The 56510-nt window shown below is 58.6% G+C and carries 57 protein-coding genes (2 of these 57 running past the window's edge); 12 read left to right on the forward strand and 45 right to left on the reverse strand.

Translation table 11 applies throughout. The features are described 5' to 3' along the window. The 24 genes from J2X15_RS06560 to J2X15_RS06675 all read right to left on the reverse strand — a co-directional run. Window positions 1–391, reverse strand: the 5' portion of a protein-coding gene (locus J2X15_RS06560; RefSeq protein ID WP_310340552.1) for a cytidylyltransferase domain-containing protein. It extends 356 nt beyond the left edge of the window; 391 of the gene's 747 nt are visible here — the first part of the coding sequence; the start codon lies at window positions 389–391; its stop codon lies off the left edge, out of view. Next, the gene (locus J2X15_RS06565) at window positions 384–1604 is read right to left on the reverse strand and encodes an N-acetyl sugar amidotransferase (protein ID WP_310340555.1); all 1221 of its coding nucleotides are present in this window, start codon (window positions 1602–1604) and stop codon (window positions 384–386) included. The genes J2X15_RS06560 and J2X15_RS06565 overlap by 8 nt, the downstream gene beginning before the upstream one ends. Continuing rightward, window positions 1604–2797 (reverse strand): N-acetyl sugar amidotransferase, encoded by a 1194-nt coding sequence (locus J2X15_RS06570; protein WP_310340558.1) that lies wholly within the window; start codon window positions 2795–2797, stop codon window positions 1604–1606. The genes J2X15_RS06565 and J2X15_RS06570 overlap by 1 nt, the downstream gene beginning before the upstream one ends. A 28-nt stretch (window positions 2798–2825) precedes the next feature. Continuing rightward, window positions 2826–3836: a phytanoyl-CoA dioxygenase family protein gene (locus J2X15_RS06575; protein WP_310340560.1), complete on the reverse strand. Its 1011-nt coding sequence runs from the start codon at window positions 3834–3836 to the stop codon at window positions 2826–2828. Window positions 3837–3888: 52 nt separating this feature from the next. Beyond that, window positions 3889–5295: a GSCFA domain-containing protein gene (locus J2X15_RS06580; protein ID WP_310340563.1), complete on the reverse strand. Its 1407-nt coding sequence runs from the start codon at window positions 5293–5295 to the stop codon at window positions 3889–3891. A gap of 26 nt (window positions 5296–5321) precedes the next feature. Next, the gene (locus tag J2X15_RS06585) at window positions 5322–6677 is read right to left on the reverse strand and encodes a hypothetical protein (protein ID WP_310340564.1); all 1356 of its coding nucleotides are present in this window, start codon (window positions 6675–6677) and stop codon (window positions 5322–5324) included. Between the two features lie 3 nt (window positions 6678–6680). Further along, window positions 6681–8624: a hypothetical protein gene (locus J2X15_RS06590; RefSeq protein WP_310340567.1), complete on the reverse strand. Its 1944-nt coding sequence runs from the start codon at window positions 8622–8624 to the stop codon at window positions 6681–6683. Further along, window positions 8621–9151, reverse strand: coding sequence for an adenylyl-sulfate kinase (locus tag J2X15_RS06595; protein ID WP_310340571.1), 531 nt, complete (start codon window positions 9149–9151; stop codon window positions 8621–8623). The genes J2X15_RS06590 and J2X15_RS06595 overlap by 4 nt, the downstream gene beginning before the upstream one ends. Window position 9152: 1 nt before the next feature. Beyond that, complete coding sequence (locus J2X15_RS06600; RefSeq protein WP_310340573.1) at window positions 9153–10028, reverse strand: methyltransferase domain-containing protein; 876 nt, start codon at window positions 10026–10028, stop codon at window positions 9153–9155. 3 nt (window positions 10029–10031) lie between these two features. Then, on the reverse strand, window positions 10032–10814 hold the full coding sequence (locus J2X15_RS06605) for a phosphocholine cytidylyltransferase family protein (protein WP_310340578.1): 783 nt from the start codon (window positions 10812–10814) through the stop codon (window positions 10032–10034). Next, window positions 10793–11395, reverse strand: coding sequence for a gamma-glutamyl-gamma-aminobutyrate hydrolase family protein (locus J2X15_RS06610; RefSeq protein ID WP_310340581.1), 603 nt, complete (start codon window positions 11393–11395; stop codon window positions 10793–10795). Before J2X15_RS06610 ends, J2X15_RS06605 begins: the two co-directional genes overlap by 22 nt. Further along, window positions 11389–14310 (reverse strand): PEP/pyruvate-binding domain-containing protein, encoded by a 2922-nt coding sequence (locus tag J2X15_RS06615; protein WP_310340584.1) that lies wholly within the window; start codon window positions 14308–14310, stop codon window positions 11389–11391. Before J2X15_RS06615 ends, J2X15_RS06610 begins: the two co-directional genes overlap by 7 nt. Further along, window positions 14307–15662, reverse strand: coding sequence for a hypothetical protein (locus J2X15_RS06620; RefSeq protein ID WP_310340586.1), 1356 nt, complete (start codon window positions 15660–15662; stop codon window positions 14307–14309). Before J2X15_RS06620 ends, J2X15_RS06615 begins: the two co-directional genes overlap by 4 nt. Beyond that, the gene (hisH, locus tag J2X15_RS06625) at window positions 15659–16279 is read right to left on the reverse strand and encodes an imidazole glycerol phosphate synthase subunit HisH (RefSeq protein ID WP_310340589.1); all 621 of its coding nucleotides are present in this window, start codon (window positions 16277–16279) and stop codon (window positions 15659–15661) included. The genes J2X15_RS06620 and hisH overlap by 4 nt, the downstream gene beginning before the upstream one ends. Before the next feature lie 3 nt (window positions 16280–16282). Further along, the gene (locus J2X15_RS06630; RefSeq protein WP_310340591.1) at window positions 16283–16951 is read right to left on the reverse strand and encodes a cytidylyltransferase domain-containing protein; all 669 of its coding nucleotides are present in this window, start codon (window positions 16949–16951) and stop codon (window positions 16283–16285) included. Further along, window positions 16948–18309: a glycosyltransferase gene (locus J2X15_RS06635; protein WP_310340594.1), complete on the reverse strand. Its 1362-nt coding sequence runs from the start codon at window positions 18307–18309 to the stop codon at window positions 16948–16950. The genes J2X15_RS06630 and J2X15_RS06635 overlap by 4 nt, the downstream gene beginning before the upstream one ends. Before the next feature lies 1 nt (window position 18310). Continuing rightward, window positions 18311–19015: an N-acetylneuraminate synthase family protein gene (locus tag J2X15_RS06640; protein WP_310341235.1), complete on the reverse strand. Its 705-nt coding sequence runs from the start codon at window positions 19013–19015 to the stop codon at window positions 18311–18313. Beyond that, entirely contained in the window at window positions 19005–20861 is a 1857-nt protein-coding gene (gene asnB, locus J2X15_RS06645; protein WP_310340596.1) for an asparagine synthase (glutamine-hydrolyzing), read from the reverse strand. Before asnB ends, J2X15_RS06640 begins: the two co-directional genes overlap by 11 nt. Before the next feature lie 189 nt (window positions 20862–21050). Then, the gene (locus J2X15_RS06650) at window positions 21051–22343 is read right to left on the reverse strand and encodes a nucleotide sugar dehydrogenase (protein WP_310340599.1); all 1293 of its coding nucleotides are present in this window, start codon (window positions 22341–22343) and stop codon (window positions 21051–21053) included. Further along, a complete protein-coding gene (locus J2X15_RS06655; protein ID WP_310340602.1) occupies window positions 22337–23344 on the reverse strand; it encodes an NAD-dependent epimerase in 1008 nt (335 codons plus the stop codon). Before J2X15_RS06655 ends, J2X15_RS06650 begins: the two co-directional genes overlap by 7 nt. Before the next feature lie 51 nt (window positions 23345–23395). Continuing rightward, a complete protein-coding gene (locus J2X15_RS06660) occupies window positions 23396–24511 on the reverse strand; it encodes a DegT/DnrJ/EryC1/StrS family aminotransferase (RefSeq protein ID WP_310340604.1) in 1116 nt (371 codons plus the stop codon). Further along, window positions 24504–24872, reverse strand: coding sequence for a sugar 3,4-ketoisomerase (locus tag J2X15_RS06665; RefSeq protein ID WP_310340606.1), 369 nt, complete (start codon window positions 24870–24872; stop codon window positions 24504–24506). Before J2X15_RS06665 ends, J2X15_RS06660 begins: the two co-directional genes overlap by 8 nt. Window positions 24873–24893: 21 nt before the next feature. Next, a complete protein-coding gene (locus J2X15_RS06670; RefSeq protein ID WP_310340610.1) occupies window positions 24894–25235 on the reverse strand; it encodes a MarR family EPS-associated transcriptional regulator in 342 nt (113 codons plus the stop codon). A gap of 64 nt (window positions 25236–25299) precedes the next feature. Next, window positions 25300–27300: an SDR family oxidoreductase gene (locus J2X15_RS06675; RefSeq protein ID WP_310340612.1), complete on the reverse strand. Its 2001-nt coding sequence runs from the start codon at window positions 27298–27300 to the stop codon at window positions 25300–25302. A gap of 224 nt (window positions 27301–27524) precedes the next feature. On the opposite strand from J2X15_RS06675, the gene J2X15_RS06680 reads away from it, so the two are divergent. From J2X15_RS06680 to J2X15_RS06695, 4 genes are all read left to right on the forward strand, one after another. Continuing rightward, entirely contained in the window at window positions 27525–28139 is a 615-nt protein-coding gene (locus J2X15_RS06680; RefSeq protein WP_310340615.1) for a phasin family protein, read from the forward strand. A 117-nt stretch (window positions 28140–28256) separates the two neighbouring features. Continuing rightward, window positions 28257–29504 carry a patatin-like phospholipase family protein gene (locus J2X15_RS06685; RefSeq protein ID WP_310340619.1) on the forward strand — a complete coding sequence of 416 codons (1248 nt, stop codon included), beginning with the start codon at window positions 28257–28259 and terminating at the stop codon, window positions 29502–29504. 9 nt (window positions 29505–29513) lie between these two features. Then, window positions 29514–30170 (forward strand): TetR/AcrR family transcriptional regulator, encoded by a 657-nt coding sequence (locus J2X15_RS06690; RefSeq protein WP_310340622.1) that lies wholly within the window; start codon window positions 29514–29516, stop codon window positions 30168–30170. Between the two features lie 10 nt (window positions 30171–30180). Further along, window positions 30181–30954 (forward strand): hypothetical protein, encoded by a 774-nt coding sequence (locus J2X15_RS06695; RefSeq protein WP_310340624.1) that lies wholly within the window; start codon window positions 30181–30183, stop codon window positions 30952–30954. Window positions 30955–30978: 24 nt separating this feature from the next. Here the strand turns inward: J2X15_RS06695 and J2X15_RS06700 are convergent, their stop codons facing one another. Further along, entirely contained in the window at window positions 30979–32532 is a 1554-nt protein-coding gene (locus tag J2X15_RS06700; RefSeq protein WP_310340627.1) for a wax ester/triacylglycerol synthase family O-acyltransferase, read from the reverse strand. 94 nt (window positions 32533–32626) lie between these two features. Here J2X15_RS06700 and J2X15_RS06705 point away from each other — a divergent pair, with 94 nt between their 5' ends. Next, window positions 32627–32881 carry an acyl-CoA-binding protein gene (locus tag J2X15_RS06705; RefSeq protein ID WP_310340629.1) on the forward strand — a complete coding sequence of 85 codons (255 nt, stop codon included), beginning with the start codon at window positions 32627–32629 and terminating at the stop codon, window positions 32879–32881. Between the two features lie 60 nt (window positions 32882–32941). Here the strand turns inward: J2X15_RS06705 and J2X15_RS06710 are convergent, their stop codons facing one another. Next, on the reverse strand, window positions 32942–33268 hold the full coding sequence (locus J2X15_RS06710; RefSeq protein ID WP_310340633.1) for a polyhydroxyalkanoic acid system family protein: 327 nt from the start codon (window positions 33266–33268) through the stop codon (window positions 32942–32944). A 74-nt stretch (window positions 33269–33342) separates the two neighbouring features. Here J2X15_RS06710 and J2X15_RS06715 point away from each other — a divergent pair, with 74 nt between their 5' ends. Beyond that, window positions 33343–33675, forward strand: coding sequence for a DUF1840 domain-containing protein (locus tag J2X15_RS06715; protein WP_310340635.1), 333 nt, complete (start codon window positions 33343–33345; stop codon window positions 33673–33675). 37 nt (window positions 33676–33712) lie between these two features. Here J2X15_RS06715 and J2X15_RS06720 read toward each other — a convergent pair whose 3' ends face one another. The 8 genes from J2X15_RS06720 to J2X15_RS06755 form a co-directional block, all read right to left on the reverse strand. After that, window positions 33713–34684: a tripartite tricarboxylate transporter substrate-binding protein gene (locus J2X15_RS06720; RefSeq protein WP_310340637.1), complete on the reverse strand. Its 972-nt coding sequence runs from the start codon at window positions 34682–34684 to the stop codon at window positions 33713–33715. An 82-nt stretch (window positions 34685–34766) separates the two neighbouring features. Continuing rightward, window positions 34767–36020 (reverse strand): phenylacetate--CoA ligase family protein, encoded by a 1254-nt coding sequence (locus J2X15_RS06725; RefSeq protein ID WP_310340640.1) that lies wholly within the window; start codon window positions 36018–36020, stop codon window positions 34767–34769. A gap of 11 nt (window positions 36021–36031) precedes the next feature. Continuing rightward, window positions 36032–36841 (reverse strand): ABC transporter ATP-binding protein, encoded by an 810-nt coding sequence (locus tag J2X15_RS06730; RefSeq protein WP_310340644.1) that lies wholly within the window; start codon window positions 36839–36841, stop codon window positions 36032–36034. A gap of 75 nt (window positions 36842–36916) precedes the next feature. Then, entirely contained in the window at window positions 36917–38245 is a 1329-nt protein-coding gene (locus tag J2X15_RS06735; RefSeq protein ID WP_310340648.1) for an ABC transporter substrate-binding protein, read from the reverse strand. A gap of 62 nt (window positions 38246–38307) precedes the next feature. Further along, on the reverse strand, window positions 38308–39384 hold the full coding sequence (locus tag J2X15_RS06740) for a branched-chain amino acid ABC transporter permease (protein WP_310340650.1): 1077 nt from the start codon (window positions 39382–39384) through the stop codon (window positions 38308–38310). A 26-nt stretch (window positions 39385–39410) separates the two neighbouring features. After that, window positions 39411–40340, reverse strand: coding sequence for a branched-chain amino acid ABC transporter permease (locus J2X15_RS06745; protein WP_310340652.1), 930 nt, complete (start codon window positions 40338–40340; stop codon window positions 39411–39413). Between the two features lie 12 nt (window positions 40341–40352). Beyond that, window positions 40353–41135 carry an ABC transporter ATP-binding protein gene (locus J2X15_RS06750; RefSeq protein ID WP_310340654.1) on the reverse strand — a complete coding sequence of 261 codons (783 nt, stop codon included), beginning with the start codon at window positions 41133–41135 and terminating at the stop codon, window positions 40353–40355. After that, entirely contained in the window at window positions 41132–43084 is a 1953-nt protein-coding gene (locus J2X15_RS06755; protein WP_310340655.1) for an AMP-dependent synthetase/ligase, read from the reverse strand. The genes J2X15_RS06750 and J2X15_RS06755 overlap by 4 nt, the downstream gene beginning before the upstream one ends. Window positions 43085–43247: 163 nt before the next feature. On the opposite strand from J2X15_RS06755, the gene J2X15_RS06760 reads away from it, so the two are divergent. The 3 genes from J2X15_RS06760 (at window position 43248) to J2X15_RS06770 (ending at window position 45981) form a co-directional block, all read left to right on the forward strand. Beyond that, window positions 43248–43973, forward strand: coding sequence for a Crp/Fnr family transcriptional regulator (locus J2X15_RS06760; RefSeq protein ID WP_310340657.1), 726 nt, complete (start codon window positions 43248–43250; stop codon window positions 43971–43973). 313 nt (window positions 43974–44286) lie between these two features. After that, on the forward strand, window positions 44287–45393 hold the full coding sequence (locus tag J2X15_RS06765; protein WP_310340659.1) for a hypothetical protein: 1107 nt from the start codon (window positions 44287–44289) through the stop codon (window positions 45391–45393). Between the two features lie 318 nt (window positions 45394–45711). Next, window positions 45712–45981 carry a hypothetical protein gene (locus J2X15_RS06770; RefSeq protein WP_310340662.1) on the forward strand — a complete coding sequence of 90 codons (270 nt, stop codon included), beginning with the start codon at window positions 45712–45714 and terminating at the stop codon, window positions 45979–45981. Window positions 45982–45988: 7 nt separating this feature from the next. On the opposite strand, the gene J2X15_RS06775 is transcribed toward J2X15_RS06770, so the two are convergent. The 11 genes from J2X15_RS06775 to J2X15_RS06825 form a co-directional block, all read right to left on the reverse strand. Further along, window positions 45989–47152 carry an ABC transporter permease gene (locus J2X15_RS06775; RefSeq protein WP_310340663.1) on the reverse strand — a complete coding sequence of 388 codons (1164 nt, stop codon included), beginning with the start codon at window positions 47150–47152 and terminating at the stop codon, window positions 45989–45991. A gap of 2 nt (window positions 47153–47154) precedes the next feature. Beyond that, entirely contained in the window at window positions 47155–48078 is a 924-nt protein-coding gene (locus J2X15_RS06780) for an ABC transporter ATP-binding protein (protein WP_310340666.1), read from the reverse strand. After that, a complete protein-coding gene (gene darH / locus J2X15_RS06785; protein WP_310340668.1) occupies window positions 48075–49067 on the reverse strand; it encodes a BtrH-related acyltransferase DarH in 993 nt (330 codons plus the stop codon). The genes J2X15_RS06780 and darH overlap by 4 nt, the downstream gene beginning before the upstream one ends. Next, window positions 49064–49459, reverse strand: coding sequence for a DarG family dialkylresorcinol biosynthesis protein (locus J2X15_RS06790; RefSeq protein WP_310340670.1), 396 nt, complete (start codon window positions 49457–49459; stop codon window positions 49064–49066). Before J2X15_RS06790 ends, darH begins: the two co-directional genes overlap by 4 nt. Beyond that, a complete protein-coding gene (locus J2X15_RS06795; protein ID WP_310340671.1) occupies window positions 49459–50592 on the reverse strand; it encodes a beta-ketoacyl-ACP synthase III in 1134 nt (377 codons plus the stop codon). The genes J2X15_RS06790 and J2X15_RS06795 overlap by 1 nt, the downstream gene beginning before the upstream one ends. Continuing rightward, on the reverse strand, window positions 50582–51592 hold the full coding sequence (locus tag J2X15_RS06800; RefSeq protein WP_310340675.1) for a dialkylrecorsinol condensing enzyme: 1011 nt from the start codon (window positions 51590–51592) through the stop codon (window positions 50582–50584). The genes J2X15_RS06795 and J2X15_RS06800 overlap by 11 nt, the downstream gene beginning before the upstream one ends. Continuing rightward, the gene (locus J2X15_RS06805) at window positions 51589–52203 is read right to left on the reverse strand and encodes a hypothetical protein (protein WP_310340677.1); all 615 of its coding nucleotides are present in this window, start codon (window positions 52201–52203) and stop codon (window positions 51589–51591) included. The genes J2X15_RS06800 and J2X15_RS06805 overlap by 4 nt, the downstream gene beginning before the upstream one ends. Beyond that, window positions 52200–53174, reverse strand: a complete 975-nt coding sequence (locus J2X15_RS06810; protein ID WP_310340679.1) for a beta-ketoacyl synthase N-terminal-like domain-containing protein — start codon at window positions 53172–53174, stop codon at window positions 52200–52202. The genes J2X15_RS06805 and J2X15_RS06810 overlap by 4 nt, the downstream gene beginning before the upstream one ends. Before the next feature lie 86 nt (window positions 53175–53260). Beyond that, entirely contained in the window at window positions 53261–53542 is a 282-nt protein-coding gene (locus tag J2X15_RS06815; protein ID WP_310340682.1) for an acyl carrier protein, read from the reverse strand. 458 nt (window positions 53543–54000) lie between these two features. After that, the gene (locus J2X15_RS06820; RefSeq protein WP_310340684.1) at window positions 54001–54588 is read right to left on the reverse strand and encodes a chorismate--pyruvate lyase family protein; all 588 of its coding nucleotides are present in this window, start codon (window positions 54586–54588) and stop codon (window positions 54001–54003) included. 5 nt (window positions 54589–54593) lie between these two features. After that, on the reverse strand, window positions 54594–55394 hold the full coding sequence (locus tag J2X15_RS06825; protein ID WP_310340685.1) for a phosphatase PAP2 family protein: 801 nt from the start codon (window positions 55392–55394) through the stop codon (window positions 54594–54596). A gap of 45 nt (window positions 55395–55439) precedes the next feature. Here J2X15_RS06825 and J2X15_RS06830 point away from each other — a divergent pair, with 45 nt between their 5' ends. The 3 genes in view from J2X15_RS06830 to J2X15_RS06840 are tightly spaced (at most 1 nt apart) and all read left to right on the forward strand, a layout consistent with a single transcriptional unit that may run on beyond the window. Further along, window positions 55440–55727, forward strand: a complete 288-nt coding sequence (locus tag J2X15_RS06830) for a phosphopantetheine-binding protein (protein WP_310340686.1) — start codon at window positions 55440–55442, stop codon at window positions 55725–55727. Further along, a complete protein-coding gene (locus J2X15_RS06835; protein WP_310340688.1) occupies window positions 55724–56368 on the forward strand; it encodes a COG4648 family protein in 645 nt (214 codons plus the stop codon). The genes J2X15_RS06830 and J2X15_RS06835 overlap by 4 nt, the downstream gene beginning before the upstream one ends. A gap of 1 nt (window position 56369) precedes the next feature. Continuing rightward, window positions 56370–56510, forward strand: the 5' portion of a protein-coding gene (locus J2X15_RS06840) for a LolA family protein (RefSeq protein ID WP_310340691.1). Its footprint extends 459 nt past the window's final position; only the first 141 of its 600 coding nucleotides appear in the window; it begins with the start codon at window positions 56370–56372; the stop codon falls past the right edge of the window.

The raw sequence follows: 56510 nt of genomic DNA on the forward strand, positions 1-56510 counted from the left end.
CATGCAGACTGTTGCTCACGTAGTCAGCCTTTTCCGCCACCAGCAAAGCGACCGCATGGTCGATGAGCGCCGGATCAACCAGCGGACAATCGCCGGTGATTTGCACAATGATGTCCGCGTCGCCGGCGGCACCCAGAATGCGTTCGCTGATATCTTCCACCGAACCTTGATGCACCTTGCAGCCGATGCGATGGCATAGATCCACTACGACTTGATCGGCAGCGTTGACCGTGGTCGCCACCAGCACCTCATGCACACGCTCGGCGCGCTTGGCGCGCCGCACGATCTGTTCGATCATCGGCCTGCCCGCCAGGGGATACAGAATTTTGCCGGGCAGTCGCGTGGAGGCGATACGCCCCTCGACGGAGATAACGACGCGGGGATCACTCACACAAATAACCTCGCGTCAGTAGCTGCTCGGCACTTTCGGGGCCGTTGAAATCATCCGGCACATGGCTAGCGAAGACACAGTTCTTGCCGGCATCGGCGATTGGCTTGACGTCACCAGCAAGCCGCTGCGCATACGAGGAGGTTTCCTTGCCCAAGCGCTGGTCGCGGAAACGGTCGGCGCATTTCAGGATGTCATCGGTACTCATCTCGATAAATTGCGACAGTTCCGTCGTATTTATGGGCACGGCTTGCTCGTGCGCCGCTACCAAGGCAATGCCCTCATCGCGGCTCAATCGGCCATAACGAATTTCGCGACAGGCATCATCGACGATCTTGCCGTAACCCACCTTGCGCACCTTGAGTATGTCATGCATGCCGGTGTAGTGCATATCGTCGATATCGTTGTAATGGTCGAATGTCCGTGCCAGCTTGCCTTGATACTGTCCATAGAGTTGGACCATGTTCTCGTGCTGGGTCTTACTGTCCCAGCGATGAAAGTTGCCGAGATATATCCCGCGCACGCCATGCTTGTAAATCTGCTGATCGCTGGGGTAGAAGAACGGCATCAGATCACGTTCCTTCATACCCTGCCTACCTACCAAGTCTTCCGCCTCGAGACCCATGAGGTCGTGCTCCTTGCGGTAACGCCGCGTCATTTCGACTTCGTCAAGATGCGAATACATGCCGACTTGCTCGAGACCCTGCTGCGCGCCCCAGATGACCAACGGGATATGCATGCGCACCGCCGTCTGCACCGGAAAAGCAGTGGCACCGGCAAGCGCATGCCAGTGGAAACTGCCGCGCTCGGCAAGGCTGGCGCGCATGACGCGCTTGATCAAGCGAGGATCCAACGTCATCGTCGCGATATCGCAACCCAACGCCGTGCGCAGACGCGCGACGTTATAGATGCCGGCCCTAGTGTTGTAATGGCGGTTATACATCACCAGTAGCGGATTTAGGCCGTAAACCTTCTTGACCAAATGCACGATGAAGAAGGAATCGCGTCCGCCACTTATAGGCACTACGCAATCGTGACGGCTGTAGTTCCGGCCACGATACTTAGTCAGAATGACGGCCAGCTTGGCCTCCCGCGCCTGCCAGTCGAGGCCGTCCTTTTCTTCATGGACCTGACAGCCCGAACAGATGCCCTGTGCATTGAACGTAATGCCAAGCGGGTGGTTTTCTGGATACAGGCAACGTTTGCAGTATTGCATCATCTCTTCTCCAGCTTCAGTCGCGGGTCTATCAATGCGATCAGCTCTTCGAGAGACGCCTTTTCTTCATAGGGGTATTGTTCCCAGATCGGGTTATCCAACACCCATTGTCCCTGGACATTCTTTTTCCACATGGGACCGCGGAATTGCTCTGCCACACGCCAAAAATCATCGGTACTGATTTCGATCCAGTCGCAGAAGTCCTTGACCAGACGCGGATGGCAGCGGCCATCCAGTTCCTTGACCAATCGAATCGCCTGCGGTCGCGTCAGACGACCAGCACGCACGTCATAGCTGGTGAACTCGCTGGTGTGGCCGAAGCCGAGTTTTGTGCACTTGAGCATGGCGTTCACAAAACCGGCGTGGAAGCTGTCGATCGAATTGTGCTGGTAGGGAATACCGATATCACGGTAGTCGAAGTCCACGCATTCGAAGTTGTTTTCTAGCGCAAATACCGCGTTTTCCCAGCCAGACCAGTCGAGGAAGTAACCCATGAAGATGCCACGACCACCCCAGCTGGCCATCTCTTCGTCGCTAGGGAAAGCGTACGGAAGCAGATCGCGCTCGACAATGCCGTCGCCCAACCAGATATCGATGCCCTGGCCGCCCAGCGTATTGTTGAATTTGATACCTGTCGCATCCCAGCCCGGGCGGTCGGTATTGCGATCACCGACCTCTAGCGCCGGGTTCTCGCCGAAAAACACCAGTGGAATATTGTAGTCAATACCCACGCGAAATGGCGCCGTGTACAAGGCATGTTCAGAATACTTGACAATATTACCATAGGTGAAGAAGGACTTTTTGCAGAGCTGGCGTGCGATGCGCGGGTTGGGCTGCACGCTCACCAGCGAGAAACCCATCTTTACTAGGTTCTCAAGATTGACGCGACCGACTTCGGTTCCGTCCGAGCCAGCAAACTGAACCAGCAGAGGGTTGAGACCCAGTTGATCGCGCACATAAACGGCCTGCCAAGTACTGTCTTTGCCACCGCTAACGCCGACAACGCAATCCCAGGGACCACGCGACGCGGCCTTGGCTTCGTCCGCAATCTTCTGAAGCTCGTGACGACGCCCACCCCAATCTATGACTGTCTTCTTCTTTTCGTACCAGCGGCACGCATTGCATACCCCTTCTTCGTCGAGGACGAGACCGGGGCGCGTGGGTGGCATTACGCAGCTTTTGCAGTATTTCACTTTGTGAACGCTTCCTGAAAGGTGTCAGTTACTTGGCCGGCATGTAGCGGGAGAATACCTTGGGCGCATCGTGAACGGCAGTGGCCAGATCCGGTTCGACACGGCTCATGATTGGATCAACCGGCCCGTGCGCGCCACTGAAGGCAGGATGGGAGAAGGTCAGTTGAGCCATGAGGCGATGTCCATCCGACAACACCTTGCCCTTATGGAAGCCACGAGTGTCGACCGCCATGATTGTGCCGCGCTTGCCCTGGATCTCGATCACATTGTCCGCGCCAAAGGCAGTGGCGATGTCGTCATCGGAGATGCGCACGTAGCCGCGTTGCAACAGTTCCTTTGACGCCTTGAGGCCGGCCTTGTGCGACCCCCTGACAAATACGTGCGGGCCATTATCGGGACCGACGTCGGTGAGATAGACAAAGAAGAGCAGCCACTTCGGCGGTGGATCGTAATCAAAGTGGAAAGCCTGGGCAGCGGCATCGCCAGGCTCGCGGCCGAAATTTGCCGACCACCACAGATTGAGCATGGACAGAAAGGGCGTGAAGCCCACATAGCGCTCGGCAACAGCGAGAATGGACCGGTCCGCCATCAGATGTTGAATCGCCGGATGCTCGGCGATTGCGTGCTCATCCAGGCGATAGGTCTTGGACTTGGGGTTACTCGGATCGAAAACTTCCAGATCTTCCGGCCTCGTGCCCTTGCCTTCCAGAGCGGCGGGGGTTTTCTTGGCGAACTGTTCGATTGCGTCGCACAACTCCGGCGGCAGGCGTTGCTCGAACACATAGAAACCGTCACGATCCAGCGCACCGGCAATCTCGTTCTGACGCTCAACGGACAGATCACCAAGAAGTCCGGACGCGGCGGTGGGCTTGCGTACGCTGGAGAATTTCTTCAGCAGCGAGGTGATTGTGTCGGATGTGCGCGCATTGGTGTCGCAATGCAGCCGCATCAAGGACAGACGCGCGCTGGTCGAGGCGTTCTTCCCCCACAGGTAATAGCGTGCGCAGGCAGTGCCTACATTGCATACATCGATGCCCATGCGGGCGGCTTTCTTAAAGGGACGTAACACCGCAGAAGCCCTCTCTCCAAAATTATTGAACGTACATTTCCACAAAGGCCGACATGACCTTGGCGACAGCGGCGCGCGACACATGGCGTTGGTCCGGCGCCCAGGGGTTCTCAGTCGATACCGTCACGATTTCATAACTCGGGAAATAATAGGTTTCCGGGCAGCGGCACACAAACTCCTCAGCAGCCACTCTGAGCACGGCCTTGGAGTGCGTATTGGCCGCTACGATATGGTGTTCGTCGGCACGGAAGGTGGCATGCAAGGGCACCGGAGAAACCGTGCAGATGATCTTGACCTTGGGGTTGAAGCGACGAAGGATCTCGGCCATATGAAGCAGGTCGTTGACGTTTTCTTCAACAGTAAGCACGTTGGTTCGAATCAAGGACGGCGCGGCCTTCCATGGCGAACGCGAAAACACGGATCCGTCGGCAGCAAAGCTCCATACCTCGTTCAAGCCCAGTGTAATGATGAAGACGTCCATCTCCTCCAAAGCTCGCCGCGCCGCAGCGACATGCTGAGGATAGTTGGCTTCGTAGTCCGCGATGCTGCGAAAGGCCACGTTCTCGCGGAACGGGTCGAAGAAAAGATTTTCGCCCTTATGCGGTTGCGACCAGAGGATGTGTGGGAGCTCGCGTTGTCCAAAGGCTTTTTCAACCAGTTGGCGGAAACTCGGTGTGTTGAAGATGATTCCCCAAGCAGCGGATGCGTTGGGACGACCTTCCATGCCCAGCATTTCATAGTTGTCGTCGCGACTGCCGTTGCCTTCGGTGACCAGATAGTTATATCCGTTGTCCATGAGGTAGTACGCGATTTCGGTGGCGAAGCAACTGCCGGCGGAAACAATCCTGCTGTTTTGGTCGATGATGGGCGTACGCTTGGCAACGGGCAACTCGGTATACAGAGAGCGGCCGTTGCCGGCTTCGGTCGGATCCGGCCAGAACACGGCATTCGGATTGAAGCGGCCAGAGGGAACGTAAGCGCGCTTGTTCTCAAGCACCGCCTGCTTGTGGCGCAGGTACTTTGCATACAAGCCCAGATGAAAGGCGCTCTCGTCCTTGGCAAGCGCGCGCTGCAGCGAGCTTGCAAGCTTGTCGGCCAGTTCCCAGGATGTCAGCTCCGGGCCAAGTGTCAACAGCGTGCTCAATATGTATTCGGTTTCGCTGGCGTCATACCCCATGCCGCGCAGACTGAACACCACGATCTCGGCATTCAGATCGGAACCGTCGCTGTTGAGTAAAACTGCCCGATGTATACCGACTTTGGCGCCGCTTGTCCGGCTTGCCGGCGATAGTGCCTGGCCGGTGCCAGCGGACACACTTGCACCGCCGCTACCCTGATACTCGGGATTCAGGATGCGCAGCAGCCTGTATGTGACGGCGCGGGTCCGCACAAACAGGAGGACTCTGAATCGCTTTATCAATTCGATCATGGTTGTTTGCCGCTAGACGCGCCCGATCAGGCGCCAAAGAACCTGCGTTTAAGAACGGATTCCCGCAACTTTAATCTCGACAGCACATAAAAGGGTAGGAAAGTCAGGGTGTAGAACAGCCGCCTCCAGCCCTCGCCCATACCGGCCGAGAATCCGGCGCGCAGCCAGCTCAGCTTTGGCCACTCGCCTTCAAAAGGTCCGCTCAAGGTACGGTCCAACACTTCCTTCGGCGAGCGCCTGGGGTCGTGGTGCAGGATCTCATAGCCATATCGCTTGAGATCGTCGAAAAACAGGAATTCAATCAGCTCGATTTCGCGCGGATTCAGCCGTGTGCGCCAGCGTCGAGTCACATACTCATTCGGACCGGTCACGTTTCTCGAAACTTCTTCAGGATCATTCGCCAGAAGTCCGGTGGTGGCACGCTGATAGCGGCTGTTGTATGCGCCGGCCCCGTGCCAAGGCACGCCGATCACCGTAGGCACGAAATCAGAGGTACGCCAGCTGTCCAGGTGCCGCACACCCAGCCATTCGCCGATCGCGATCATGGCCTCGGGGAAATGCAGATTGAGATCCTCGTTCTTGGCGATCATGAAATTGTCGGGGTATTGTGCTTCCTTGGCGCAGATGGCGCGTTCAGTCTGCCGCAGGTAGAACAGCCAGTAGAGGTACACACAGCCGTTGTCCGGCGTGAGCCGCATGGAGTTCAGGGTTGCCAAGCGCGACCAGTAGTTCCCCGGTCGGATCGCATACATATTGCCGAGAGAATTGACGAACTGGTGGCGCGGCGAGGCAAAGGTCGCGCGCGGGTCGCGCACCAGACGGAAGATTTTTGCTTGCGGAAAGTCGCGCAGGATTTCGTCGACGATAGCGCCGCTAAAACCATCCACCACCTCCTCGGCACGACGACTGACCGCGTCGCCGATCAGTAGATAACGCAATGAATTCATGTCGGTACCACGCACCAACGCATAGGCAAGCAGCGGGATAGCAATGATCTCGCGGCGCGACACCTTTTCGCGTGCAGCGAAATAGTCGTCGATCAGGTTACGCAAGCGTGCTCGATCTAGCTGCGCTTCAGGCGTCCCCCCCATGCGAGAGAACAGGACCTCGTTGGCGTCGTTGAGATCGTTGTATACAAGGCGAAAATAGCTCTTCTCGGCAACAAAGCGACGGGCGACTTCGGCATCGATGCTGTGCTGTCCGTCACCAAACTCTGCCAGAACGTAAGAGTAGGTGTACTGGACTATGGGACAGCAGGCAACCTCGGGATGGAGATCAAACAGTGTCAGAAAAAACAAATTTCCACCGCGACCGGAAGAATCCAGTGCCGCGATCAGATTGATCCGCTCGACGGTTGAACGCAGTGCTTCGATATCAGACATTGGTCAACTTTCTGCAATCAGGGGGGCAAGGCGGGAGATCGCCCGCGAACGCTTCTTAATGATGTGGCCGCGCTGCGAAATTTCGACCATTGCACCGCGGATATCGACAACGACCTCATCCGGAGACGCATCGCTGATACTGCCCACGCGCAGACGATAGTCTTCCGGCAACTGGGTACCGCTCGCCAGGAACCATAGGACACGACGCAGCGCCCGTTTCAGCGCCGACAGCTCGGCCCGTGCCGCTGCCGGGCCCTGCGTGCCGACCAGTTCGTCATAGCGCATTTCCTGCAAAGAGGCGCCATCGCGCACCACTCTCTCGATCAACGTAGCCGCCGCCGGACGTTGATAGGGCGGCAGGCCGTCGTAATCGTGGCAGGTGACCAGATCGCCGACGTCGACATAACAGGACAGGAAGGCGCTGTGTGACCAGCGATAGGCATACAGCACGTGATCCAGCGAGTCGGGCGACTTCAAGGTCTTTTCGAGGAGCTCGAAATAGCTTTCGGGTGTGGGCGCCCAGCCCACCATGTCGTCCACCGGGAAAGGATTGACGCGTTTGAATGCTATCAGCGTCGGCACGCCAAGGCGTGTGGTTTCGGACGTGATGTTGGTCCAGCTCGTCAGTGCTATGTCGGCGATCTCGGCCAGGTCATAGCTCGATATGGGTTCTTCAGGCCATACGATGCGCACGTGTTGGTATTGGCCGGAGAAGCGCTGCACCAACATTTCGCGATGTTCCGACGCCACGTTCTCGCGCGCGGTCTTGCCTTCGCGCGGATGAATGCGCACCACCAGCTGCAGGTGGCTGCTTTTCTCAACGTAACCGATCAGAGCCGCGATCCATTCGATCTGGTCGGCAAATGGTTGTTCTTTCTGGAACAAGTCTATGCCGATCGACGACATCAAATGGATGTTCGAGAAATACTCGTCCAGACTGCTGGTGTAGACCACCAGAACGGCGCGATCCTCGGCCAACTTCAGTTTCGAGAAAACATCCGAACTGCCGGCAGTGAATTTCGGCGAGTACACCGAGAAACCGCTTGCGCCCATACGTGACAGCTGATTGTCGGTAATGAGATCAACGGTCTTCGGCGGCAAGGACAGGCTGCGCCAATGCGGCCAGTTGTCGAGACAGCGATGGTAGTTGATGATGGCCAAGGGATCGGCCATCAGAATGATCTTGCTGCGATCGATGTTGCGGTGGATGGCGTGACTCATGCGCACCACTGGCACATCATGCTTTTGTGCAGCGGCAACGGCGCCCATCAGAATGCTGTACTCATTGAAGAACAGTACGCTCTTGACCTGGTAACGTTCGATCAGTTGCTGCGTCGCACGATAGGAAGTAATCGCGGCTTCGACGTACGCTTCGAGCAAGGCCCGATCAGCGCCGGTGACGGTGAGCTGATCGAGCTTCTTGGTATTCAACGCCAGATCCATGCCGCACAAAGTGCCGAAGCGTATGCCATCGACCTCGAACTCGCCTGCGTCCGCTGGCATGGCCCGGGTCTGCGCCTTGATCTCGGCGAGTTCGTCCGGCGACAGCAGATCGGTCAGGGTAATGGTCGGCAAATCGTAACTGTCGGTCATGCGCTTGCCGGATTCGGCGCAACTGATGCATGCGTTGGCGCGCATAGTGCGCGAACGATCCAGCGGGATGCCGCGTGATTCCAGTGTCAGGCAGTGATGATAGGAATCGAAGCAGCGCACCATCAGCACCTGATGGCCCAGGTCCTGCATGGTGCGTGCAATCATGCAATCCGCGACAAAGTGCGAGGGTACGCCGCCCTCTGGAGCGAAGAAAACATATACCGGTCGTTGCGGGTCAATACGGTCGAGGCCGGTCGAGGCCTCCAGTGTCTTGCGCTTAAAGGGCAAGGCAATCAGACGGCCGGTGCTGCGGGCGCTGCGGGCGACGTCCCTAAGACTGCTGTTCAAACTCATCTGTTCTTCCAGTTGGGGGACTTTTCTTCGAAGCCCGCGAGAATCTTTTTCACAAATGGCGAAAAGTCGCTGAGGGATTCCGAGTTCTTGAGGACGAGATCGGGAAACTCGGGGGGTGGAAATGGCATGTCCACGCCGACCACGTTCGTAATCTTGCCGGCCAGCGCGCCGCTATACAGGCCTTTCTGGTCGCGGCGAATCAACTCTTCCATCTCCACATCCACGAAGACTTCGTAATAGCTGTTCAGGTGCTCGCGATTCCAGGCTTGCTGTTCGTGGAACTGCGACAAAGTTGCGCAAACCACATTGATGCCCTGGTCGTCGAGGTACTTGCACATGCGGCAGATGCGCCAGCCATTCTTGCGGCGATCCTCCAGGGTGAAGCCCAGATCGCCGCCCATGATTTCGCGAATGGCGTCGCCGTCCAGCAGCACGGTGGACGGGTGTTTCGCCTTCAATTCCGCGTACACGGCCTTGGCGATGGTGGTCTTGCCAGCGCCAGCCAGACCTATGATCCAGAAAACCACGTCAGACCTTCTTCAGTGTGGCCAGAAACGCGCTGGCGATAAAATGGCCGATCCAGTGCCGTGCCAGAACGCCTTCCTTTTCGATCGCGACCTTCTCCAGAGCCGGATCGGTTTCGAACAGCAGCGGCGGCACAGCATGCAGACGAAAGAAACGATTGTCGTCGAGCGCGAAACCGTGGCCTTTCATCCGCTCAGCAACGGTCAGCGGATTCTCGGTACGTTTGCGTATGTGATCGCGACGCGTCGAGTATAGGCCGGTCACATCAGGCTTGTTCGGATAGGTGACCAGCTTGGCAATCCGCTGTTCAAGTTCTGCGGCCTTTTCCTTGGGGAAGAACAGACTCAACACTTCGTCAGCGGCAAACTTGACGGTGAACTTGTTGAAGGTGGTCAGATCAAACAACGAGTTGACGAAGTCAATGAGCACGATGCCATTCGGCTTGAGGATGCGATGAATGCCCGACCAGATCGCCTCATCGTCCTCTTCCATCAGATACTGCGAAACGCCCAGCAGCAACACCACATCGAAACTGTTTGATGCATAGTGCGATAGATCACTCATCAAACCCTGACGCACTCGCTCCGGGTCGTAGCCGTGGTCAGCAAGCTCCTTCTTGCCCAACTCGACCATGGCTTCGGCAAAATCAAAACCGTAACCGTCCCAGTCATCGCTCAGGCACTCGGCCAGAACGTGAGCGGCGCCGCAACCAGCGTCGAGAATCTTACCCTTGGGCATGGCGTTGAGCGTCTCGAAGACCAGATTGCGACGGACTTCGTACATCGGATAACGCACTTCAGGGTTCTTGCCGTACTGATAGGCAAAGCCCATGTGGCCTGCGGCGTCTTTTTCCCAAAATGCCTTGGTATTCGCTTCCATTCGTCAGCCCAGCCTTCCTTCAGTCAATAATTTTTCAGCAAGGGTCAGATCGGAAACACTATCCACCTCGACCCAGCCGCCATCAATGGGTAATGCGTGCAGCGGCACGCCGTTCTTGATCATGCCTTGCAGCAGATCTGTCATGTACAACATGTCCAGATTGCGCTTACCGCCAAAGGGGTTCTTGCCGACAGCATCTTCCGCCAGCACGTTTGCATAGGTGGCGTTCAACTGCTTTACCCCGGCTTCACGGAAGGCCACCAGCCCAATGTACTGCGCCTGAACGTCGGCATAACTCTGCGGTTTCTGCCCGACTTCGAACAGATTGCCCTGTACGTCGATCTTGAGCGTCTCGGCATCAGACAGCGGATCTTCAAGACGACGCTCCCAATAGCTGCGCCACTGCTTGTCGACGGTCACGGCGATCGCATGTTCATCAGCAAGCACGTGCTTCAACACCGCGGGCGAATAGACAATGTCGCCGTAGGACATGATGAAACCGCCCTCGAACAGGTTTTGTGCGCAAAACAAGGTGCGCACCATATTCGTGGTGGCGAACTTCGGATTCTCGATGATTTTTACATCATATTTTTTCAGGTGGTCGATCTTGTAACCACCGATGACGACAATGTCGTCGATCCCCGCTTCACGTGCGGTGGCTATCTGCCATTCCAGCAGCGGGCGACCACCCAGCTCGACCAGGCACTTGGGTCTGTCATCGGTCAGCGGCCGCAAACGCGTACCCTGCCCTGCCGCCAATACAATCAGGCGCATTCCTTCATCCATTTCTTGATCAAAAGTTCATCGTAGGCAGCGGAGGGGCTGCTTCTTTCCAGGTGCCACTGAATAGCCACGATCGGCAGGCTCTCGTGCCGTACCCCTTCGACAATGCCGTCCTCGGTCTCGGCGAAAACGCGCAGCGGCTTGGCCAAGCCTTGCAGCGTGACGGCCTGATCATGGAAGCTGTTCACGTCCATGCGACTGCCGTCCTCCAGCTTCACCACGTGCTTACCGACGTGTCCCGTCACATCGATGCTGTCGCCGCCGAAATAGCGATTAAGCATTTGCAGGCCGCGACACACACCGAGAATCGGTAAGCCCTTCTCGATTGCGCCCTGTATCAATTGTGCTTCCGCCTTGTCGCGCTCCGTCGGTGCGGCCTTGCTGCCAAGACTGTCGCCGCCGGTGAGCAGAAGTCCTTTGGCGCCGAGCTGCAGATACGGGGTTGTGTCCCACAGGCTGTTGGGAATCAATATCGGCGTCAGGCCAAATCGATCGAAGAGGTGGCCCCAGTCGTGGCTCAGGACGTCGCGTCGTTCGGGGTAGGTGTGGTTCTCGGCAATGCGGGTGCTTACGAGTATCAGCATGCGACGGCCCTTACTTTCTCGGCGGCGCAATCCAGTTCCACACTGACGGCGCCCCGCAGCAATTCAATGACGACCGAGCCGCAGCCGATAGCAGCGGGCAGGCCGAACTCGGCAGCGCGTATCGACATATGCGAAGCGACACCGCCAAACTCGGTCACCAAACCGGCGATCGGATGTGCAAATATCCAGTCATAGCCCGGATCGGCGGCGCGGATGATGACGATGGCGCCATCGATATCGCTTTGCGGCGTCTCATCTATCCAGACCGGACGGCCGACCACACGCTTTCCGGTGATGAAGTTGGCGCGCCACGGCTCGAGCGTGAAAGCCTCGACATCGGCCGGCGTCACCACGACATCGGGTAGATGCATGACGCGCGTCACCATCCAGCGCTTTTCGTTATAGGCGGCGCGACGGCGCAGTTGTATTTTGTCGGCGGGGACGATGCTGTCGGTGCCCAGGCGCATCAGATCGCCAATCGAGAGACACGAAATCTGGTCCCGCGTCAGGCCGAGCTCGTCACCTAGCGACGCAGCGATCTCGAGCACCGCATTCAGGTTCTTCATAAACTCGAACTTCGCCTGCTCGCGTCCGGCAATACTTCTGGCGACGAACTCAAGCAATGCGTCGACGCTGATATCCAGCTCCAACGAGGCGATTTCAGCCGCAATTTGCTTGCGGTTTTTCAGCAACACACTTTCGGCGCCGTGCTTGGCTTGTGGTTGTGCTGCGCCCTTTTGCGAACGCAAATACCAATCCGGTTCAGACGCGTAATTCCCCGATGTAATCTCGTAGGAATTGGGTCGCAGATGTCCGTAGCGTTGCACCAGGACTTCAAGCGGCAGATCCTGGTGCAGGTCTGCCGTGATCTGGCTCGCCACCGTCGGCAATGACTGCAGATATTCGTCGTACTGCGCTGTGCTGATTGCACCGGTTTGCTGAAAGCCCCTAAGGAAACTCATGCTGATGAAAGCGTAACGCGCCAGAATCGAGAAACTGACCAAGCCCAGCTGACGGCAGTCATCCAGCAGATAAGACAACTGTCGGCCCTTTTCGTGAAATCCTGGCTGTCTGGCAGCCAGGATTTTTTCACGACGCGCCGCCATGGTCTGCAGACGGTCGAACTGCACGGCGATCGGCTCACATTCTTCGCGCAGAATGCTTTGGGTCAGGTCACGCAAATGCTTGCGGAAGCTCTCGACGTTAACACCGGCAGCTTTCAGACGCTTGCTGGCCTGGGACCAATCCGGCGCAAGACAGGTAATGGCCAGTTCGAACTCGATTTTGTCGTGCAGGGTCTGGTCCTGCTTCAGTCTGTCGAGACAGAAGTTGACCCATTGCGTGCCGGCCTTTGCGTCGAGTGTGGCTGGCAGGAAGGAATTGAGGCTGGTGCGCACATCAACATAAGGACGGCCGCCCAACGAGATGATCAGGGACTCGGGCCAGACATTCTTGTAGCCCACGCGGCTGCGGGCCTCGGCCCATGCAGATTCGCCAATCAGCTTCTGATAGAGCGAAAGCGCCAGCGGGCGCGGCGACAGGCCGATCATTTCGGCTGGATTCCAGTCCGGCATCACGCCCAGTATGGTCGTGTCACCCAGCAGGCCGGACAGTGGGCGCATGCGCGATGCCGCAAATTCTTTGGCGCCGGCAATCATGGTCAACACATCGCTGTCCACCGCTTCGGAGCGCTTACGGGCCGCCGCTAGTGGGCGCACTTGCAGGATATAGATGCGATCTTGAAGGTCGATGATGTACTCGATATCGAGCGCGTCCAGGCAGGAGAGGCGCACAAGTTCGCGCGCCAGAGCAAGCAGGCGCTCGGTGTCCGGTTCCAGTCCCTCAGTCGCAGACCAAGCGATAAAACGCTGCACGATGGCATTGGTGTCGCCGGCGGTCACGCTGTCGGAGCGGCCACTGGTTCTGTCTTCGTTCAAGACGAAATAAGGTCCGCCGGAACGCGTATCACGTGTCAGCAGCACGCCACTGGCCTTCACCGCCTGCACTTGAGGTTGGACCAGGACCTCATCGTCGGCCTGTACCTGCTCGCCATAGCTGGCGATCACTTCCTCTACTGCCCGCTCCAGCGCCGGTTGTTCGCCGGACGGCACGCCCAGCACGCTGAGATACTTGCCGGCAAAGGATTTGTTAAGACCATCTTCGCCAACAACGCTGCTGCGCACCACGACAGTCTGCGGTGCAAAGGATTGCTGAATCCTGACAATGACGCCTGACTTGTCGTGCTGCCAGTCGGCGATGCGTACGCGTTCGCGCGGCAGGAATACGGCATCCTTGAGCAGCGGCGCCAGATTGTCCAGCGTCTGCGCCTTGCCGCGGAATATGCTGCCGGCAACGGCTTCCTGGTCGGTGACCGACGCCGCCAGCCCCTCCAGGCACAAAGGCTCGGCAGCGATGACATCGCTGAAGAAGTGGTGAATCGACACACCGCTCTGCGCTGGGTATTGCTTGCGCAGTGCGGCCAGACCATTGCCTGCAAGGGCTTCGCACAGATAGTAGGCACCCAGCGCGCCATCTCTGGCGTCTACCGCAAACGCTGCCTTGCTGTCGCAAAGCTTTTCCAGTGCGCCCGGCAGGATGATGGTGCTGGCATTGATCAACAGCAGCGGCGACTTGCCTGCATGCAGGTCTTCGATCAGATCAATATCCTGTGCGCCGCCAACTGAGGGGACGTAACGTACCTTCAGTTCGGGGAAGCGCGAGATCACTTTTTCGATGTGGTAATCGCCGACATAAATGGTGTCGGTAACGCCGTACTGACGCAAGGTTTCCAGCGTCCAGTCAAGCGCAGGGCGGTTTTCCTCGCCGAGTACGCCCAGCGAATGCGGATGGCTTTCGCTTGCATCGATATGGCGGGCGTGCTGCTGAAAATCAAAAATGATGGCGGCCAGACTCATTGCACCACCCGCCCGTCAATCTCGAGTTGGGACCTTGCATCTGCATCAATATCCACCAGACCGGAGGACAGGGCGAATGCGTTGATGGGCCATACCACCGCGCACCGCTTGCCGGCGGCTTGAATATTCATGCTGAACGCGGAACCGTCATCTGCAATATCAATCAAGGCCTCTATGTCTCCCGTACCAAGCAGTCGATAACGGTCGCACTCGCTGAGCCACGGTTCGAGTGTGTGGCCATTGAGCACCACCTTCTCGACATCAGGCTCGAAGCACAATAGCCAAGGCAACTCGGGCACCGTCACGTCGGCCTTGCCGGCCGCGAGCGAAACCGTCAGCGTACCCGGCACGCGGCCCAGGAAAATGCTGGCCAGCTGTTCGGCCTCCATAGGCAGATTGGCATATAAGCCGATCTCGAAACTGCCATTGGCGGGGATTTCGATCTTCACGGGGCGCGCCAAGTCGCTCAGGAAATAGGGGGCGTCGAAACCCAGGGCCTCGGTGCTGGCGCGGAACTCGGCCTTCCACGGGAAGTCCGTCGCATAGATATCCAGGTCGCCGCAATGTTTCTCGCGCGCCTGTTTGAAATAGTCGCTGACTGTCTGTATCGATTGTTCGCGCTGATACATGTATTGCTTGCGGGAGTCATCGTAAAAATCAAAATAGTCGCGGCTCATGCGGGAAAACAGCCGCTCCCGTTTGGCGGGTGATATCGCCAGAAACACCTGATAGGCTGACACACCGAGCTGCTGGAACAGATAGCCGAAGACGGCCGAGTCGTCGAGCTCGGTGAGCGGCACCCAGGTCTTCTGGTCCGGATCGACAAAGTTGCCGTTCCAGGAGGCAAACACATGCGTGAGCTCGCGCTTGGATGTGTGCGAATAATGCAGCGCCACATCCTCGTTGCGCAGATTTTTGGCCAGCGCCTGGAACATCGAACCCAGCAACAGGCAGGTGCCTGCGCCGTCGAAAAGCACGTAGCGCGGACCGGTGTAGCTGGCGGAGAAAAAGTCGCTGTGCTTTCTGAAGTCACCGAACAGATGGGTGTGGCCGGTGCAGCGCACGAAGTTAGCGAACAATTGCTGCATGTCGGCAGCGCCGCGTTCGATGTGCACCTGCATGGTCAGCGTCACGCCGCTCGGCCCGGCATTGCGATAACGCACGCTTTTCAAGACCGAAAAATCCGGCTTGGCAGCAAAGCGCTGTACTTCTGCAGGCCCGTCGCTCAAATACGGGTTATCGAGCATGTCGCCGAAACCGGAGCGCTCGAACCAGGCAGTGAAGTCCGCCAGGGCACCTTCGCGGTAATGCCTGGCGTGTTCCAGCTTGAGACGGTCCAGCGGAAGCATCATCCCTTGATTCCGACAAAGCGTGACAGGATGGCCAAGCCGGCCTTCTGACTTTTTTCCGGATGGAACTGGAAGCCGAAAATATTTTCGTGCTCGATGATAGCCACGGATTTGCCAGCGTAATCGAAGGTGGCTGAAACATAACTCGCCTCGGGATCCTCATAGGCGTAGCTGTGCATGAAATAGTACGTCGAGAACTCTCCCATTCCTTCGGCAATGCGCGAAGACGGCGAGAAGTAAACACGGTTCCAACCCACCTGCGGAACCGGCAGACCCGGATCGGAAGGTTGTAGTTTCGTAACACGGCCCGGAATCAGGTTCAGACCGGTATGCAATCCGAATTCCGCGCCCTCTTTCGCCAGCAACTGCATGCCAAGACATATACCTAGGATGGGCTTGCCCTTGGCGGCTTCGGCACGCAGGCCTTCCGCGAGCCCGCGTTGCGTCAGGCTTTGCATGCCGGCGGAGAATGTGCCATCACCGGGAAGAATCAGGTGGCTGCATTTCTGCAGGTCGGCAGGACCGCTCACATGCATGTGCTCGGTGCAGAGCGCACTCAGGGCGTTGCCTACCGAACGGATGTTACTGATACCGCAATCAACGATGCCGACTAAGACCATATATCACCGCAACAGAAGTTCTTTGACACTGAAATCCGCGCCCTTGAAAGACGCGACCAAGTCCTGGGCCAGTTCGTAATCAGCCTGGGTGTCCACCGTGAACACCTTGCTCGAAGCAGCCCAATCCGCGGGCGGCGAGATGCGCGCCACCCTGTAATTGTTGTTGTACAGATGCAGCGTCAGATGCTCGCGATCGTCCGCCGACAAGGGCGCGGAGTCGTTCAAGCTTTGCATCAATCCAGCTAGGTAGATTTCCGCATCCAGTCCGACCGGGAACTGCCCCTTGGTGGTGGCCACATCCCATTCCGGCAAAGCAGCGGCTTGCTGCAGACACCACTCGATCAATGCGGCATCGACGAAAGGACAATCTGCGGTGATGCGCACCACGGTATCGAAACCGAAATGGCGAGCTGCGTCGCAATAACGTTGCACTAGATCTGTGGGGCTGCCGCGAAAAACCGGTACGCCGAAACTGCTGACCATGTCGGCCAGGATGTCATCCGATTCGAGCGTAGTGGTCGCCAATACCAACACGGCATTGCGCAGTGGTTGCAGCCTGCGCAGCAGAAACAGCACCATGGGCAGGTCGCCCAGCGGCAACAAAGCCTTGCCCGGCAGACGCGTGGAGCCGGTACGCGATGCGACGATAACGCCGACCTTGCCCAGATTCAACTGGCGCCTCCGGCGACGACACGCGCAATCTGCAGTTTCTGCTCAGTGTCGATATTCAAGCACTCTGCCGGCGGCATCACATAGCTAACAATGGAGCGACCTGTAAGCGAACCGCTGCGAAAGTTTCGGTTGTAGGTGGCGACACAGCTGAGCAGATCGCGATAGAGAAGATCAAAGTCCGAACGGAACTCACCTTGAGGATTGACAGGCTCCATGCCGTAACGGGTTCTGCGGAAGACTTGGCTGACGATCTCTTCCACCGCAGTGGACGAATCGGCCCCGCTCATCACCATCGTGGCGACGGACTCTTCAATCGAGCCCACCGTTACAAAGGGGGATTGCAGATAGCGGATGACCGTGATGCCGTTGAGATCTGGATCAAACTTTTTGGCAATCGACTCCAGCGTCGGCACGATACTGGCCGAGCGTATGGTGCTCTGCGAGTCACGCAAGGCGAAGCTCAGACGTTTATCGGAAAACTTCTTGACGGTTTCTTCCGTCAGAGGATTGTCGCTGGCGACAACCACGTAGTTAAACAAGTCAGAGGACAAGCACACCTCGATCTCGCGCTCGAGCAGGGTCTTGCCGCCCATCTTCTCGTTCCACAAATCCGTGACGAAATCGAAATTCCTGCGGCAAGGGATCACGGCGATGACGGGGAGCAGATCCTTGAGCTTGTCTCGGACAAAGTCCTTCTTGATCTGGCGACGCGCATTGAAAATGCGCTGCGAATTGGTGGTCAGATTGTTGCCGTGCTGGCGATAGTAGAACAGCGGCAGATTGACGTTGGTCGACTTGTAACGCTCGAAAATCTTGGACCATAGATCGAAACCGTCCTGTGCCTTCAAGTCTTCGCGATAACCGCCCACCTCCTTAAGCACCGACACGCGGATCATGGTGCAGGCGCCATGCGGCGGTGTGTCGAAGGTATGGTTGTCGGTATAGAGCTTCTTGCGGCGTTCGGTCGAATAGACTTCGCCGAACGGGTCAACCATGTAGTAGTCAGGAAAGACTAGGGCCATTTCCGGGTTGCTCTCAAGGACATGACCCAGCACGAGCAGAATGTTTTCATCAAAGACGTCGTCGCCGTCGAGGCGCACGATGTAGTCGCCCTGGGCATGCGACAGCGCCAGATTGCACACTGCCGTGAGGCCGATGCCGCCGGTCGAGAACAGCCGGATCGTCGGATGCGCTTCATACAGCTTCATCACCGCCGCCGTATCGTCCGTGGAGCCGTCGTCGATGACGAACAGCTCCCAGTCGGTGACGGACTGCCGCAGCACGCTTTCGATCGCTTCACTGAGGAAGCGGCCGTAGTTGTGCGAAGGAATGTAGACCGTAATGCGCGGTTTGCTCATTTCAGAGTGCCTCGCTGATTTCCGCAGCGTAGGCAGACAGGGCCTTCAGTTCGTCCGGCGTCATGCTGCCGGAGTGGTCGGGGCCGTAGAGGGTCTTGTCCAGGGTGAAGTGCTTTTCGATGATGCGGGCGCCGAGCGAGATGGCCGCCAGCGATCCACTGATGCCGATCGAATGGTCGCTGAAGCCGGCGTGCTTCTTGAAGTCGACTTCGCTCAGCTTCAGATCGCTGAACGGTGTCGGATACTTAGAGATGCAGTAGAGGAAGTCCACCGGCGCCTTGCTCTTGATAACGGGAAATTCCTTCTCGCCCCACATACCAAGAGAAACGATCAGCGGCTTTCCGGTCGCTACCAAGCGTTCGATCAAGGCTGTCTCGCGCACCGAGCGAGAAGCGATCTTATAACGCTTCACACCCACAGCTTCGAGCCAGTCGACGCGCTCGACGTCGAAGACAGAGGCCATGAATTCGATACCCAGCTTGGCGCATTCGTTGGCCAGCTCATCAATCCGGGCACGCGACAGTTCTGTCGTGCAGTTGTAGTCGTACCAGGGATTGTTTTCCTTGGGGAAGAGCGCCCGTGAGTCATACAACTGGAACTTGGCCACATCTGCACCGCAATCCTTGGAGGCGCGGATCAGGTCCTTCGCCAGCTTCATGTCGCCATTGTGATTCTGGCCGATCTCGGAAATTATTTCAGCGCGCATGATTTTCAAGCCACCTATTCATCATGATTAAGGAAAATATCGCATGCCCGCTGAGGCGGGACTGATTGTTGATCATTTCAAGCGCAACAGCGTGCGACTTCGCGCCAACGAAGCCGTGCTTGCGCAAAGCGGATCCTTCGGCGAACGTCTCGTCGACCAGATGAGCCCAGTCGTTTCTGAGCCAGTGATCGATGGGCACGTTGAAACCGTGCTTGGGTCGCGCCAGCACGTGCGCGGGCAGCACATCGGAGAAGGCCTGACGCAACGCCCATTTCAACACACCTGTCTTCGATACCATCTGATCCAGATTCAGGCGCGCTGCGAGAGACAACACCTCTGGCGCAGCGAAAGGCACACGGCCCTCGACGCAATAGGCCATCGTCATGCGGTCCACCTTGGGCAGCATTTCGTTCGGAAAATAGAAATTGCGGTCTTGTGCGATATAGTCGATGGTGCGCCACTGTTTTCCGTCTGCATTGAAATGCCGCAGCGACGTTTGCAGACCGCTCTGGAAATCGCTGGCAAACAGGCGGGCCTTTTCGGATTCGTGCGCATAGAAATGCCAGCCCCAGGCGCGTTCCGCTGTGTTGCCTGCCTTGATTTCGCCCAGCCTCGTTTCCAGACTCTGGCCGACGTTCTGCATGGAACCGAAGCCTGCACGACCAGTCGCATTGGCGCGCTCCATGGCTTCGAGATGCGCGTACCAAGAATAGCCGCCGAAACACTCGTCAGCGCCATCGCCCGAGAGCAATACCTTGATGCCGGCAGCACGTGCCGCTTTGGCAATCGCAAGGATGCCAAGCCCGGATGACACTGCATACGGCTGACCTGCGTGCGCGATAAAGGTATCGAGTTCGTCAAGAAAGTCTTTGCCCGTGACATGGATGGCGTGATGCGTGCTCTTGATCAGGCGTGCGGTCTCGGCGGCCTGCTCCGATTCGTCGGCCATGCCGTGATACGGATCGGCCAGTGCTTCGAAGCCGATGCTGAAGGTGTCAATGTGCCCCTTCTCGCGCGCGGCGATAGTCGCGACGATGGAGCTGTCCAGTCCGCCGCTGAGGAAGCTACCCACCGGTACATCCGACAGCAGGCGCGACTTGATCGACTTCTCTACCACACGCCGCACTTCGGCAACCAAGGCCTCTGGTGTGTCCAGTGTTTCAGCGATATCGGTGAAACGATTTGCATAGGGATGGACGGAAACACTGCCTTTCTCGACCACCATATAGTGCGAACGTGGCAGGGTCCGCACCTTTTCATAAACGGTGGCCGGCTCTGGCACCCACAGGAAGGTGGGCATGTCCCACAAGGCCTGACGACTGAGACTGAGGTCGATGCCAGGGAAGTGCCTCAATGCCGGTAGCTCGGAGGCAAAAGCAAGATCGCCGCCTGTCCCCTCGTAGTAATACAACGGCTTCTCACCCGGAATGTCGCGCGCCAGAATCAGCTTGTCGCTACGCCTATCCAGCAGGGCAATGGCGAACATACCGTCGAGACGCTCGAACAACTTCTCGCCATGAATGTCGTAGAGATGGCCGATAACTTCGCCATCGCAATGGGTGCGGAACTGTACGCCGCTCGCTTCGAGCTCGCGACGCAATTCGCGATAGTTGTAGATCTCACCATTGTAAAAAACGGCGACAGACCCGGACTTATTATAGAGCGGCTGCGTGCCGCCCTCAAGGTCGTTGATCGACAGACGGCACATGCCAACCGCCAGATCACCGTGCTCAAGAAAGGTACGGCCATCGGGGCCCCGATGCTTGATCGCGGCCACCATGCGCTCCGCGACTTCGCGTGGGGCCTGCCCATGGCTCTTGATCAGCGCTCCAGCTATACCGCACATAGTGAAATACCTTGCATATTTTTTCTAATTGGTTGTTTCAGCCTCAACCTATCGACGGCACAAATCGCCATTTTTCCAGACGCCTTGTAAATCTTGAGAGTTTCATTCACCCCATAACTGACGAAAGTTGGCAAAAATAACTCTGCCGAAGAAGCCTCGCGACAACAAGCGACTGAGTAACATCCATTGTCACAAACGCCAGACACGCAATCCTTTTTCAGAAAGGATTCGCTGCGAAAAATTTGATTTGACGTCAACAAATACACCAGTGGGTTTCAACTTCTCGAGAAGGTCATCAAGATCCATTTGCAGATATTGGCGATGCGATACGGCGACAACGAGAGCGTCACCTATCGGCAAAGATTCCCAAGGAGTTAGCGTAATGCCGTACTCATGCTGAGCCTCCGCAGGAATAGCAATGGGGTCATGCACAATGACCTCGCAACCGTAATCCTCAAGTTCTCGCACAAGATCTGCGACCTTGGAGTTCCGAATATCCAAACAATTTTCTTTAAATGCGAGCCCCAATACGATGACCTTTGCACCCTTGATAGAGCCCCCCGCAGCACTCATCTGCTTGACTGTTTGCTGCGCTACATAGGCAGCCATACCATCGTTGATGCGCCGACCCGCGAGAATAACCTGTGGGTTATAGCCAAGCATCTCGGCTTTGTGCGTAAGGTAGTAAGGGTCGACACCAATACAATGGCCACCAACTAGTCCCGGGCGAAAGGGCAGAAAATTCCATTTTGTGCCAGCCGCGCTTAGAACCTCAAGAGTGTCGATGTTGAGCTTGTCAAAGATGATTGACAACTCGTTCATCAAGGCAATGTTTAAATCACGTTGAGTATTTTCAATAACTTTAGCCGCTTCTGCCACCTTGATGGAACTGGCGCGGTGCACACCAGCAGTAATGATCGATTCGTAAAGGTCCCCAACACGCTGGAGGGTAGCCTCGTCGTCGCCAGCGACCACCTTGACGATCTTTGTAATCGTCCTATCCTTATCGCCAGGGTTGACGCGCTCGGGGCTGTAGCCGACATGAAAATCCTTCAACCATTTGAAACCCGACTCTTTTTCGAGTACGGGGATGCACACCTCTTCGGTAGCCCCCGGGAAGACGGTTGACTCATATACAACAGTAACACCCGCCCTAATGTGCCGACCAATTACTGTACTCGCACCCACAAGGGGGGAAAAGTCTGGAATGTGTGCGGCGTCGACCGGTGTCGGCACCGCGACAATCACAAAGTCAGCCTCGGCCAGACGGTGCGGGTCGGCAGTCACCTCGAGCAGCGTCGCGGCTCGAAGATCCGCGGCACTCAATTCTCCACTTGGATCTCTGTGCTCACGACAAGCGAGAACCTTCCCCTCGGACGAATCGTATCCAATAGTCTTATATTTTTTACCGAATTCAACAGCCAATGGCAAACCAACATAGCCAAGACCTACGATCGCAACGGTAGTCTCCCGGCTCAACATTGGAAATATTCCCGATACCAATCAACGAATTTAGTGATCCCGTGCTCGATAGACGTAACGGGCTTGTAGTGGAATTGCTCGACGAGATCTGTCACATCGGCACTAGTGTCAGGTACGTCGCCTGGTTGTAGTGGGAGCAACTCCATTTCCGCCTTCTTGCCCAAGGCTTTTTCCAATTCTTCAATATAGTGCAACAGCTCTATCGGATTGTTATTGCCGATGTTATAGATACGCCACGGTGCACTGCTGCTACCGGGATCAGGTTGCGCGCCACTCCACGCCAGATTCGAAAACGCGGGACGATCCAGAACGCGCATGATTCCTTCCACGATATCGTCGACATAAGTAAAATCCCGCCTGTGCTTCCCGTGATTGAACACCGAGATTTTCTCTCCCGCGAGAATTGCTTTAGTGAACTTGAATAGCGCCATGTCCGGCCGCCCCCATGGACCGTATACGGTAAAAAAGCGCAAGCCAGTAGTCGGCAATCCGTACAAATGGCTATAGGCATGCGCCATCAACTCGTTACTCTTTTTGCTGGCGGCATAGAGTGAAAGCGGATGATCTACGTTGTGATGCACCGAGAAAGGCATCGTCGTGTTAGCGCCATAGACACTCGAACTGCTTGCGTACACAAGGTGTTCCACGCCATGCCGGCGACAACCTTCAAGGATATGCGTAAAGCCGACTATGTTGCTATCGATATAGGCGAGCGGATTCTCAATCGAGTAGCGCACACCCGCTTGAGCAGCGAGATTTACCACTCGTTGTGGCTTATGTTTAGCAAAGATATTCTCTATCGCTTGACGGTCGGCTAGGTCAATGCGTAGATGTATGTAATTCGAATGACTTGCATACCGTGAGAGTCGCGCCTCTTTGAGGGCTGGATCATAGTAGTCATTGTGATTATCAATACCTATGACCACGTCTCCACGCTCCAACAAGCGCGCAACGAGGCTAGATCCGATAAATCCCGCAGAGCCAGTGACTAATACCTTCATCAATACCTTCCGAAATGGATGAGCGTAGAAGCGCCGCCAATCACATCAATATTATCGATTTGTACGGACACAAAATGCCTGTATCGCCCTACACACACGGCGAACTTCGCCGAACGTAGTTCCCACGGAAATCGGCAAACTAAGCTCCGTTTTATGCAACTCATCCGCTATCGGGTACTCGCCAGAAATTATATTTTTCAGTGCATCCTGCTTGTGCGGTGGAATAGGGTAGTGCACCTCGGTCTTGATCCCGTTTACGAGCAAATGCTGCCTCAAGTCATCCCGCTGTTCGTGCTGAATACCAAAAATATGAAACACGTCGAACTCGTCCGGACGGACAACTGGCCGCTTTACCCAACTAGGCAATTCAGTGAAGTATGCCTCGGCGAGTGCACGCTTGTGCACTGTTATACCATCCAAGTGCCGAAGCTTGACTCTCAACATGGCGGCCTGTATTTCGTCCAGACGGGAATTTATCCCTGCATATCGGTTGACGTATTTTTGTTTGGAACCATAGTTGCGGATATGGTGCAGCCTGTCGGCAAGTCCATCATCGTTGGTGACTACTGCACCCGCATCGCCAATGGCTCCTAGATTTTTGGTGGGATAAAAGCTGAAACAACCAGCATCACCAAAGGTGCCTGTCATCTGATCGCCCAATTTTGCACCGTGCGATTGCGCGCAATCCTCTATCAGTCGAAGTCCATGCTCTTTCGCAAACGCACCAATGGCATCCATGCGACAGGGCTTTCCAAACATATGGGTGACACAGATCGCACGGGTATTAGACGTCATGACATCAGATAGCCGCGCGGGGTCCATGTTGAATGTAGCCAGCTCCGGCTCCACCAGAACCGGCTTGTGCCGCGCACGCACAATAGCAATAATGGTTGCAATGTAGGTATTAGACGCGACCAGAATGTCACTGCCTTTGGGCAAATCCAGCGCTTCGATGGACAGAATAAGTGCATCAAGCCCATTGGCAACACCAATGCAGTGCTTGGCACCTACGTATTGCGCAAACTCAGCCTCAAAGGCGCTGACCTCTTGCCCCAACACATACCAACCGCTGCGAATGACCCGCGAGGCTGCGGCCTCCAACTCATCCACGAACTGTGCGTTGGAACGCCCCAGGCTCTCGTATTCAATGACTTGCAGTTCACTCATACGGGGTGTCTATGTATTCGCTACGGTCATAGGGGTGGGACGACATGACCAATAGCACCGATCCCTCTTCAAATTTCATAGTGTGCCAATCCTTGGGCTCCACCAGCAAACACTGACTGGGTTGATTCAGCACGACATCTTCGTTGGTTATGCCATCGTTCATGTGTATGGTGACTTTCCCGTTCAAGGCCACCAATGCCTGTCGCGTGTACCGGTGCCGGTGCCCTCCACGGGTCTGTCCATCCGCTCCATAAATCCAGTAAGTTCGCACCACTGCGAATGGCAACGCGCTCTCTAGCACGGTCAAGGAGCCACGGGGTTCCGAGAAAGTGGGCAGATTAAGTACAGTGAAGTGGGTCATGTCAGATTGCCTGGTGATTCTTCAATCCAGAATAGCCTTGGTCTGCTCCTGCAGCATTTCAATTTCTTTGCGAAGCAGCTCGTATTCTTTGATTTTGCGCGCAAGGAACAGGCCCGTTAATGCGGCCTTTTTCTTGATACCTGCAGGTGTCAGGACATACAAATACGCCAGCTTTTGTTTGCTGTTCTGAAAACTTTGCATCTTGAGCAAGCCCTTGTCCAAAAGGGCACGCACACAATAATTGGTTTTACCCAGACTAACACCAAGTGCCAACGCCAACTCCCGCTGACTCAACTCGGGGTTGGTTTCCAGCAGGCAAAGCACTTTCCAGTGCGCATCCTCTTCGGCTAACGGCGTGTTCATCAGTTGAACGCATCGTACCATGGCAAAGCCAATGCGCTCAAACCTCGCCGCCTAAAAAGGATGCCTAGAAATGTATCCCCCGCATCATCTGCTGCATGGCAATCGCCTCCGGCGACAACTTCTGCTTCTCCCCGGGCTTGGCCCCCTTGGCAGCTGATGAATCAGGGAACATGCGGAAGCTCGTGTTCATCGCAATCTGGGCGATGCGGGGCACCAGGGCATGCAACACCTGGCCGGTGATACCCAGGCGCGTAGCGATGCGTACAGGCTTGCTGATGCAGGCGTCGGCCACCATGTCTGCGGCTTGCTCGGGTGACAGCGTGGGCACATTGTTGTAGATGCCAGTGGGGGCAATCATGGGCGTACGCACCAACGGCATGTTGATGGTGGTAAAGCTGATGCCCTGGTCCGCAAATTCGCTGGACGCGCAGCGCGTCCAGGCGTCCAGAGCAGCTTTAGACGCCACATAGGCGCTGAAGCGCGGGGCATTGGTCAGCACGCCAATGGAGCTGATGTTGACCACATGACCCTTCTTCTTTGCCACCATGCCGGGCAACAAGCCCATCGTCACGCGCAGGCAGCCAAAGTAATTCAACTGCATGGTGCGCTCGTAGTCGTGGAAGCGGTCGTAGCTGGACTCGATGGCACGGCGGATCGAGCGGCCAGCGTTGTTGATCAGGAAGTCCACACCACCGTGGTTATCGATCAGCACCTGCACGAAGCGGTCGCAATCGGCCATGTCAGCGATGTCAGCCGGGTAGGCAACAAAGTTATAGCCTTTGGCCTTCGCTTCCTTGCAGGCTTCTTCCAGCTTGTCGACATCGCGGCCGCAAATGATGGTGGTGGCACCCGCCTCGGCAAACTTGTGCGCCGCAGCCAAACCAATGCCTGAAGAGCCGCCGGTGATCAACACCACCTTGCCGCCCACGGTACCGCGCAGGCTGCGGTCGATGTGCAGATCGGGATCGAGGTGGCGTTCCCAGTAATCCCACAGGCGCCATGCGTAGTCTTTGAGGTTGGGGCATTCCACGCCACTGCCCTTGAGCATGGCCAAGGTGTCCCGGCAATCAAAGCGCGTGGGATAGTTCACAAAGGTAAACATGTCCTCAGGCAGGCCCAGGTCCTTCATGACCGCGTTGCGCACGCGGCGCACCGGCGCCAGCGCCATCAGGCTCTTGGTCACGCTGCGCGGAATGAAGCCCAGCAGCGCCGCATTCACAAACACATTCATCTTGGGCGCATGCGCTGCCTTGCTGAAAATGTCCAGCACGTCGCCCACACGGTAGCCCACCGGATCCACCAAGTGGTAGCACTTCTTGGTGATGTCGGCCTTGTGGCTGATGACATCCAGCGCATCCACCACAAAATCCACCGGCACGATGTTGATGCGTCCGCCTTCCAGGCCGATGGCCGGCATCCAGGGCGGTAGCAGTTGGCGCATGCGCTGGATCAGCTTGAAAAAGTAGTACGGGCCGTCGATCTTGTCCATCTCGCCGGTCTGGCTGTCGCCCACCACCATGGCAGGGCGGTACACCGACCAGGGCACCTTGCAGTCCTTGCGCACGATCTTTTCGCTCTCGTGCTTGGTCATGAAGTAGGGGTGGTCGTAGTTCTCGGCCTCTTCAAACATGTCCTCACGAAACACGCCTTCGTACAAGCCGGCTGCAGCAATCGACGACACATGGTGGAAATGCCCGGCGTCAATCGCCTTGGCAAAATCGATGGTGTTGCGCGTGCCCTCAATGTTGACGGCGATCTGGCTTTCCTCGTCGGCGCCCAGGTCGTACACCGCGGCCAGGTGATAGAAATGGTCGACTTGGCCCTTCAGTGCCTTGACCGCATCCCCGGCCACACCCAGCTTCTTGGAGGTCAGGTCGCCAAAGACCGGCACGGCACGGGCTGCGCTCTTGGCGTCTTTCAGGCCCCAAAACTGTCGCAGATCATCTACCTTGCCTGCACTCTCTTTGCGAATCAGAAAGTGCACCACCGCGCCTTTGCGCTCCAGCAGTTTCTTGACAAGGCGCTTGCCGATAAAGCCCGTGGCTCCGGTAACAAAGTACTGCATACACACTCCAAAGAATCAAGGCATTCTGACCGACTTTGCGGGGCGTTCCATTCATCGTAAACCCGCAACAAAATCTGCGAATGGCGATTGTGATTGCAGCCCGTGTACGCCGTTAGTGGTGCCCATCTACAAACCAAGGCCAACAGGCCTTAGAGTCGGGCCTGCACGGCTTGCTCCACTTATCGGAGCAAACGCCCCGCCCACCATTCCCTCAGGAGCCCATCATGGTCAAAAAACTGCAAAAGAAACAACCCACCAAAGCCGCAGGCATCCACCTGTCGGGTTCGGTCAAAGACTCTGCCCAGCAGATCTGGCAAGCCGGCCTGGGTGCTTTCACCCGCGCACAAGCTGAAGGCAGCAAGGCATTTGAATCCCTGGTCAAGGAAGGCGTGAGCATCCAGCGCAAGACCCAGGCCGCTGCCGAAGAGAAGATTTCCGAAGCCACTGCCAAGATGTCCACCATGGCCACCGACATTTCCAGCAAGGCCTCTGGCCAGTGGGACAAGCTGGAAAACATCTTTGAAGAACGCGTGGCCAAGGCCCTGAACAAGCTGGGTGTGCCGTCTGCCAAAGACGTGAGCGCCCTGATTACCCGCATCGACGACCTGAACAAGGCCGTGCAAAAGCTATCGACCAAGGCACCCGCTGCAGCCAAGGCCCCTGTTGCCAAGGCCGTCAAAAAACCAGTCACCAAGAAAGCGGCACCCGCGCCCGCGAAGAAGGCTGTGAAGACCCCAGCCAAGAAAACCGCTGCCCCTGCCAAAAAGGCCTCCGTCAAGCGCGATGCCCCTGCCAGCAAAGCGACAGAACTCCCCGTGGTGGACGCACCCGCAGCCTAAGCTGGATGCGGCTTCTCCACTCTTGGAAAAGGGCGCCCCGGCGCCCTTTTTTGCGCCCGCGACACCCTGCTGCATTGCAACAAAAAGCGGGCACCCCGGCATCTACACTTTGAGACTATGACCGTTCGAAAAAAGACCCCTCCCAAAATTGCGCTGGCATTGGCGGGCGGGGGCCCACTGGGGGCCATTTACGAAGTGGGCGCCATGTGCGCGCTGGAAGAATCGCTGGACGGTCTGGACTTCAACCAGCTTGACCACTATGTGGGTGTTTCGGCCGGTGGCTTCATCGTGGCCGCCCTGGCCAACGGCATGACTCCACGCGAGATGTGCGCATCGTTTATCGAAAACGACGGCACGCCCTCCGAGACTTTCGACCCCTCTTGGCTCATGGAGCCCGCGTACAGTGAGTTTGCGCGCCGTGGCATCACCCTGCCGGGCTTGGCGCTGCGGGCGGCTTGGCGCGTGCTCAGCGGTAGGACATCGTTGTTGCGGGCGCTGGAAGACATGGGCCCCGGCCTGCCTACCGGTATCTTCTCCAACCAGCAGGTAGACACGCAGTTGGCCCGCCTGTTCAGCCAACCCGGCCGCACCAACGACTTTCGCGAACTCAAAACCAAGCTCACGCTGGTCGCCACCAACCTGGACAGCGCCGAAGCCGCCCCGTTTGGCCGCCCGGGCTTTGACCACGTCCCCATCTCGCGCGCCGTGCAGGCCAGCTCAGCACTGCCGGGCCTGTTCCCACCCGTTGAGATCGACGACCAGTACTACGTGGACGGTGCGCTGAAGAAAACCATGCACGCCTCGGTGGCGCTGGACGATGGTGTGGACCTGATGATTTGCCTGAACCCCCTGGTGCCCTTCAACGCCACAGCGCCGCAGTTCGACAGGCTCATGCAACGCGGCATGCCGCAAGAAAAGCGCAAGATCCCACGCATCGTGGACGGCGGCCTGCCCGCCGTGCTGAGCCAAACCTTCCGCTCCATGATCCACTCGCGCATGGAACTGGGCATGAAGCACTACGCGCACGCCTACCCCAACACCGACATTGTGTGGATAGAGCCCGACCACCGCGACCCCGAGCTGTATCTGGCCAACACCTTCAGCTACGCGCAGCGTCGGCATCTGGCCGAACACGCCTACCAGCAGACCCGGCAAATGCTTCGCTCGCGCAAGACCGGCCTATCGACCAAGCTGGCGCGCCACGGCATCACGCTGAAGCATGATGTGCTGGACGACCCCAAGCGCCACCTGTGCCTCCCGCAAAAACCACCCACCGAGCTGGGCCGGGCCATTGCCAGCCTGCAGGAAATCATGAATGACCTGGGCGCCCTCGTGGCCCAACCCGCCACCCAAGCCCTGCACTGAAGGCACCCGATGGTCAAAAAAGCCCCCCGCCGCACCGCCGAACGCATTCTGGAAGTCACGCTGGAGCTATTCAACCGGTTTGGCGAACCCAATGTCTCCACCACGTTGATCTCGGCCGAACTCGGCATCAGCCCCGGCAACCTGTACTACCACTACCCGGCCAAGGACGAACTGATCAACTCGCTGTTTGACCGCTACGAGCGCTCGCTCAATGAGGTGCTCAATGCCAGCGACAACGCCCGTGATGTGGAGGACGCCTGGTTCTTCATGCACACGCTGTTCGAGCTGATCTGGCAGTACCGTTTTTTGTACCGCGACCTGAACGACCTACTGAGTAAAAACCGCCGCCTGGAAACCCATTTCCAGAGCGTGCTGAAGAACAAGACCCGCTCCATCCGCGCCCTGCTGGAAAGCATGGCGCGCTCCGGCGCGCTGCGCATGGACTCGCGTGAGATGGAGCCCACCGCCACCAGCATGGTGGTGGTGCTAACTTACTGGCTGAGCTTTGAATACGTGCGTGACCCACGCAACGCGCTGGAGCCCGCCAGTGCTCAGGCGGCGCTGATGCGCGGTGCCCATCATGTGCTCAACCTGCTGGTGCCCTACCTGGAAACCCAGCAGCGCACCCACCTGCTCCACCTGGCCGGTGCCTACACCAGCCCCTGAAGGCCCCACCATGCCCGCCTGGACGCCCTTTCCCCACACCGCCAGCTACCCGTTTGACGCTGCCACCGTGGCGGCGCAGTGGAACCGCCTGCACGCGGGGAACCGGGAACCCCTGCCGGAAGACCCGCGTGTGCTGGCCGCCTGGGTGCTGTTTCACCGGGGCGAGTTCGAGGCGGCGGCTGAAGCGGGCGAGCAGTTGGGCCCCGAGGGCCTGACCGTGGCCAACAAAGCCCGCCTCATCCACGCCGACTACCTGGAGCCCCGCGAGAAAGTGCGACAAGAGCTGTTCTGGGACATTGCCCAACGCACTGCCGCCCATGCGGCCGCGCAACCTCAGCACGCCAATGCCCACTACTTGCATGGCTACGCACTGGGCCGCTACACCCAGGGCGTCAGCGTGGCCAAAGCGCTGGCCCAGGGCCTGGGCGGCAAGGTCAAGGCCTCGCTGGAAGCCGCCATTGCCCTGCAGCCCGCACACGCCGATGCCTGCATTGCGCTGGGCACTTTCCATGCGGAAGTCATTGACAAGGTGGGGCCGTTGATTGGCAGCATGACCTACGGTGCCAAGAAAGACACCAGCCTGGCCCTGTTTGCCCAGGGTCTGGAGCGCTTGCCGCATTCGGCCATTGCACTAACGGAATACGCCAAGGCCCTGGTCATGCTGGAGGGCGATGCCAAGCAAGCAGAAGCCCACCGGCTCTACGAAAAGGCTGCCGCCATCGCCCCGCTGGACGCCATGGGCCACTTGGGCGTGGAACTGGTCAAAGCCGAACTCACCGCCTGAGCGGCAGTCGGCTTCGGCCTGGGCTTACTCGCCCCAGGGCAGCATCAGGGTGAGCATCGACAGCTTGGCAAACTCGGGTTCAAACTGGTCGATGATTTTTTGCGGGTCCGGGCACAGCGTGGAATCCGACACCACCCCAAACTGCACACCACCGCCATAGCTCAGGATGGACACGCCCAGCCCCACGGAACCACTCTGGGGCACCCAGAACAGCGTTTCCTCAATGGTGGAGCCGCAGATCTTGAGCTTCTCGCGCGGGCCCGGCACATTGGTCATCACGGCCGTGGTCTTTTTGGAAAACAGGTTCAGCAGTGCGTCCTGCGCGGGCTTGATCAGCAAGCCCGCTACGGCCAGCAAGCCGAACGCCAAGAGCGGCTGCATGCTGCCCTTGAGCCCGCGCATGCGGCTGCGTACCTCGTAGACGCGTTCCACCGGGTTGTCCATGCCCACCGGCAGCACCAACGGCGCCAGGCCAAACTGGTTGCCTAGCTTGTAGGCGTTTTCCATGGGCCGCAGGTTCACCGGCACCATGGCGCGTATTTCCTTGCCGGCCACCGCATCACCATGTTCCTTGAGGTACTCGCCCAAGGCGCCTGCCACGCAGCTCAACAGCACATCGTTGATGGAACAGTTCAGCGCCTTGCCCACCGCCTTCACCTCTTCCAGCGGGATCGGCGGGCACCAGGCCACGCGCTTGGAACTGCCGGGTGTGCCCTTGAGGCGGGTGGGCGAGTCATCGGGCATCAGCGCCAGCGAGGCCAGGTCGGTCACCACCTGGTAGGCCATCTTGGCCGCGTCTACCGACGAGTGCATGCCCTGCTCCATGCCTTTCTGCGGCTCCATCAGCAGCCCCATGGAGCGTGCAGCACCCTCGCCAGCTGCGCCCAGCGCCTTCACCGTCATATTGGTCAGCGGCTTGAGCAGTGCGTCGGCAATCCAGGCCTCAGCACCTTCCATGCCGTCGGCATGGGCCTCGCGCGGCTTGCGCACGGGCGGGGGTGCACCACCGTCCACCAACGACTGAGTGACGGAGATCAGCGCAATGCCGTCGGCAATGCAGTGATGGATGCGCACCATCAGCGCCGAGCCACCCTTGTAATCCTCCACCAGATGGAACTGCCACAGCGGGCGGTGCCGGCTCAATGGCTCCATGGTCAGCTGCGCCAGACGGTCCTGCAGGGCTTCCTGCTCGCGGCCCTTGGGCTTCTTGGGCAGGGTCTCGCGCACCAGATGGTTGCGCAGATCAAACGCGGTGTCCTTCACCCAGGTGGCGCCGGCAGCGTCTTCCACCGCGCACTGCACAAAGCGCGGGTACTTCAACAGGCGCTCTTCAATGCGCTGGGCCAGGTCTTCGTACTTCAGCTTGGGGTGGATCACCCACACGCCCAGGATCATCATCAGGTTGGAGGCCGAATCCATGCGCAGCCAGGCGGTGTCCACCTTGCTCATGCGCTCGCCCTGCAGGCCCAGCGTGCCGATCACGGCATCGGTCACATTCTTTTGCACCACGCGCGCAGCCTTTTGGGTCTGGCGTTTGGCCTTTTGGGCAACATCTTTGGCAAGAACTCTGGTGACCATGAAATCTCCGGGCTAAACGGGGTTGGGGGTGCTTGCCTATTCTGCAGTGAAAACGCACCGTAAGATACGCGGGTAACCATCAATGGAGAACACCATGGCCGACCTGCAAGCCACTTTCGAAGCCGCTGTAGCCAATTCCAAAAACCTGAGCGAGCGCCCTGACAACGGCACCCTGCTGAAGATCTACGCGCTCTACAAGCAAGCCACCACTGGCGACAACACCGAGAAGAAGCCCGGCTTTGCCGACATGGTGGGCCGCGCCAAGTGGGATGCCTGGAACGGCTTCAAGGGCACGGCCAATGCCGACGCGATGCAGCAGTACATCGACCTCATCGAGTCTTTGAGCTAAATCAGCCTCCAGCCTCCGTGAACGCTGCGCGAGCAGCTATCAAAAAAGTAGCGTTTTACGCTACTTTTTTTTCGCCGGGGCTTTGGCCTTGGCAGCTGTGGGGGCCAGCAGCTGGTCCAGGTTCTTGACGATCTCGGCCTCGATCTTGTCCTTGAACGCGCCCAGCAAAAAGCCTAGCTTGGCGTTCAACTCAAAGCGGTCGGCGGTCACCTGCAGCGTGCCGTTCACGCCCGAACGCTTGAAGCCCACCTCGTCCTCGGTCTTGCCTTCGGCATAAGTGCAATCCATTCCGAACTCCTCTTCCACCTGCTCCGCCCAGGTGAAGGCAATCTTGCGTGCTGCGGCCAGGCCCAGTGCGTGTTCACGAACGATATGAAGGTCTGCCACGGTGGTACTCCTCGGGGTCGGTATGCTGTTGGGGTTCGCTGTTCATTGCATCATAAAACCACGGTACCCACACCATGCTCTACAAGTTCAAATCCAAAGCCACCAGCGACGTGATCATGCTGGAACCCAATGGCCGCCAGATTCTGCAGATCTGGGGCAAGTTCGAGGAAGGCGCACCGGCCAAGGGCATCTTGCTGCCCGAGGACATGCCCGCCGCCAAAGCCGCGCTGGAGGCCGCCATCGCCACCGAAGAAGCCCAACGCGCCCAAACCGCGCTGGAGGCCCAGGACCGTGGCGAAGACACCCACGCCCCGGCCGGCGTATCGCTGCGCCAGCGCGCCACGCCGCTGCTGGACATGCTGCAGCGCAGCCAGAAGGCCCAAAAAGAAATCGTCTGGGGAACCTGAGTCCGCCAGACGATTCGAGGTGGCCTAGAAAGCGGAATCAGTCCGCGTAGACGCCCGCAGCCTTGATGATGGGGCTCCACTTGGCGATTTCTGCGGCCACAAACTTCTTGTGTTCGGCCGGTTCCACGCGCTTGTCAGTCACCACCACAGCGCCCAACCCCTCTTCCTTCTTCAAAAAGTCGGCATCCTTCAGCGCCACCTTCAGGGCCGCATTCACCTTGGTCAGCACATCGGCGGGCGTACCAGCGGGCGCGTACAGGCCGTGCCAGATGGTGACCTCAAAGCCCTTCAAGCCAGACTCCTGCAACGTGGGGAGGTCCTTCAGCGCAGGAGTGGTCAAGCGCTTGGGCGTGGTCACCGCGTAGGCAACAACCTTCTTGCCTTCAATCTGCTGCGTGGTGTTGGTAGTCTGATCACACATCAGGTCGATCTGGCCGCCAATCAAATCGGTCATGGCCGGCGCGGTGCCTTTGTAGGGCACCGTGGTCATGTCGGTGGCCACCGCATTCTGGAACAACAGGCCGCACAGGTGCGAGGCGGAGCCAATGCCTGCGTTGCCCAGGTTGATTTTGCCCTTGTTCTGAGCAATCCAGCCGGTCAGATCCTTGAAGTTCTTGGCTGGGTGGTCAGGCCGGCCAATCAGGGTCATGGGCACTTCGTTGATCAGGCCCAGGTATTCAAAATCGCTGTCCACTTTGAACGGCATGTTGCGCACCAGCGTGGGCATGGTGGCCATGGCAATGTGGTTGAGCAGCAGGGTGTAACCGTCTGGAGCGGCCTTGGCCACCTTGTTGGAGCCAATCGAGCTACCAGCACCGGCCGAGTTGTCCACAATGATGCTCACGCCGCCCAAGGGCTTGCGCAGCGCCTCGGCCAGGTCACGGGCCACGCGGTCGGTGGGGCCACCAGCGGCAAACGGCACCACGATGGTGATGGGCTTGGAGGGGTAGGTCTGTGCATGGGCGCACACAGCCAAGGCGGCCGCAGCAACGACAAGTAGTTTTTTCATGGTCAAGCTCCAGTTAAAGATTACAAAGTCTAGCCCGGCTTTGGGGACCAAGCATGAAGGAAACTACTTAGCCCCCAGATTTTTAACGGTAGCTGCGCGCGTCCTCAATCACCTTGCCATCGTTGGGCAGTGCGCCCGGCACCACCAGCTGCACGTCGCCGCGCAGCTTGGTGACATCGCGGATGGCCTCGCCCACGCGACCGGCCAAACCGTCGGGCTGGCCCGCCACCTCCACCAGCAGCGTCATGGCGTCGTTGGCCATCTCGCCACTCACCACCAAACGCACGCGGCCCACCTCGGGGAAGCGCTTGGCAATCGCGTCCACTTGCTTGGGGTGCACAAACATGCCGCGCACCTTGGTGGTCTGGTCGGCTCGCCCCATCCAGCCCTTGATGCGCGTATTGGTGCGGCCTGTAGGGCAAGGCCCCGCCAGCACGGCGGACAGATCCCCCGTGCCAAAGCGCACCAGCGGGTAGCCGGCGCTCAGCGTGGTCACTACCACCTCTCCCACCTCACCCTCGGCCACCGGGTCGCCCGTACCGGGGCGCACGATTTCGACAACCACGCCCTCGTCCAACACCAGGCCCTCACGGGCCGTGGTCTCGTAGGCAATCAGCCCCAGATCGGCTGTGGCGTAGCACTGGTAGCCGTCCACACCACGGTCAGAGAACCAGTCGCGCAAAGATGGCGGAAACGCCTCGCCACCAAACATGGCCTTGGTCACGCTGGGAATGGTCACGCCCATCTCAGCAGCCTTTTCCAGAATGATCTTGAGAAAACTGGGCGTGCCGATGTAGCCCGCGGGCTGCAGCTCGCGCATGGCCTGCACCTGTTGCTCGGTCTGGCCCGTGCCACCGGGAAACACCGTGCAGCCCAGCGCATGGGCACCGGTTTCCATCATCGAGCCCGCCGGCACAAAGTGGTAGCTGAAGCTGTTATGGATCAGTTCACCGGGCCGAAAGCCCGCCGCAAAAATGGCGCGCGCCATGCGCCAGTAGTCCCGGCCGGTGCCCTCGGGCTCGTAGATGGGGCCCGGACTGGCAAACACGCGCGGCATAGCCGCACCAAACCCCAGCGCGCTAAAGCCACCAAACACGCTGCCGCCCTCGGCACGCGCAGCCTGCTGCAGCGCCTGCAACTCGGACTTGCGCGTGACTGGCAGCTTGGCCAGCGCGGCGCGGTCCACCACCTGGGTGGCGTCCACGCCGTCCAGAATCCGGGCAAAGGCCGGCGCCTGGCGCTGGGCATAGGCCACCTGCCCCGGCAAGGCCGCCATGAGCGCGGCCTCGCGGGCGTCGGGAGAACGGGTTTCCAGGATGTCGTAGGTCGTGGTCATGGCAGTCCTCCTCAAGCCAACCAGCGCTTGCGGCGCTTGTAGCTCTTCACGTCCTTGAAGCTCTTGCGCTCGCCGCCGCCCACGCCCAGGTAGAACTCCTTCACGTCCTCATTGGTACGCAGGTCTTCGGCGGCGCCGTCCATCACCACGCGGCCGCTCTCCATGATGTAGCCGTAGTCTGCGTACTTGAGCGCCATGTTGGTGTTTTGCTCGGCCAGTAAAAAGGTCACGCGCTCCTTCGTGTTGAGGTCCTTCACGATCTCGAACACTTCCTCAACGATTTGCGGCGCCAGGCCCATGGACGGTTCGTCCAACAACACCATGCTGGGGTTGGCCATGAGTGCGCGGCCGATGGCGCACATCTGCTGCTCGCCGCCCGAGGTGTACGCCGCCTGCGAAGTGCGTCGGGTCTTAAGACGCGGGAAGTAGGCGTAAACCTTCTCCAGGTTCGCCGCCACCTCGGCCTTGCTCTTGCGCGTGTAGCCACCGGTAAGCAGGTTTTCTTCAATCGTCAAGTGGGCAAAGCAGTGCCGCCCCTCCATCACCTGCACCACGCCGCGCTGCACCAGGTCGGCAGGGCTCAGGTTCTCGATGCGCTCGCCACGCAATTCGATACTGCCCTTGGTCACCGCACCGCGCTCACCGGCCAACAGGTTGGACACGGCCCGCAAAGTGGTGGTCTTGCCCGCGCCGTTGCCCCCCAGGATGGCCACGATACCACCCTCCGGGACCTGCAGTGACACGCCCTTGAGCACCAGAATGACGTGGTTGTAAATGACCTCGATGCCATTCACGTTGAGAACAATGTTTTTGGGTTCCATAGGTTTGCCTTTACCAATCGACAGGCCTGCAGCACAAGCCTGTCGATTGGCAGCCCTTGCGGGCCGCCAATCTATTTAGCTCTGGCAATCTGCGGGAGTGCGCGGTGTCAGTTTTTTCTCGGTGGCGTACTTGGCAGCCGTGGTCTTCACCAGCGGTTTCAAGATTTGCTCATCGGCCTGCAGCCAATCCGAGGTGAACTGCCACTTACTGCCATCCCAGGTGTGGATGCGGGCCCACGAGGCGCCCATATGGTCCGCACAGGAAGTGCTGATGGGTCGCATCACGCCAGCGAAGCCCAGGGCATCCAGCTTGGGCTGGGTGAGGTTCAGGTTTTCCAGACCCCAGCGCACTTGTTCGCCGGTCATGACCTTGCCCTTGCCATAGCGCTCTTGGGCCGCGCGGATGCCTTCCACGCCCAGCATGGCGCTCATGGCACCGCGCATGTACAGCACCTGGCCCACTTCTTCTTTGGGTCCAGTGCCCTGGCCCTTGTCATGCACCATGGCCATCACGTCCTTGACCAGCTTGGACTGCGGCTCGGCGCCGTGCTGCATGGTCACTGCGTTGTAGCCCTTGGCACCTTCAGCCACGTCTTTCACGTCCGGCTCAGCACCGGCCCACCACACGCCGTACATCTTTTCGCGCGGGTAGCCGGTGGCTTGCGCTTCCTTGATGGCGGTGCTGTTCATAATGCCCCAGCCCCACAACACCACGTAATCAGGCCGGTTCTGGCGCACCTGCAGCCAGGTGGCCTTTTGCTCCACACCAGGTGCCGTCACGGGCAGCAGCGTGAGCGTGAAGCCGTGCATGGCCGCGCGCTCTTGCAGCAGCGGAATAGGCTCTTTACCAAACGGGCTGTCGTGGTAGACCAGCGAGATCTTCTTGCCCTTGAGCTTGTCAAAGCCGCCTTCCTTTTTGGCGATGGCCTGCATGATGGCGTCGGCAGCCACCCAGTAGGTACCCGCGATGGGGAAGTTCCACTTGAACACCGAACCGTCCGCGCTCTCGCTGCGGCCGTAGCCCACAGTCACCACCGAGATCTTGTCGGCGGGGGCTTTCTCGGTAATGGCAAAGGTGGCGCCGGTGGACAAAGGCTGCACAAAAGAGGCACCCTTGCTCTTCAGACGTTCGTAGCACTCCACGCTACGCGCCGTGTCGTAACCGGTTTCGCATTCTTCAAAGGACAGCTTCACGCCGTTGACGCCGCCGCGGGCGTTCACCAGCTTCAGGTAGTCCACATAACCGTTGGCCCATGGCACACCGTTGGGGGCGTAGGGCCCGGTGCGGTACGACAGCACGGGGATGAACTGCTCTTTGGACTGGGCCTGGGCGTTGCCCGCCAGCAAGACAGAGGCACCGGCGGCCACCATGGCGCTTGCAAGTACAAGTTTAGAAAGCTTCATTTGTCTCTCCTGTAATTAAGTTGTTGAAGCACGGGGAAAACACGGAACCTGACCCACCCCACTCAATGGGGGAAGGGCCACAAACGCAATTTTTGTTTACCGATGGACCAGAGCTTGGCCAGGCCATGCGGCTCCACGATGAGGAACCAGACAATGAGCCCGCCAAACACCATGAGCTCGGCATGCGAGACACCGGCAGTGGAAATATTGATGCCCACGCTACCTGCCAGCGCAGGCAGGAATTGGCTCAGGAAGATGGGCAGCACCACGATAAAGGCCGCGCCAAAGAAGCTGCCCATGATGGAACCCATGCCGCCGATGATGACCATGAACAGCAGCTTGAACGACTGGTCTACCGAGAAGGCCGCAGGCTCCCAGGCACCCAGGTAAATAAAGCCCCACAAGGCACCGGCCACGCCCACGATGAAGGAGCTGACCGCAAACGCGCTCAGCTTGGCGTACATGGGGCGGATGCCAATGACGGCCGCCGCGACGTCCATGTCACGAATCGCCATCCACTCCCGGCCCACGGCGCCGCGCACCAGGTTTTTGGCCAACAACGCGATGACGGCCAAGAGCGAGAGACAAAACAGGTACTTGGCCACCGGGCTTTCCAGCGAAAGGCCAAACACCTGCAAGTTGGACACCGACACCGAGCCCGAGGGCGAGTTGTTGGTAAACCACTGGACGCGCAAAAACATCCAGTCCGCAAAAAACTGCGCTGCCAGCGTGGCCACCGCCAGGTACAGACCCTTGACCCGCAAGCTGGGCAGGCCAAACACCATACCAAACAGCATGGAACTCACACCGCCCAGCAGCAGCGCCACCAGCAGCGGCATGCCCTCAATGCGCACAAAGAAGTTGTAGGCCGCGTAGGCCCCCACCGCCATGAAGGCGCCCGAGCCCAGTGAAATTTGCCCGCAGAAGCCCACCAAAATGTTCACACCCACCGCCGCCAGCGAGAAGATCAAGAAGGGAATCAGGATGGCGCGGAATAGGTAGTCGCTGGCCCCCATGGGCACTGCCACAAACGCCACCAGCAGCAGCGCCAGCATGAACCGGCGGTCTTGCGCGATGGGCAGGATCTGCTGGTCCGCGCGGTAGGTGGTTTTGAATTGGCCGTTTTCTCTGTAGAACATGGTTGTCTCTTATCGTTGTGATGGGCTCAAACGCGGTCGATGATTTTTTCGCCGAAGAGGCCCTGCGGCCGGATCAGCAAGAAGCCCAGCGCCAATACATAGGCAAACCAGATCTCGATGCCGCCACCCACAAACGGGCCCAGGTAGACCTCGGACAGCTTCTCGCCCACCCCAATAATCAGCCCGCCCACAATGGCGCCGGGCACGGAAGTGAGGCCACCCAGGATGACGACCGGCAGCGCGCGCAGCGCCACCGTGGTCAGCGAAAACTGCACACCCAGCTTGCTGCCCCAGATCATCCCGGCCACCAGCGCCACCACGCCGGCCACGCACCAGACGATGACCCAGATGCGGTTCAGCGGAATGCCGATGGATTGCGCGGCCTGGTGGTCGTCGGCCACGGCGCGCAGCGCACGGCCGGTGGCGGTTTTCTGGAAGAACACGCTCAGCAGCGCCACCAGGGCGGCGGCGATCAGCGCGGCGTAAAGGTCTTCTTTGTTGATCAGGATGCCGCCTTCAAACGTGCTCTCCAGAATCATCACCGGGTCTTTGGGCATGCCGATGTCGATCTTGTAGATGCTGCTGCCGAACAAGGTCTGGCCCAGGCCTTCCATGAAGTAGGTGATGCCCAGGGTGGCCATCAAGAGCGTGGTGCCCTCCTGGTTCACCAGGTGGCGCAGCACCAGGCGCTCGATGATCCAGGCCACCACAAACATGACTACGCCCGCACCACCAAAGGCCAGCACATTCGCAACAATGGGGTTGGCAATGCCGAGGTACAGCGGAATCCATTCCGCAAAGCGCGCCATGGCCAGCGCCGCAAACAGCACCATGGCGCCCTGCGCAAAGTTGAACACGCCCGACGCCTTGAAGATCAGCACAAAGCCCAGCGCCACCAGGGAATACAGCATGCCCGCCATGAGGCCGCCGAGTAAGGTTTCGAGAAAGAAAGCCATGGTGAAAAATCCTTAGTGACTCGTGCCAAGGTAGGCGCTGATGACGTCGGGGTTGTTGCGCACCTCGTCGGGCGTACCGTCGCCAATCTTCTTGCCGTAGTCCAGCACCACCACGCGGTCGCTGATGTCCATCACCACGCCCATGTCATGCTCGATCAACACCACCGTGGTGCCAAACTCGTCGTTGACGTCCAGCACAAAGCGGCACATGTCCTGCTTCTCTTCCACGTTCATGCCGGCCATGGGTTCGTCCAGCAGCAGCACCTGCGGCTCCATGGCCAGGGCGCGGCCCAGATCTACGCGCTTTTGCAGTCCGTAGGGCAGCTGGCCCACGGGCGTCTTGCGGTAAGCCTGGATCTCCAGGAAGTCGATGATGCGTTCCACCGCCTCGCGGTGCTGAATCTCTTCACGCTCCGCCGGGCCCATGCGCAGCGCCTGCAGCAGGATGTTGCTTTTGATCTTGAGGTTGCGCCCGGACATGATGTTGTCCAGCACGCTCATGCCCTTGAACAGCGCTAGGTTCTGGAAGGTGCGGCCTATGCCCATGGTCGCCACCTGGTGGCTGTTCATGTACTTGAAGGCCTGGCCACGGAAGGTGATGGCGCCGTCTTGCGGTGCATACACGCCGTTGATGCAGTTCAGCATGGAGCTCTTGCCTGCCCCGTTGGGACCAATGATGGCGCGAATCTCATGCTCGCGCACATTGAAGCTGATGTCGGTCAGCGCCTTCACGCCGCCAAAACGCAGAGAGATGTTGTTCACGTCCAGAATGACGTCGCCTATTTTTTTGCTCATGCCGCTGCCTTCACGGGTGCGAATGTCTTTGCGTCGTCAATGCGCAGCGTGGCGCTCACGCTGCCGGTGCGCCCGTCTTCAAACTTCACCTGGGTTTCAATGAACTGGCTGGTCTTGCCGCTGTAGAGCGCGTCCACCAGCACGTCGTATTTGTCGGCAATGAAGCCGCGGCGCACCTTGTTGGTCCGTGTGAGTTCGCCGTCGTCGGCGTCCAGCTCTTTGTGCAGCACCAGAAAGCGGCTCACCTGGCTGCCGGCCAAGAGCGCGTCGGCGCTCAGGTCGGCGTTCACCTTCTCCACGCACTCCTTGATGAGCTGGTAGACCTCGGGCTTTTGCGCCAGGTCGGTGTAGCCCGCATAGGGCAGGTTGCGGCGCTCGGCCCAGTTGCCCACGGCGTCAAAGTCGATGTTGATGAGCACGCACACCTGGTCGCGGCCATCGCCATAGGCCACCACCTCTTTGATGTGCTGGAAGAACTTCAGCTTGTTCTCCACATACTTGGGCGCAAACATGGCCGCGTCAAACGCCCCGCCTTTGATGCGGCCCACGTCTTTCACGCGATCGATGATCTTCAGGTGGCCCTGCGCGTCGATAAAGCCCGCATCGCTGGAGTGGTACCAGCCGTCAGCCGTCAGCACCTCGGCCGTGGCGGCGGGGTTTTTGTAGTACGCGGTGAACAGGCCGGGCGACTTGATCAGGATTTCGCCGTTGTCGGCCACCTTGATCTCTACGCCCTCGCAGGGCACGCCCACGGTGTCGGCGCGCGCCTGGTTGTCGGGCTGCAGGCACACGAACACCGCGGTCTCGGTAGAGCCGTACAGCTGCTTGAGGTTGATGCCGATGGAACGGTAGAACGTGAACAGGTCCGGGCCAATGGCCTCACCCGCGGTGTAGGCCACGCGCACGCGGCTAAAGCCCAGCGTGTTGCGCAGCGGGCCATAGACCAGCACATTGCCCAACGCATACAGCGCGCGGTCGGCGGCCGACACGGGTAATCCATCCATCAGCGCGGGGCCCACTTTTTTGGCCACACCCATGAAGTAATGGAACATATGGCGCTTGATGGCGCCCGCATCTTCCATGCGGATCATCACGCTGGTCAATAGGCCTTCAAAGATGCGCGGCGGCGCAAAGTAGTAGGTGGGGCCAATCTCTTTCAGGTCAATGGTGGCGGTGGCGCTGCTTTCGGGGCAGTTCACCACATAGCCGCACGACAGCCACTGCGCGTAGCTGAAGATGTTTTGCCCAATCCAGGCCGGTGGCAAATAGGCCAGCACCTCTTCGTCGCCCGTCAATTTGTCGAACTCGGCACCGGCGCGGGCGCGGTTCAACAGCGAATCATGCGTATGCACCACGCCCTTGGGGTTGCCCGTGGTGCCAGAGGTGAAGAACATGGCCGCCACGTCGGTGTGTGCGATCTTGGCAATCTCGCTCTTGAAGAAATTGGGCTGCGCGGCGGCAAAGGCGCGGCCGCTGGCCTGCAGTGCGTCCAGCGCCGCCAGTCCCGGCTCGTCGTAGTGGCGCAGGCCACGCGGGTCGTCAAAGTAGATGTGGGCTAGCTGCGGGCACTGGGCGCGCACCTCCAGTAGCTTGTCCACCTGCTCCTGGTCCTCTGCAAAGGCAAAGCGCACGTCGGCGTTGTTGATGGGGAACACGCATTCGGGCGCAGCCGCGTCCTGGTACAGCGGAATAGGCACGGCGCCCAGGCTTTGCGCGGCCAGCATGGTGGCGTACAGCCGGGGGCGGTTGGCGCCCACCACCACCATGTGGTCGTCGCGCCGCAGCCCGGCCTGGTGCAGGCCCGCAGCAATCTGTTCCACCATCTGCGCCAAGCCCGACCAGGTCAGCGCCTGCCAGATGCCGTATTCCTTTTCACGCATGGCTGGCGCCTGCGGGCGCTGGCTGGCATGCTGCAGCAGCAGTTGCGGAAATGTCGTGTGCGTACCCATTGCGTGTCACCTCGTTATGGCCGGTCACCTGTGCGACGCGGACTTTGGTATGGGCCGAATGGTAGGACTGCATTTGACGCCAAGTTGTCGTTTGGACGACAATTTGTGCATTTCTCGGTAGGTGTTTTCCCTTCACTTATTGGCAACTTACAAGGCCCTGCCCATGACCACCGACACCACCCTGCACCAGCGCCGCCGCCCCCTCACCGAGGGCGAGCTGGCCGCCATTCCGTGGCTGCAAGTGCTGCTGCCCGACGAGCGCCAGCGCGCCGTGGACGACCTGCGCATTGCCGAGGCCGCGCCGGGCGAGTACCTGTGTCGCATGGGCCGCCCGGTGACGTATTGGTTTGGTGTGGTGGACGGCCTGCTGAAGATGAGCACCGACAACGCCGAGGGCCAGACCATGACCTTCACGGGCGTGCCGCCGGGCGGCTGGTTTGGCGAAGGCACGGCCCTTAAGCGCGAGACCTACCGCTACAACATCCAGGCGCTGCGCAAGAGCTTGGTGGCGGGCCTGCATGTGGATACCTTCCACTGGCTGCTGGACCACTCCATCGGCTTCAACCGCTTTGTGATGAACCAGCTCAACGAACGCCTGGGCCAGTTCATCGCCGCGCGCGAGATCGACCGCATGACCAACCCCGACATCCGCGTGGCGCGCAGCCTGGCATCCCTCTTCAACCCCGTGCTGTACCCCGGCGTGGGCGAGGTGCTGCGCATCACCCAGCAGGAGCTGGCCTACCTGGTGGGCCTGTCACGCCAGCGCGTGAACGAAGCGCTGAACGCGCTGGAGGCGCAAAACTTCATTCGCGTGGAATATGGTGGGCTGCGGGTGCTGGACTTGCAGGCGCTGCGGTCGCGGGTGTTTACGCGTCAAATCACTGCCTAGCCCTCGTAGACATTGCGCTGGCAGCTATTGTTTTTGTAGTGGCTTGGTTAGGTGGCGGTGGGTTTCGCGCTGCCGGGTTGGCGGGGCAGGCGGCCCGGGCATCCGTTCTCCGGCCTTGCTCGCGGGCGGCTGTTTCTGGTTTGCTTGCTTTGTGCCGTAAAGGGGTTGGTTGGTGCGCTGGCTCTGTGGCAACCGCGAATGGGGGCCTGCGAACGGACACCCGGACCACCTCCTCTTACACCACCAGCACCCAAGTAAATGAACCCAATTTGCTGAACTATAGTGAAGACCACTCACACCACACTCACATCGCATGCAACGCTCAAATCCAGAAAACCGACGCTACGTAGATGCGCTCGTGCAATTGCAACACAGCACTATCGAGATCGTGGCTCTTGCCATAGCACTCGCACTCGGAATCAATCTGTTTTCATCAGGACTGGCGCAGTGGATCAATCTTTCAGGGGCAGCAACTACTTTATTTGGGGTGGCTCTGATCGCTGTTGGTTTTTCATATCTTTTTCTCAAGGCAAAACCTGCCCTGAGTCGCTCGATAAAGATGAAAGGTGTCTTGCCGATTAGTAGAGGCGGTGAAGTTGTCGAACTATCTCGGTATAGATTTAGCGAGGAAATGCGTAGCTACGTTCGAGCCGTAGCGGCTGAAAACAAAGCCATGGAGAGAACTTGGCAGCGGGCTAGATTCGGCGTTTTTGGCGAGCAAGGGACGAATGCAAACGAACGCGCGGAAGAGGAGGGAAACAGAATGGTCCGCGAAGCAGTCGAATACTTCGTCCTTAGCAAGCTGTCATTGCACCTCAGCGCATACTTCACCACGGATCGGGCAATTCACAGCGATGCTGTTACTACTGTTCTGCGTCGCAATATCCCCCAACTTCTTCTCGACAACAGATTCTTGGAGCTTTTCTCTAAACCAATGCATGAGCGCGCAGCTTTTCAAAGCGAAGAGGACGACGAGCGTGAAGGCACGGTTGTATTTGCTACAGGCGAAGATGGTGAGCTATTTGACCAATTTGAACTGATCCTGCCTCTTGGAACGGTATTGGACCGCACCGAGGATGGAGCCCTGAGCATAAAGACTGATCGATTCACTATTCAATTGAACCCCGTATTCGATCGTTTTTCGACAGTTTTTCCGCGCGACTTTGAAAAATCTTATTTAGGGATGAATTTCTCAGAGGTACATGCACATGCGGTGTATCTCAAAATTGACATCGCATTCAACTGGCGATCAATCACAACACGGAAGGGTTGGGATTACTACCATTGGTTGGATTCGTTTATTGAAGATCTTGATCGAAGTTTTTCTTTCGATGAGTTCATCGAGGAGATCGGCTGGCATACCGCACATACCGTCGCAATAACGATGAAAAACTCCAGTCGTACGAAAAATAAATTTTGACGTACGCATATTCGTTGCGTCAGTTAGCAGCGAACCGTGTGCTTCTCTGATTTCGCAAAACCAGCTCAAGGCAGGTGGTGGGGCCCGCGGGCGCAGGCTCGATTCGCGGTTGCCACAGAGCAGGCTCGCCCACCACGTCGTTAACGCAGCACCGCTAGCGAACCCAAAAAACCATCCCGCGAGCTGAGCCGGAGAACGCGGGCCACGCCGACTGCCTTGCGCGCGGTGGTCGCCTGAAACTGGAGTTTCAGCATCAAATCAGCCCCTAGCCCGCATAAACAATGCGCCAGCAGCTATTTTTTTCATAGTGAATACCATGTGCTCGCCCGGCTTGTACAAAACCCGCAGCGTCAGGAATATGCACAATTCTCGGAGCCGATTTATCGCGACAAGCCGTTAGTGGGCTTGGGCAATGCCGACTTACCGGTCAAGCAGGACATCACTGCCAAGGAGTTGTTTGCGCGCCCGCAAACCCGCTTGCTGGTGAAACAGAACTTTTCACAGGGAGCGTGCATGAACAAGCTCAACCAGGCGATTGGCTCCAAGCCTCTTGAGGCGTTCAGTCTATCGCCTTACCTCTTGGCCTGAGGGGCTGCTAGCGCCGGAACAACCCGTAGGCGCCTGCCAGCATAAGTGTCGAAAATGCGCCCAAGCGGCCGACCCGGGGAAGCACTGCACTGACGTCCGCGCCACGCAACAGCACGTCAAGCAATGCTTCCAGGCCCCAGTTCATGGGCGAGTAGGCGGCGATCTGCTGCATCACTTCGGGCATGACAAACAGCGGCACCATGATGCCGCCCAGCGCGGCCATCAGCACGTTCAGGATAGGCCCCAGGGTGGAAGCCTGAGCATGGGTACGCACCAGACAGGCAATGGCCAGTGCCAAACTCACTGCGGCGGCGCTGATAGACATCAGTACCAGCACCAGTGCCACCCAACTGATGCCTTGCAACGACAGTCCATCGCCACCCAGCACGGGCATCAGCCAGACGCCCACCGACAGCATCAGCACCGCCTGTATCCCGTTAACCAGCATATAGGGAGCCACTTTGGCGGCCAATAGCGAGACAGGCGAAGCTCCCAGGCTGCGCAGGCGCGCCAGTGCACCGCAACTGCGTTCATCGACAAACAAGCCAGCGATGGAGGCGACTACAAAGAACATGCCAAACACCAGCCAACCCGGCACACTTTGCTGAACCGAGCTGGGGCGGGCGTTCTTGCCGGTGCGCTCCGCCGTCACCAGCGTATTAGTGAACAGAAGCTCACTAGCCTGTGCGAGGTCGCCTTCGACCTTGAGTTGCGCCAGCATGCTTTCGGTGCGTAGCTGCGCCACATGCATCATCAGGCTGGCACGGGTGCTCTCAAACAGCCCTTGGTCCAGGCCCGGTTCTGCAAGGAAATGCACCTTCTTCCCGTCTTCGCCTTCCGGCGCGTCTTCCAGCGCATGGGCAAACCCGGCGTCCACTTGCAACACATATTTCAGATCGCCGGCGCGCAGCGCATCCTGCCAGCCCTCCGGCCCCGGCACAACCGGTGCGCCGTGTTCTTTGCTCCACGCCGTGAGCAGGCTTTCGGCCTTGGGGCCTTGATCCAGGTTGACTACGGCGTAACGCAGTGCCTGAACTCTGGGCGAGTACACATCCTTGAGCGCCATCGACATGACAACGATGAACACCATGGGCATCAGGAACAAGGCCGCCAGACCGTGAAGATCGCGCGACAGCGCCAGCAACTCTTTTTTGGCAAGGGCAAAAAACATGGTCAGTCCCGCAATGATCGGTGGGTCAGCGACATGAACAACTGTTCCAGATCGGTCTGTCCATAGCGGGCTTGGCGCAGTCGCAGCCCGGTGCCAGCGATACTGCGCAGCACTTCCGGCAGCTGCTCCGGATCAGCTATTGCAAGCAACGCACCGCGACCTTGCACATTGGTCGGACCAAAGCCGGACAGCAATGGCACCAGACGCTCTTGGGCGGTGTCGTCGTCGACTTCCACATACAAGGTGGCGGCTCCGACCAGCAAATCCTGCAGCGTGCCTTGGCACAGCACACGCCCTTGGTCTAGCACGACGATGCGGTCGGCAATCGCCTGTACCTCTTCCATGTAATGCGAGGTGTAGATGACTGCGCTTCCCTCGCGGGCCAGCTGTTTGACCGCCTCAAGCAGAAAAGCGCGTGATTGTGGATCAACGCCCACCGTTGGTTCATCAAACAAAACCAGTTCAGGCCGGTGAAGCATCGCTATCGCCATATTGAGTCGGCGCTTGAGCCCCCCCGAAAGCCGCTGTCCCTGCACCTTACGGTAGTTCTGCAACTGAGCGAGGGCGATGCATGCGTCGATGCGTTCTGCTTTTTCAGAGCCGCGCAGCCCACCTACGCCAGCGAAACAGTCCAGGTTTTCCAATACGCTCAGGGTCGGGTAAAACGCATATTCTTGGGGCGCAATGGCGATACACGTAGGACGTGTCAGGCGCAATTGCTCTAACGGCTGGCCATCGATCTCAATCTCACCCCGCTGCATTGCCAGCATGCCGACAAGCTGGGCGATCAGCGTGGTCTTACCCGCGCCGTTAGGGCCAAGCAGGCCCAGCACTTCACCGCGTGCGGCGCTCAGACTCACCTGCTCCAGGGCGTCAGCACTGGCGCCGGGATAGCGAAAATTCAGATCGCGTATGGACAGCATCATTGAACTGCTTTGCGCAATGCCCGGAAGAACCCGTCTTCCTGGTCCGCCAACGCCTGTAACGACGCAGCTAGCGCGGCAAAGTCCACTGCATCGCGGCCCTTGATCATGCGCACTGCCTGCAGTGCGAAGTTGCGCCAGTCGTCGCCAATGGTGTTGAGGCGTCCGGCCAACAGGTCCAATTCCGGCAATGCACACAGGGCTGCGGCTTCCTGCAGGAAGCTGGCGTAGAGAAAACGAAAGCCGGCGCCACCGGTGCCGATTTCTTCCTGCATGCGCACAATGTGTCCGACGTAGTTTAGACCGTACTCATCGGCTTGCAGGCGCCCAATTCGCTTGGCCAGCATACGCATGCCCCGCACACCAGTGACAGGAATCGGCCCCAACATGATGCGTGTGGTCTTGATGATGGCCTGGCGCACCGCGGCAGCAGGGACTTCAGTACGGCCCAGTGGGCCCGGGTAATACAGCAAGCCCTTAGGTGCCAGCACACCTTTGGCAAAGCGTGCGCGCTGCAAGTCGGCACTGGCACAGCGCTGTGGGTCTTCCGCCACCGGGTCACTTATCAGGTATTCGTCTCCGTCCTTACCGTACACCAACAGATTGTGGGCGTTGAAGTGAAACCGCATGTCCTGTGGGAAGTACGGCAACCAATACACCGAGGTCTGCAAGCCGACCACCCTGCCCTGCATAAGCAGTTCGTCTAGCCGGCGCTGGCCTTGCTCGGCACGACTGAAAGTCTCAAAATGCATCCGTACATCAAAGGGCTTGCGCAGCCCTTTGATGATGAATTTGGGCGGCATGCGGTAGGCAATCAGCGGAAAGCCCGTCAGCTTGACAAACGGTAGGTAGGCAAATGACAGCGCCGACGACAGTCCAAACGCCATGGCCTCCGACAAGTTCGCCCCGTAGTGATTAAGCAGGTTGGAGGCCACCCCGCTCTCGCAGTGCGCAGCATGGCGATGCTGGAAATGGGTGGCGGGTGCATTCATGGCAATTGTTGTAGTTGTTCGACGCTCAGGCCCAGCGCCAGGGCATAGCACTGCAGCTGCGTGGGCGTGAGGTTGGCAAAGACAGAGGGACGCAAATGGCGCCGTATGCGCCATTGCCAAATGCCGGTCACTTGGGACAGCAGAGCCAAGTCCATACGCTGAGTCCACATCCAGACTTCTAGCGGTGCGGTCTGTCCAGCCAGGCAGCGTTTGCGCGCATCCTCGGCAAAGGCGTGCAGGCGTTCGACCGCCTGCAAGGTTACGGTTTCATCGACTTCGGAGCCTTTGGATGCGACCAGCACCATGCGCCCGCTGGTGTCTTTGGCATACAGCGCCTTGCGATGGTGGCCCAGCGTGCGGTTGCCTTCTTGCGGCACATCCGAGACGTTCATCAGACGGCTTCCATGAAAACGAAACCACTAGAAAAACGCCCGCTCTCCGGCGCAAACACCAGCACCGTATCGCCGCGCTTCAGGCGTCCACTGCGAAACAACTCGTCGAGCATGATGAACGGCGAGGCCGAGCCGGTGTTGCCCTTTTCAGTCAGGTTGGTAAACCAGCGCTCGCGCGGAATATCGAATGCGAGCTCTGCCAGGCTGAGCTCCATCGGGCGGACAAAATATTGGGACGACAAATGTGGCAAAAACCAATCGATTCGGCGTTGGCGCAGTCCTCGTTTATCGATGATGGCACGCAACGGCTCCGTCAGCGTACTGCGTGCTACGTGTTCATTGAGCAGCCGCACATCTTGCTTGATCGAAAACACCGAGCGTGCGGCTCGATCCTGGTGATTGAACTGCTGCCAGCCGACCAAACTACCGTCTTCATTCTTGTCCGCGCCGCAATACATGCAGGTCGGCAATTCGTGCGCCGCTGAGGACAACTCGATCCAGTCCACACGCAAGCTCAGCGTGTCTCTGGGCGCGCTTTCTAGCATCACCGCGCCGGCACCGTCTGACAACATCCAGCGAAGAAAATCTTTTTCAAAGGCCAACTCGGGGCGACCTTCCAATTCCTGAGAATTTTTTTCGTATTCAGCATCGAAGTTGCGTGCGTGCAAGCCCAGAGAAGCCAGCTCTGAGGCCACTGCCACGCTGCGTTGCGCGTCGCCAGCCCGCACCGACAGCCAGGCGTGCTTAAAAGCGGCGATGCCGGAGACGCAGATGCCAGCCAGCGACACCACCTCCAAGCGCGGCCAACCCAGCTCGCCATGCACCATGACACCGTGCCCGGGCATCAATTGATCAGGGCAGGAGGTGGCTGCGGCCAAAACATCGATCGGACCTATCGGCCCCAGGTCTGCGACGGCGCGTGCCGCCATCTGGGCATTGGTCATGATGGCCTGGCCGGTTAAGCGGTCCAGGGCATAGTGGCGCTTGCGGATACCGTTGTTGCGCAATACCAGACGACGTGATTTGGAGGGTTTGCCGCCAACCATACCCAGCACCTGTTCTATCTCATCGTTACTAACCGGCTCCAGTGGCAAATACGAACCCGTTGCCGTTACATAGACCTCAACAGTCATACATACCCATTCGCTCCTGCCCAGACCCGGAAGGCATTTCAAACCGCAACTTCACTGCTACCGATTGCCGCGTCAACAGGGGTCGGAGCGTTGCCTGCACTAGCAGACTTAGCGGAATCACGCTGAGTATCAGCAGTACTAGAAAGACTGCATACAGCACAAGCAGGGGCTTGCGCCCGAGTGACTGGGGCTTGCCTGCTGCGCGCAACAGCAAGCCCCATAGATAGAAGCTACGCGTGCCTGCACGCTCGCTCAGATACAAACGTGGATCAACCACGCAGGCTTTCAATCCATGCAGCATCGGACCTGGCTCGCGTTCCGCGTTGCGATGCAAACCGTCACGCAAGGCACGGCCAAAGCGTTCCGCCTGGGCCACGCTGCGGTCATCAATACCCGCCGCGGGAAGTCCCAGCAGGCGCTTGCGTCCCGTGAACAACCAATAAGGCGTGGTAACCAGTGTCAGTAGAGTCGGACTGGGATCAGTGAGCACCACGTTGTCGATCAGACGGGCGCCACAGTCGGCCAGCATCTGTTTCATTTTTTCCTGCGCCAACATCCACATATTGCGGCAGGCAATGACCGTGACCACAGGCGTTCCCTTGAGAACGCGTTGCACCCGTGGATCTTTCAAAAATGCAGTCACGGGCAGCGACGGCGCCAAAAACCAGACCTGGTAGGGCAGGATCACCAGATCAAAAACCTCGTCACCGCGCAGTGTCAGTGGCTCCAGTGCGGGTGCCACCATGTGCGCTGATTCGGGAAAGGCATCGAAAAAGCTAAATACGGTCCAGGGAAATGGGTAGGGCTGCCGTGGGCACAGGATTTCTACCTGCACTTCAACATCCCCTGATTCACGCAGCGGCGCCAGGATGCGCTCTGCAATCCGCGTCAACTGACCACTTTGTGAATAGCAAACGACCAATACTCGCTTAACTCTGGGAGCGGCATTGGCGTTGTATTCTTCGTGGTGCTTATGAGTATTTGAATCCACTGATTTCACTTCTTCTGAGCGACATTCCCTAACTGAGGATCAATGATAACCGTGAGTTCGGACGACCCCAGTCTCACATGGCTGGCGCATTGCACCAGCATCGCAAAGTCGCCTGCCCTGCACCAGTCGCCGCCGGGATCGGCGACCGCCCGAAGGCGCAACCAAACACTACTTTCAACATCAATTTCGTCGACCCACCCCACCAGGAGGCCATCGGCATGGCTGAGGGCTGTCGCCAAGGCAAGTACGGCAAACGGATCCGGATGGGTAATGAAGCGTGCATCGCCGCTCCAGCCCAGGTATGCTGAAAGCGTGGCGAGCAACTGGCTGGGCTGGGTTTGCAAAAATGTCAGTGGCAGCGGCAAATCTTCATGAACCTGCGCCAGCGCGCTGCGCATTGCCAAAGCCGGGCCATGCTGGCTGCTCAGCACCAGTGCAGCGTGCTCTGCCAATGTGCTCTCTCCATCAGCGGCCAGGCATTCCAATGCACCGTACAAGCCCAGTTCAGCCCAACGCCCCAGGCGCCGGGGTCGACTGCCTAGGTGGCTTGCGAGCCGTTCACGCCAATCTGCTGCAACAGGCTGCGCGACATAGCGTGCACAAACTTGGTACACGGTCATGATGGGCTGCGCTCCAACACCGCAGCGGTGTGGATGCCGCCGAAACCAAGAATCGCTGCAAGCACGTAGCGAAGTTGCCTCGGGGCCTGTGTGGCCAACTGCACCCTCAAAGCCGGATCAACAGCATCGGAATAGCGCGGCCAATAGTCCCGTTCAATGCATTCCAACAACAATGCTATTTCCGCGGCGCCACTGGCCCCCATGCAATGGCCGATCAAGGGCTTGAGCGACACCAGCGCAGGCACGCCGGCAAAGGCCGCACGTATCCCTTGCGCCTCTACAGCATCATTGCCAGGACTGCCCGCAGCCTGCACTTTGATCAGATCCACATCGAGGGTTGACAGGCCGCTGGCAGCTAGCGCGCGCTGGTACATCTGCACCACGGCGCTGACAGATGCGCTCGTGGGCTGGGTGCCGTCCACCACATTGGCGCCACCTCGCAACTGCCAGGGCGCAACTTGCTCAGTGGACAAGCGCAACGCGGCCACTGCCTCGCCCAACACCAAACCGTCGCGCCGCAAGGCGAACGGCTTGCTGCCGCCAGAACTGAGCAATTGCAATGCCGCGAAGCCGGGCAACGTAAGCTGATTGTCCAACTCCAGCCCCAGGACCAGGGCTTGCGTTGCATGGCCCGCTCGCAACCACTCGGCGGCGCTCAGCAACGCCTGCATGCTGGAAGTGCAGGCACTGCTGACCAGAAACACCGGGCCGCACCAGTCCAACCAATCGCCAATGCGACGGGAAAGTGCATGGAAATCCATATCGCATTGGGCATGCTCGGCAGCGCCACCATCCTGACAGGAGGTGGCAATGAACAAGGCCCCGTCCCTGGCCTGCGCCACGCCGGCATCGGCGACGACCTGGGTGATCAAGGCGCGCGCACGGACATTCCACGCGGCAGTAGGGCCGGGAATGCGTAAATAAGGCAAGTCACCATGACCGTTCAGCGCGTAGGCAGTTGCAGCCGGCATCGTCCCACTGCACAGGCTTGCAAAGGCCTGATTCAGATTCAGGCCATGCACAGAAGCCAACGCACGACCGGCCAGATACACAGGCCTCATTTTCGATGGGTCGCGATGTAGCTAGCCAATATCTCCAGCGAACCCAATGCGCGGCGCAAGTCCTTGCTATCTGCCATGCGAATGCCGTAACGCTTCTGAATCGCGACGGACAATTGCAAACCGTCGAGAGAGTCCAGATCCAGACGTGAATCCGGTCCAAACAAGGGTTCATCCGGGAGCAAGCCGCCAGGCGGCTCCATAGCGTCGACTGCATTCAGCAGTAGCTCCTGGACCTCCTCCAGAAACGCCTGGTCGAGTGCTGCAGTGGGTGCGGTCATCCGAAAAATGGCCTCAGACGCTACGGGTGAAAATTGCGCTACCGGCATCCATCACTTCGGCTACTTCATGTGACATGCGGCCACCTCCTTGAAAATTAACTGCACCACTTCCTGGGTGCTAAGGGGCAATTTTAGGCCACGGTATTCGGTGCATCCGAAGCTAGTCCACCACGCACGCTGTCATAGCGAAGAAAGCCACCACCCAGAAGGACGAAAATCTCTTCCACAACGCAGACACGATTTGTAACCCGGCGTAACCCGCATGGGCTTCGTAGCGGGGTCGGTCTGAGGTGCTGTACCGGGGGGCAACAGATGGACTCAACGGCACCCGATAGGCAGAAAGCTGTACCGAAACAATACCCAGGCCCACCGCCCAAAGTGGTTCTTCTTGCGCGATAGCTGCGTACCATTGGCAGAAACCATGAAAACGACTAGGGACCATGTCCGCGCAAAACGCATCATTGGGCCGCCTTGCTGTGAACGCGTTGGGACACTCCTGATATTGCAGGAAGAAATACCTCCGTTACCAACAAGCTTGAGCCGTGCCGCGTAAACAGGGATCGCCTGGCATGCAAACCCGGTGTTTCCTGCCCCACCAAATTCATGCGAAGAATTCGCTGCATTAAGGGGTGGGTCGTACGTAATCGGGCAAACTGCAAAGTGCCACGCGTCACTAAAGGGTCGTTAAATAAAGTGGTGCCGAGCGACCTATTTCCCAATGCAGCAAATAGTGGCCATTGACTCGCTGTTGCCGACAATGGCAAAGCTGTATGCGCATAGACGACGGCAACGTTATAGCAGCGCAGCAACACGTCACGCTCGATGACCTTGGCGCGCCTTGATAGGCCGAGGGATTCAAATTCATCAGGCAAACATTGCGCGTCTCTCTGCTGCAATCGCTCTACCCGAAACGCCTCGCATCGCCCCACTAAACGCGAAGTCAATGACTGTCGATCAGTTTGCCATTCCCGCATGTTTACGGAGGCAGCGTACCTGTTGATATGTGCATGCCAGTGCGCGGGGGCGACGAAATGCGTGCGATTCATGTTCTTCAAAGAATTAGCTGGCGGGTCGACAATTGTTTGCAATCAAACCATCTGGAGAAAACTGCGAACACAATTCCCAGCACGATGCCGGCCAGCGCATCCAGCGATACGTGCTGCTTGGTGGCCATCGTCGAATAAACAATCGCCACACCCCACAGTATTTGCAGCGCCTGGCTGTGCCAGCCCTGTCTCAGCTCCCGCATCAACCAGTAGAGCCAAAAGCTGGAATACACCGCCGTCGCCACATGCAGCGAAGGGCAAGCATTGCCCGCTGCATCGACACCTTTTAAAAAAGCCATGCCGGGATACAGCGCCCAATCAATATGGGATGGCGGCACAGCGTTGGGTAGCCAATAAAAGATGGCGAGCGCCAGCAAACACATGGCCCCAACCCAGGCGCCGAAATTCAGCAACCGGCGCCGGCTCGGCATCAGCATTACCGGCAGCGAGCAATACAACCACAGTGACAAATAGGGAATAAGTGCGAGCGGAGCAAAACCTATCCAGTCGTCCACCACCGTCAGCGGCACGATAAATACCGGGAACGCCGGGTTCTTCAGCAAATGGATATAGGCGCAAAAGAAAAGCGTGATAAACGCGCTGGTTCCCAGGAATTTGAACCAGAAATCATGGCGGAAGATTGCGCCCCAACGCACGCTCAAGGGACCGGAAGCATCAGCGGGCAAGGCGGCGTGGAAGTTCAGAGGATTTTTTGATTGCATTAAAATGCCCAGACTCACACATTGCGGCCCTGGCGCCAGCAAGTATCCTTCATGTGCAACCTTGGCCCCCATTGACCAGTGCATGGTTTACCGGGCCGCAAGTCGATCACTGCACTTATCTTTTATATCATGACCAATTTATCCGGCGCCCCCGCCAACAGTGCAGAACTCGAACGCGAAGTTGCGCAGCTGATTGTTTCTGCGCTGAACCTTGAAGTCGCGCCGGAAAGCATAGAAGCCGAGGCCGATTTGTATGGTGACGGTCTGGGGCTGGATTCCATCGATATCCTGGAAATTGCACTGGTTGTATCCAAGCAATATGGCATACAGATGAAGGCAGAAGGCGACGACAACTTCAGTGTCTTCAAATCACTGCGCAGCCTGTCCGCCCACATCGCGGAAAAGCGCACCAAGTGAACCGCATCGCCCGGCTGCTGGCCATTGCGGGTATCGCCGTGGTCGGCGCCGCGTACTTGGCTTTCAGCCACTTCCTGACGATAGATGAACACCCCAACCTGCTGATGCTGGCCGTCGGCGTGGCGCCGCTGACGGTGATGGCGTTGCTGGCCGCCTGGCATTCCAGGATGCGCTGGCCGGCGCTGCTGGCACTGGCTATGCTGGCGTTCCTGGTGCGGCTGTACCTGGACGAGCTGCGCAACCACGTCAACTGGTTGTACTTCATGCAACACGTCGGCGCGATGTCCTTGCTGGCGATCACGTTTGGCGCAACGCTGGGGCGTGGCGACGCAAATGCGCTGTGCTCGCAGGTAACCCGCATGCTGCTGCCAAGCCCGGCCGACCCGGTTTACATGCGCTACACCTGGAAGGTCACGCTGGTCTGGACCGCGTACTTCATCATCAGCGGGGTACTCTCAGTCGGTTTGTTTTTTTGGGCGCCACTGGCCGTCTGGTCGTTCTTCGCCAACCTGTTGACCCCAGTGACCGTGGGACTGATGTTTGTCGTGGAGTATCTGGTGCGAGTGCGGGTGCTTCCCGACCGTGAGCACTACAGCATCGCCCAGATTGTCCAGGCCTACCGATCGTATGAACGCCGCTGATATGTCCAAACCCAACTCCCTGCGCTGGTCGCGCCGCGTTGCCCTGCTATGGGTCGGCCTGTTGCTGTCTGTCAGCAGCCATGCGGCCGACTGGGCGATGCCCGAGCTGATGAACCTGCTGGCCCAGCAAAAATCCGGCAAG

It is taken from the genome of Rhodoferax saidenbachensis (genome assembly GCF_031457975.1).
Lineage (GTDB): Bacteria > Pseudomonadota > Gammaproteobacteria > Burkholderiales > Burkholderiaceae_C > Allorhodoferax > Allorhodoferax saidenbachensis_A.

Bases quoted from the DNA above. Each gene is read 5' to 3' on its own strand.
- J2X15_RS06565 (WP_310340555.1), bottom strand. From the start codon at position 1,604: ATGCAATACTGCAAACGTTGCCTGTATCCAGAAAACCACCCGCTTGGC.
- J2X15_RS06575 (WP_310340560.1), bottom strand. From the start codon at position 3,836: ATGGGCATCGATGTATGCAATGTAGGCACTGCCTGCGCACGCTATTAC.
- J2X15_RS06580 (WP_310340563.1), bottom strand. From the start codon at position 5,295: ATGATCGAATTGATAAAGCGATTCAGAGTCCTCCTGTTTGTGCGGACC.
- J2X15_RS06585 (WP_310340564.1), bottom strand. From the start codon at position 6,677: ATGTCTGATATCGAAGCACTGCGTTCAACCGTCGAGCGGATCAATCTG.
- J2X15_RS06590 (WP_310340567.1), bottom strand. From the start codon at position 8,624: ATGAGTTTGAACAGCAGTCTTAGGGACGTCGCCCGCAGCGCCCGCAGC.
- J2X15_RS06600 (WP_310340573.1), bottom strand. From the start codon at position 10,028: ATGGAAGCGAATACCAAGGCATTTTGGGAAAAAGACGCCGCAGGCCAC.
- J2X15_RS06605 (WP_310340578.1), bottom strand. From the start codon at position 10,814: ATGGATGAAGGAATGCGCCTGATTGTATTGGCGGCAGGGCAGGGTACG.
- J2X15_RS06610 (WP_310340581.1), bottom strand. From the start codon at position 11,395: ATGCTGATACTCGTAAGCACCCGCATTGCCGAGAACCACACCTACCCC.
- J2X15_RS06615 (WP_310340584.1), bottom strand. From the start codon at position 14,310: ATGAGTCTGGCCGCCATCATTTTTGATTTTCAGCAGCACGCCCGCCAT.
- J2X15_RS06620 (WP_310340586.1), bottom strand. From the start codon at position 15,662: ATGATGCTTCCGCTGGACCGTCTCAAGCTGGAACACGCCAGGCATTAC.
- hisH (WP_310340589.1), bottom strand. From the start codon at position 16,279: ATGGTCTTAGTCGGCATCGTTGATTGCGGTATCAGTAACATCCGTTCG.
- J2X15_RS06635 (WP_310340594.1), bottom strand. From the start codon at position 18,309: ATGAGCAAACCGCGCATTACGGTCTACATTCCTTCGCACAACTACGGC.
- J2X15_RS06640 (WP_310341235.1), bottom strand. From the start codon at position 19,015: ATGCGCGCTGAAATAATTTCCGAGATCGGCCAGAATCACAATGGCGAC.
- asnB (WP_310340596.1), bottom strand. From the start codon at position 20,861: ATGTGCGGTATAGCTGGAGCGCTGATCAAGAGCCATGGGCAGGCCCCA.
- J2X15_RS06650 (WP_310340599.1), bottom strand. From the start codon at position 22,343: ATGTTGAGCCGGGAGACTACCGTTGCGATCGTAGGTCTTGGCTATGTT.
- J2X15_RS06655 (WP_310340602.1), bottom strand. From the start codon at position 23,344: ATGAAGGTATTAGTCACTGGCTCTGCGGGATTTATCGGATCTAGCCTC.
- J2X15_RS06660 (WP_310340604.1), bottom strand. From the start codon at position 24,511: ATGAGTGAACTGCAAGTCATTGAATACGAGAGCCTGGGGCGTTCCAAC.
- J2X15_RS06665 (WP_310340606.1), bottom strand. From the start codon at position 24,872: ATGACCCACTTCACTGTACTTAATCTGCCCACTTTCTCGGAACCCCGT.
- J2X15_RS06670 (WP_310340610.1), bottom strand. From the start codon at position 25,235: ATGAACACGCCGTTAGCCGAAGAGGATGCGCACTGGAAAGTGCTTTGC.
- J2X15_RS06675 (WP_310340612.1), bottom strand. From the start codon at position 27,300: ATGCAGTACTTTGTTACCGGAGCCACGGGCTTTATCGGCAAGCGCCTT.
- J2X15_RS06680 (WP_310340615.1), top strand. From the start codon at position 27,525: ATGGTCAAAAAACTGCAAAAGAAACAACCCACCAAAGCCGCAGGCATC.
- J2X15_RS06685 (WP_310340619.1), top strand. From the start codon at position 28,257: ATGACCGTTCGAAAAAAGACCCCTCCCAAAATTGCGCTGGCATTGGCG.
- J2X15_RS06690 (WP_310340622.1), top strand. From the start codon at position 29,514: ATGGTCAAAAAAGCCCCCCGCCGCACCGCCGAACGCATTCTGGAAGTC.
- J2X15_RS06695 (WP_310340624.1), top strand. From the start codon at position 30,181: ATGCCCGCCTGGACGCCCTTTCCCCACACCGCCAGCTACCCGTTTGAC.
- J2X15_RS06700 (WP_310340627.1), bottom strand. From the start codon at position 32,532: ATGGTCACCAGAGTTCTTGCCAAAGATGTTGCCCAAAAGGCCAAACGC.
- J2X15_RS06705 (WP_310340629.1), top strand. From the start codon at position 32,627: ATGGCCGACCTGCAAGCCACTTTCGAAGCCGCTGTAGCCAATTCCAAA.
- J2X15_RS06715 (WP_310340635.1), top strand. From the start codon at position 33,343: ATGCTCTACAAGTTCAAATCCAAAGCCACCAGCGACGTGATCATGCTG.
- J2X15_RS06720 (WP_310340637.1), bottom strand. From the start codon at position 34,684: ATGAAAAAACTACTTGTCGTTGCTGCGGCCGCCTTGGCTGTGTGCGCC.
- J2X15_RS06725 (WP_310340640.1), bottom strand. From the start codon at position 36,020: ATGACCACGACCTACGACATCCTGGAAACCCGTTCTCCCGACGCCCGC.
- J2X15_RS06730 (WP_310340644.1), bottom strand. From the start codon at position 36,841: ATGGAACCCAAAAACATTGTTCTCAACGTGAATGGCATCGAGGTCATT.
- J2X15_RS06735 (WP_310340648.1), bottom strand. From the start codon at position 38,245: ATGAAGCTTTCTAAACTTGTACTTGCAAGCGCCATGGTGGCCGCCGGT.
- J2X15_RS06740 (WP_310340650.1), bottom strand. From the start codon at position 39,384: ATGTTCTACAGAGAAAACGGCCAATTCAAAACCACCTACCGCGCGGAC.
- J2X15_RS06745 (WP_310340652.1), bottom strand. From the start codon at position 40,340: ATGGCTTTCTTTCTCGAAACCTTACTCGGCGGCCTCATGGCGGGCATG.
- J2X15_RS06750 (WP_310340654.1), bottom strand. From the start codon at position 41,135: ATGAGCAAAAAAATAGGCGACGTCATTCTGGACGTGAACAACATCTCT.
- J2X15_RS06755 (WP_310340655.1), bottom strand. From the start codon at position 43,084: ATGGGTACGCACACGACATTTCCGCAACTGCTGCTGCAGCATGCCAGC.
- J2X15_RS06760 (WP_310340657.1), top strand. From the start codon at position 43,248: ATGACCACCGACACCACCCTGCACCAGCGCCGCCGCCCCCTCACCGAG.
- J2X15_RS06765 (WP_310340659.1), top strand. From the start codon at position 44,287: ATGCAACGCTCAAATCCAGAAAACCGACGCTACGTAGATGCGCTCGTG.
- J2X15_RS06775 (WP_310340663.1), bottom strand. From the start codon at position 47,152: ATGTTTTTTGCCCTTGCCAAAAAAGAGTTGCTGGCGCTGTCGCGCGAT.
- J2X15_RS06780 (WP_310340666.1), bottom strand. From the start codon at position 48,078: ATGATGCTGTCCATACGCGATCTGAATTTTCGCTATCCCGGCGCCAGT.
- darH (WP_310340668.1), bottom strand. From the start codon at position 49,067: ATGAATGCACCCGCCACCCATTTCCAGCATCGCCATGCTGCGCACTGC.
- J2X15_RS06790 (WP_310340670.1), bottom strand. From the start codon at position 49,459: ATGAACGTCTCGGATGTGCCGCAAGAAGGCAACCGCACGCTGGGCCAC.
- J2X15_RS06795 (WP_310340671.1), bottom strand. From the start codon at position 50,592: ATGACTGTTGAGGTCTATGTAACGGCAACGGGTTCGTATTTGCCACTG.
- J2X15_RS06805 (WP_310340677.1), bottom strand. From the start codon at position 52,203: ATGACCGTGTACCAAGTTTGTGCACGCTATGTCGCGCAGCCTGTTGCA.
- J2X15_RS06810 (WP_310340679.1), bottom strand. From the start codon at position 53,174: ATGCCGGCTGCAACTGCCTACGCGCTGAACGGTCATGGTGACTTGCCT.
- J2X15_RS06815 (WP_310340682.1), bottom strand. From the start codon at position 53,542: ATGACCGCACCCACTGCAGCACTCGACCAGGCGTTTCTGGAGGAGGTC.
- J2X15_RS06820 (WP_310340684.1), bottom strand. From the start codon at position 54,588: ATGAATCGCACGCATTTCGTCGCCCCCGCGCACTGGCATGCACATATC.
- J2X15_RS06825 (WP_310340685.1), bottom strand. From the start codon at position 55,394: ATGCACTGGTCAATGGGGGCCAAGGTTGCACATGAAGGATACTTGCTG.
- J2X15_RS06830 (WP_310340686.1), top strand. From the start codon at position 55,440: ATGACCAATTTATCCGGCGCCCCCGCCAACAGTGCAGAACTCGAACGC.